The organism is Clostridium saccharobutylicum DSM 13864 (genome assembly GCF_000473995.1).
GTDB classification, from domain to species: domain Bacteria; phylum Bacillota; class Clostridia; order Clostridiales; family Clostridiaceae; genus Clostridium; species Clostridium saccharobutylicum.
The window spans coordinates 3,476,617-3,534,287 of record NC_022571.1 but is presented as its reverse complement, the minus strand read 5'-3'; the positions used below and the strand labels follow the sequence as shown (position 1 = coordinate 3,534,287).

Sequence of the window (57,671 nt, the reverse complement as noted above, 5' to 3'; positions counted from 1 at the left end):
TGATATATTCCATGGAAATTCTAGGTGGAAAATGGAGAGTGCCAATAATATGGAAATTATATCAAAATAAAGCTATGCGTTATAATGAGCTTAAAAGAAATCTAGTAGGGATTACGAATATTATGCTTACAAGGTCACTGAAAAGTTTGGAAGAAAATGGGCTTGTGAGCAGAGTGGAGTTTAACCAGATTCCACCACGAGTAGAGTACTCATTAACGGATAACTGCTTACAACTAGTGCCAGCATTAGAAACTATTTTTAATTGGGGAAAAGAGAGGATGACAAAAGAAAATTAGTTCACGTTCACAAACTGGATAGCCTATTATATTTTAAGACACTATACAAGTATTTAAACCTATGTGGTGTTTTTTTAATCATTAACTTTTTCTAAATAGTAAATTCCAAAAATCATAAGAGCCTTTCTGTTCTTGATGTTGCGCAATAATTTACAATTGGAAATTAGATTTAAACCTTGTAATATACTCTAACTAGAAAATAAGGGGACTCTTTTGCGGAGCATTGCATTTAGAATATGGCTATAGGTATTTCTTCAGTAAAAGTTGTTCTATTTTTGCTTGTCCTTAGCTTTAGCTGAGGAGCATGCATAAATGGAACAACTTTTACTGGTAGAAATCCATAGCAGTATTCTATAGCAATCGAGCAAAAGAGTCCCCTTACTTTCGGTTAGTTACCACATAAATTTAAATATTAAGCTGTTTATATATTATGAATTTTGTAAATTGTACAGAGATTTTGTGAAGATATAATTTCTTTTATGTGGTATAATCCTTAATAAGAAAATATTGAATATAATACTAAGTATACTCAGAGAAGGAAAGATAGGAATAATAAACAAGTATGAATTATTTGATAATTGGTGGGTCAAAAAGTGGTAAATCAAAGATTGGTGAAGAAATATCATTAAAATTGAATAGAGATAAAGTTATTTACATTGCAACTATGAATCCATATGATAAGGAAGATGAAAAAAGAATAGAATTACATATTAAGAGTAGAGAAAATTTAAATTTTGTAACAATAGAAAAGAATAAGAATTTACATGAAATTGTTAGATTACTTAATAAATATGATACTGTATTATTAGACAGTATAACATCTCTGTTAGCAAATGAAATGTTTGTAGAAAATGAAATAATAAAAAATTCATCAACTAAAATATTAAAAGGAATTAGTGAGATTATTAATAAGGTGAGAAATACTGTTATTGTATCTGATTATATATTTAATGATTCTATAATATATGATGAAGTGACAGAAAAATATAAAAAGGAATTAGCTACTATCAATAGGAAGGCAGCAAGTTTGTGCGATCATGTTATAGAGTGCAGCTTTGGAAATATTAAATATTATAAATAGAAAGTTAATATTTGTTTTCAGGCACATGAAAGAAAACAACAGGTACAAAATGTGCCGTAGTTACATAAGTGATTCACAATAATACAATTATATTTTGTGAATTTTTAAGAAATAGTTTTATTTCGTGAAAATGCTAAAAAGTACATAATACGAAAGGAAATAATACAATTATGAAAAAACTATATAAAGGATTTATTATGGCATTAAGTATGTTCACTATACTTCCAACACCATATATAGAATGGGATGACGATGGCGTTAAGAATATGATGAAATTTTATCCTATTATTGGACTTATAGTTGGAGGTATATGGAGTTTAGTTTATTACTTAATGAATCTTTTAAATTGCTCTATTATTTTAAATACAGTAATAACAATGATAATTCCATTTATAATAACGGGAATGATACATTTAGATGGGTTTATGGATGTATGTGACGCAATTCTTTCTAGACGTGATAAAGAGGAAAAGCTTAGAATATTAAAGGATTCTACAACAGGGGCATTTGCAGTGGTTTCTTTAGTTATGTTATTCTTTTTACAATTTGGAAGTGTATATTCTGTTATCGAGAAGAGAATTCCTTCGTATGTGCTGATTCTAATTCCAATAGCAAGTAGAAGTATTGTTTCATATTTTCTTTTGAGTATATCAACAATAAAGGAAAGTTCATTAGGAACATATTTTAAAAAAGGTACTGGCAGTTTAGATAAGCTGCTTATGATATTAGCATTAATAATAACAATGTTAATTTCAATTATATTGCTTAAGTATAAAGGAATTTTAATGATTGTATTCATATTTATAGCGGTTAGTTTATCAGTATTAAAATGTATTAAGGAGTTTGGTGGTATATCTGGTGATGTAGCAGGATTTGCGTTAGTTATGGGGGAAGTTGTGGGTATTTTGGCACTAGGTATTTTTTAAATAAATTTGTTATATATTTAAATGTACCTTGTATCAGTAGAATAATAATTACAGGCCTGAAAGTAATTAACTAGATATTTTATGAAAGTATATACATAAAATTAGTGGACTAATTTCTAAAAGAGATTGAAATTGGAAGAGATTAATTTGCTTTGTGTGATATATCTAACATGGAGGGAAAAATAGTGATTTTAATATTTGGTGGAGCATATAATGGAAAGCTAGAGTTTGTAAAAAAAAAGTATGAATTATTACAAGATGAAATATTTTTTTGTAATGATGAAAACTTAAGATATGATAAAAAAGTTATATGTGGTTTACATTTGTTTACAAGGAACTGCATTTTAAAAGACATAAATCCATTAGAAATATTACAAAATAACATTGAACGTTTGAAAGATAAAATAATTATTTGTGATGAAATAGGATCTGGAATAGTTCCAATGGAAAAATTAGATAGACAATGGAGAGAAGATACTGGTAAGGTATTGCAATTTCTAAGTAAACATTCATATAGTGTTTCTAGAATATTTTTTGGTCTTGAGGAGAGTTTGAAAAATTAATTTAATCACGTAAAAATGAATAACAAGTCCAATTTGCCATGGATATTTTTCTGCACGCAAGGAGGTGAATTGCTCTCATAGCGGACCTATTAGAGCAATTTAACGACGTAGTGTGATGGGGAATAGGCTGATAAATAGAATTGTTACTCATTTGAATGTGCCTTAAGCATATAGTATTTTATGTGATTAAAAGATTTAGGAGAGAGAAGTATGAAGGAAATTAAGCTATATTTAATTAGGCATGGAAAAACATACTGTAATGAACAAAGATTATATTACGGTAAAAGTGATGTTAATTTATGTGAATCAGGAGTAAAGGAATTAATTGAGAAAAAAAATAATATTATATATCCAGAATGTGAATTTTATTTTACAAGTGGAGCGAAGAGAGCAAATGAAACATTAGAAATTATATATCCTGGAGTGAAATATAAGATTTTGGAGAAGTTGTTTGAATATGATTTTGGAGAGTTTGAATTGAAATCATATGAAGATCTTAAGGATAAAAAAGAGTATATTGACTGGATAAATGATGATGAAGGCCACATTAAGTGTCCTAATGGGGAAAGTAAATTTGAGTTTAAAAAAAGAGTTATAGAAGGTTTTAATGAACTTATAAAATACTTGAAAAAAGAACATATAGCAACTGCATTGGGGGTAACACATGGTGGAAGTATTGGCATAATATTAGAAACAATGTATGATAATAGTCTTAAGTTTTATGAATGGCAACCTAAAAATGGAGAAGGATATGAACTTATTATACAAATAAAAGATGATGGTGAATTTAATATAGAAAGGATACAGCAATTCGGAGTGGAGATAAATAAAAACTAGAAGTTTTATATAAGGTGAAAATGAAAAACTTAAGTGGTTTATGTACACATAAGAAAGTCTAACAAAGCTATTTTAGTATAATTAGATTGAGTTATTTTAATTACGAATTGATAAGTGAATAACATGGAATTAACAATAGGATTTATTTTAGATTTAATAATAGGAGATCCCAATAATCCATATCACCCTATAAGGGGAATAGGATTGATTGCAAATAGATTAGAAAAGTTTTTTAGAATAGTTTTAAAGAATTCGCTAAGGTTTGCTGGATTAATAGTATGGATACTTACAGTTGGAATAACGTTTTCAATAACGCTTGGAATTGTATATACAGCTAAAAAGTTAAACGCGCAACTTGGAATGATAGTAGAAGGTATTTTAATATATTTTTGTATATCATCCAAAGGACTAGTTGTAGAAGGATATAAAGTAATACGATTTTTAGTGAAAAATGATATTGAAAATGCAAGAAAGCAATTATCATATATTGTAGGACGCGATACTACAAGTTTAGATAAAGAAGGAATAATAAGAGCAGTTATTGAAACAATAGCAGAAAATATGGCAGATGGAGTTATAGCACCATTATTTTATGCAGGAATATTTGGAGCACCATTATCATTTGCTTATAAGGCGGTTAATACTCAAGATTCTATGTTTGGTTATAAAAATGATAAATATATGGAATTTGGATATTTTCCAGCAAAGTTAGATGATGTATTTAATTATATTCCAGCAAGAATAACAGGAATATTGATAATTATTTCATCTTTTATTTTAAGATATGATTATGGTAATAGCTTTAAAATTTATAAACGAGATAGATATAATCACACAAGTCCAAATAGTGCTCATCCAGAAGCAGCAATGGCAGGAGCATTAGATTTGCAGCTTGGAGGCGATAACTATTATTTTGGGAAGCTTGTAAAAAAGCCAACAATTGGAGAAAAGATTAAAGAAATTGAAATTGAAGACGTAGATAGGACAGCTAAAGTACTTTATTTATCTTCATTTTTGGGATATTTATTAGCATTAGCTATGAGATTTATAATAATTAGATATATTTAAGGCATAATTAAAAAATAATAGAAGTAGCCTGATTTTTAAAAATAGTAAAAGGGGGGAGTGCTATGGCAAGTTTCGGACATGGTGGAAATATTAAAGAGATAAGCAGGCAAAATGGAATTGATTATAATAATATAATTGATTTTTCTGCTAATATAAATCCATTAGGTATGCCAGTTAGTGTAAAATCAGCAATTATAGAAGGTTTGCAGCAAATAGAAAAGTATCCAGATATAACTTATTTTGAACTTAAAAATGCAATAGCAGATTTCGAGAATATAAATAAAGATAATATAATATTAGGAAATGGAGCAGCAGAAGTTCTATTTAATATAGTTAGAGGAATTAATCCAAAGAATTCATTGATTTTGGCACCTACTTTTTCAGAATATGAAGAAGCAATAACGTCTGTATCTGGAAGTATAACTTCATATGTTCTTAAAGAAGAGAAAAACTTTGAGATACAAGAAGATATTTTAAATTACATAAATGAAGACTTAAATTTAATATGCATATGCAATCCTAATAATCCAACAGGGGTGGTTACATCTAAAGAAATATTAGAAAAGATTTTAATTAAATCAAAATCAAATGATGTAATGTTACTTATAGATGAATCATTTTTAGATTTCATAGAAGAAGATTTATCAATGATGGAGTATGTAAAAGATTATAAAAATTTAATTATAATAAAATCATTGACTAAGTTTTTTGCATTGCCAGGTATAAGAATTGGATATGGAATATGTAGTGATGAAACATTTCTGGAAAAGATTAATAAAATAATACCAGCTTGGAATATAAATATTTTTGCAGAAATAGCTACAAAAGAATCTCTTAAAGACGAAAATTATATAAAAACAACGCTAGAATTTATTAGAAATGAAAAGCAATATGTATATAATGAATTAAAGAAAATAAAGCAAATCAAAGTTTATAAACCAAGTGCAAATTTTATTCTATTAAGAACAAAAGATAAAGTGGATTTGAAACAAAATCTTTTGCAAAATAATATATTAATTAGAAGTTGCAGTAATTATGAAGGCTTAAATGAAAATTATTATCGAATAGCAATAAGAAGTCGTGATGAAAATGCCAAATTAATAAAATATATTAAGAAGAATTTACAAAAATAATAAAAAATAAAGGGTTACTTTTAATAAAAATTTGTATTATAGTAGAGGTAAGAGATATGAAAAAGCAAAAAATTGTAGTTTCTTTTAGCGGAGGAAAAGATAGCACTTTATCACTTTATAGAATGTTAAAACAAAATTATGAAATTATTGGATTAGTAAGTACATTTGATAATGATGGAGATTCTTGTTTTCATAAAATACCCAAAAGAGTTATAGGAGCAATTTCTAAATCATTAAATATTTCATTGATTGAGGTGAATTGTACAAAGGGAAATATATATGAAGAAGAATTTGAAAAAGCATTAACATTTGCAAAGGATAAAGGGGCTGAAATTTGCGTATTTGGTGACATTGATATTGAACATCATAAGAAGTGGGGATTAGATAGATGCGCTAAAGCAGGTCTTGAAGGAGTATTTCCTCTGTGGCAACAAGATAGAGAAAGTTTAACTAATGAATTTTTAGATTATGGTTTTAAAGCCATAATTAAAAAAGTTAATTTAAAAGAACTAAATGAAGAATTTATTGGAAGAGAATTAACTAAAGATGTTGTTAACAAAATAAAAGAAAATGGTGCAGATCCAAGTGGTGAAAATGGAGAATATCATACACTTGTATTTGATGGCCCAATATTCAAAGAAAAAGTAGAATTTGAAGTATTAGGCAAAGAAATAATAGGACAATACGGATATTTAACAATCAGCAATGAATCATGTTAGGCACATTGGACTTGTTATTTATTTTAATGTGCCTTAAAAAATAGTAAGTCAATGTTATAGTCTATATTGAACAGTGTTAATTCAGGCTCACGTAATAGATAAGTTATATGATAAACATAACTCCTTGCCTAACACAAGATATGCATGAAATTTTTGACTTATTATTTTATTTCATATGGTTAAACAATAAATTTGTAATTCAACATTGAGAGGGATAAATTATGAATAAGAAAAGTATCATGTTTTTAGGTACAGCATCTTCTGTTGGAAAAAGTACTTTGGCAACAGCGCTATGCAGATTCTTAAGAAATAAGGGCTTAAATGTAGCTCCTTTTAAAGCTTTGAATATTTCATTAAATTCATATGTTACAAAAGAAGGTTTGGAAATGGGAAGAGCGCAGGTAGTTCAGGCAGAAGCTTGTAATCTTGAACCAAATGCACTTATGAATCCTATTTTATTAAAGCCAAGTGGTGGCCATACACAAGTAATTGTTAATGGAAAGGTTTATTGTAATATTGAACCTTATAAGTATAAAGAATTAAATGAAAAGTTAAAGTATTATGTTAAAGAATCTTATAATAAATTAAGTGAGAATCATGATATTATTGTTCTAGAGGGTTCTGGAAGTTGTGCAGAAATCAATTTAAGGAATAGTGACATAGCTAATATGGCTATGGCTGAGATGGCAGATGCTCCTGTGATTTTAGTTTCAGATATTGATAGAGGAGGCGTGTTCGCATCCATTGTTGGAACACTGCAATTATTAACAGAAGATGAAAGAGCTAGAGTAAAAGGTGTAATAATAAATAAATTTAGAGGAAATAAGGATTTATTTAAATCTGGAGTGAAACAATTAGAAGAAATTATAAAACTTCCTGTTCTTGGAGTTATGCCATATGAAAAATTTGATATTGAAGATGAGGATAGTGTAACTGAGAGAATTAAAAATGAAGAACAAGAAGGAACTTTAGATATTGTAGTTATCAGACTTTCACATATGTCAAATTTTACTGATTTTTCTATGCTAGAAAGAATAAGTGGAGTTACAGTTAGATATGTAAAAGATCCTAAAGAATTAAAAAATCCTAATTTAATAATAATTCCTGGTACTAAAAATACAATAGAGGATTTAAGGGTTTTAAAGGAGAATAAATTATTTTATAAGATAAAAGAAGCAAAAGAAAATGGAATACCTATATTTGGAATATGTGGAGGATATCAAATGCTCGGAACTTTTGTCCTTGATAAGTTAGGGGTAGAAGGGGAAATTTCACAAGAAGAAGGTTTTGGATTCTTAGATATAAAAACAAGATTTAATGAAAATAAAATTACTAAGCAAACAAAAGCAGAAGTATTATGTAATTTGACGCATGTAAATAGGATAGAAGGAAGCATACTCTGCGGTTATGAGATTCATAATGGTATAAGTAAAATAGGTAAAAAAGCAATTCCTTTTATTAAAGATTCAGAAGGCTCAATCATAGGTGTATGTGATAGCAATAAAATTGTGGCAGGGACATACTTACATGGTATCTTTGATTCAGAAGAATTTATAAATTCATTTGTAAAATCTCTTAAGGAAAAAAATAATATTATGGTGTCAGAAGAAGATATCATAGTAAAAGTAAATGAGTATAAAGATAATGAGTATGACAGGTTAGCAAAAGTTTTTGAAGAAAATATACAAATTGATGTATTAAGAAATATGATTGATATTTAATTGGGAGTATATAAATGATAGCAGAAACAGAAGAAAGATTATTAAATTATATAAAAGAACGTGCCAAAAAGAATATTGAAGGAAAAAGTTTTTTTACAATAACAGATTTGTTAGAGGAAGCATTTTATATGCCTAAAGATAGAGCATATGAAGTTTTAAAAAACATATTGGCTAAAAAAGATATAGGCAATTCTCAAAATGCAATAATAAATGAGTATATAACTATGCTGAGAAATGGATTTTCTTCAATACAAGAACAAGTAGAGGTCTTTGGCGGAGATAAGTTATCTCGTGTAATATCTACAGCAGAAAATAGAATTAAAAAATATAATGGTGGTACATTTTTTGAAGTTCTTAAATATGTTTATAATGTTTCAGAAGAGGATATTTTGATGTTAGTAGAGAAATATTTAAATTTCTTAAAATCACCATCATTTGTTTTTAGATTAGATAAAGATTCTTTTCATAAATTTTTAGAGTCAGATTTAGAAGAATTGGATAAACAATTTCAAAGATTTCTTGATTTGTAATGAAAAATATATATTTAAAAAGTTAACGAGGGGGATACTTAAAGATGGCATATGACAATCAGGAATTATTTAAGTATATAGAAAAACGTGCTAAGTATAATGTTAAGGACAAAAAGTTTTTTAGAAATACAGATGTATTAAAGGAAGCGTTCTTAATATCTGAAGATAAAGCTTATGAGATTTTAAAAGATATAATGGCTAGAAAAAATATTGGTAATTCTAAAGAAGCTATCATAGATGAGTATATGAAAATGTTAGAAAATGGTTATTCGTCATTAAAAGAGCAGGTAGAGTTATTTGGAGGAAATAAGTTACTAGCTATAAAGAAAGAAGCAGATAGTAGATTTAAGGAGTTTAAAGATGGAACAATTATAGATATATTTAAGAATATTTATAATGTTGCAGATGAGGAAATAGGCTATATATTAGTTAAGTATATGGAATTTTTAACTTCTTACGAGTTTTCATTTAAGGTAAATCAAGAAACTTTTTATAAATTTTTAGAGGAAGATTTAGATGAATTAGATAAACAAGCCAAAAGATTTGATTTTTAAATTATATTAGTAAGTAAATTTTTGAATCAATATATTATGTACTATACTATAAAATTAATGGGCACTCTTTTCATAAGTGTTACTAAATGTAGTTATGATTATTTTTTCAGTAAAAGTTATCTGATTTCTGTTTGTCTTTAAATTATTTAAAGAAAGGCAGGAATTAGTATGACTTTTAATGTTAATAAATCACAGTTATATTATACAGTAACTGAGTAAAAGAGTACCCTTTTTTGTTATTCATTATATAAGTTTAAATTTATTTATCCACAATAAAATAATAGATTTTATTTCATAAATCGTATTATAGCTAATATTATAAGTAATACACCAGACAACCATGATAATTCAAAATGTAATTTTTCAGCAAATTTATGACCTAGAAATACTCCAAAAGTTACTGCGATAAGTCCGACTATAAAGCACAATACTAGAACTTGGGTATAGTTAATACTACATAAGCTAGAACCAAAACCAACAGCAAGACTATCTAAAGATAGTGCAGTAGCTAAATAAAATGATTCTTTAGGGCTTAAGGATTTAGATTTGTCGAAGTCAGCCTTTGTTTCATCTGCATAAACTTGTAATACGAATTCAAAATCAAATATTTTAAAAGTCAAAGGTATATCAGCCTTGCATTTTTTTGAAATATATGATTTAAATATGAATTCAAACAAACGATATATACCAAGTGCCATTAAAAGTAGAAAACCTAAAGTCATAGGAATATTTCCAGGAAGAAAACTTTTAACGATTGATCCAAGTAATAAAGAACAAGCTAAAGTAGACGTACATACTAAATTTATTATTATAGCACAAGGTGGAGGAATATGAATTTTAGATGCTCCATATGCAACGCTTGCAACAAATGAATCTATACATAAAGATGATACTAATAATAACGATTCAAGCATAACATTACCTCATAAATTTATAGAATAGGATATACAAGAAAATAGAAAATCAATAATAGCTACGTTTTATTTTAAACAAGATTTGATGGAATTTTGATTTGCTATTTTGGGGACATCCTTACAGTCCATAATATGAAAAAAAACTACTATTAGTTACAATTTTAGAGTCTACAATTGAAAATGTTAACAATTCAGTGTAAACTAATATAAGGTACATTCAAAAAAATAACAAGTCCATTTGCTAGCCTATTTTTCATAAGAGGAAGCTCGATTCACACACGCTCACTATGAGGAAAATTAGTTTCCTTGTCTGATGAAAAATATACATGACAACTTTGTGGGCTTATTATTTATTTTCATGTGCGTAAAAAGTGATTATTACTTTTTATAAAGAGGTGGAGAAGATTGAGGAATGAAAAAATTAGATTTGGAATTATTGGAACAAGTAAAATTACTGATGAATTCTTAAAGGCTTCTAAAAAGGTAAAGGATTTTAATTTAAATGCTATATATTCTAGAAAAGAAGAAACTGCAAAAGAATTCGCATTGAAATATGAAGTGAAAAATATTTTCACCAATATAGAAGAAATGGCTAAGAGCGATTTGATAGATGCTGTTTATATTGCATCACCAAATGCATTTCATTATGAACAAGCTAAAATATTTTTAAGTAATAAAAAACACGTATTTTGCGAAAAATCAATGGCATCTAATTCTAAAGAGATTGCTGAAATGATAGATATTGCAAAAAAAAATAATGTACTTTTAATGGAAGGTATGAAAACAACACTCATGCCTAATTTTCTACGAATAAAGGAAAATCTTTATAAGATAGGTAAGATAAGAAGATATTTTGCAAGCTATTGTCAATATTCTTCAAGATATGATAAGTATAAAGAAGGTATTGTATTAAATGCATTTAAAAGAGAATTATCTAATGGAGCAACAATGGATATAGGTGTTTACTGTATTTATCCTATGATATGCTTATTTGGATTGCCTAAAGAGATAAAAGCAAATAACTTTATGTTAGAGTCAGGGGTGGATGGGCAAGGTTCTGCTATATTAAAATATGATGATATGGATGGGATAATAATTTATTCTAAAATAGCAAATTCTTATTTACCATCAGAAATTCAAGGTGAAGATGGGTCTATAATTATAGACAACATTCATAATATGTCTAACATAACAATTAAATATAGAGACGGCAAGAGTGAAGTGATTTCAACAGAGCAGGTAGAAGAAAACATGATGTATGAAATTGAAGAATTTGTTAATTTGATTAATACAAATTTATTTGAGTCAAAAATAAACAGTTATGAGAATTCATTAAATACAAGCAAAGTTATGGAGGAAATAAGAAAGCAAATGGGTTTGGTTTATCCAGCAGATTTAGAAGAGCTGTTTAAGAACTAAGGTGCTTAGTAATTGTAAAGATATTTAATTTCCGTACCTGATGAAAAATAATAATAACATTTGGGAATTGTTATTTTTTTATGTATTTAAAGAAACAGAAATTTTGTCGAATACAAAGGCACATTATCTGCAAAATTTATTTGCTTATGGTATACTATATTAAATATAATATAGATAGATTTTTACTATACAATGAAATGTGATAAGATATGGAGGATAAGTATGTATAAACTAATTGCGTTAGATATGGATGGAACATTACTTACAACTGATAAGAAGGTATCAGAAAAAACTAAGGCTGCTTTAAAAGCTGCTGAGGAAAAAGGCGTTAAAGTAGTATTGGCATCAGGAAGACCTTTAGATGGATTAACAAGATACCTAGAGGAACTCGATTTATTTAAAGGTGAAGATTATGTACTTAGTTTTAATGGTGGATTAGTTCAAAATACTAAAACTAAAGAAGCTGTATCAAAGTGTTCTTTAAATGGGGCAGATTTAAAATATGCTTATGAAATTGCTAAAATGCTTAATGTTAATATTCATGCATTTTCTGCAAGGGAAGGATTAATAACACCTAAAACTAGCCAATATACAGAATATGAAGCTGATATGAATGGAATTAATCTTACAATAAAAGATTTTAATGAAATTCCTGATGATGAAGATATAATAAAAGTAATGTTTATAGACCCTCAAGATATATTAGATCCAGCTATAGAGAAGTTACCTAAAGAAATATATGATAAATATAGTGTTTTTAAGAGTTCACCATTCTTCTTAGAAATTACTAATAAAAATGTAGATAAAGGACTTGGACTAAAAAGATTGGCCGAGCATCTTGGAATAAAACAAGAAGAAATTATTGCTTGTGGAGATGCGGGTAATGATTTATCTATGGTAAAATATGCTGGATTGGGAGTTGCGATGGAAAATGCGACTGAAGACGTTAAGAAAGTTGCACAGTTTATAACTACATCAAACGATAATTATGGAATAGCAAATGTAATAGAAAAATTTATTTTAGAATAGTGCAAAAATATTTATAGAGATGATATAAGTTACCGAAATAAGCTGTATTCTTTTTCTCGGTTGCTATATAATTAGGCTGTGCATTTCTACCAGCAGAAGTTGCACCCATTCATGCATGCTCCTCAAGCAAGTTAAGGACAAGCAGGAATGGAACAACTTCTACTGAATAAATACCTACAGCCTAATTATAAATGCAACACTCCGAAAAAAATACAGCTTCTTTCTAGTTCAGAATACATTTCAAAGTATAAATCTAGTGCAAAGTTTGTTTAGGAATATTCAAAAAAACATATAATTTATAATAGATTCAATGATAATGCATAGAATTCCTTGCTCGTGAAAAAATTTAAATCAATATAATTCTAAACATGGAATGATATACTGGGTTAATATGAATAGAAAAGTATAATATAATATAAATTAAAGAGTAGAATGTAAAATTGATTATAAAATGCTAAAGATGTGTTAAATGGATTCGATAATATAAATGCTAAGCAGTAGGTTAGATATCCTCCTGCTTTTGTTATTAATATTTAATGCACATGAAAGAAAATAACAAGTCCAAAATGCCATGATTATTTTGCATCGGGCAAGGAATATGCTAACGTAAAATAGGCTCGGCAGATGGGCTTGTTATTTTTTGAATGTACCTAAATACAAGTTATAATAATTATCAAACAATAATGATATTACACTCTATTTCAAATATATTAATTTAAGCGTAAGTAATAAATTAAGTATTTATAAGGGGGGAATGTAAATATGAGGCTTATGCCTATTGAATTTGTAAGACCTAATACAGTATTAGGAAAGACATTATATGATATAGATGGTAGACTTTTATTAAGAGCAGGTTCTGTTTTAAATCAAGCTACTATAAATAAAATAAAAGAGATAAATATTCTATCTATCTATATAGTGGATAAATATAGTAATGAGGAAATTGAAGATGTTATTAAACCGGAAATACGACAAAAGGCAATTATAATGATAAAAGAAGCTTTTTCTAATATAGAGAGAATTAATACAAGTAATAAAATTAGAAATAGTGAAAAAGATTACACATGGCAAGAACAAAGTTATTTTTATAATATAGGAAAAATGGCGGAAAGTATAATAGAGGATATATTAAATCATAAAGATGTGGTACTTGCTTTAGTTGATATAAGAAGCATGAATAACTATGTATATTCTCATTGTGTAAATGTTGCAGTAATATCACTTACTATTGGGGTAGCATTTAAGTTGCCTAAAAAGAAATTAGAAGCACTTTGCATAGGTGCATTAATTCATGATATAGGAAAAGCATTACTTCCTAAAGAAATATTAAACAAGCATGGAAATTTAACTGACGAAGAAAAAGAAATTGTAAAACAACATCCTCGACTTGGATATAGGTATTTATCAAGTACTTATAACATAAATAGTTTAAGTAAATTGGTAGTATTACAACATCATGAAAGACCAGACGGTTTAGGATATCCAGATGGATTAACTAAGGAAAATATAATTGATTTAAGCAATATTGTGAGCATTGCAGATGCATATGATAACCTCTCAACAGATTTGCCAGAGAAAAGAGCTATGTTTCCTAGTGATGTTTTAGAATATTTGATGTCAAATGCGGTAAGCAAGTTTGATTATGAAATTGTTAGTGTTTTTTGTAGAATAGTTATACCTTTCCCAAAGGGAACATTAATAGAACTTAGCACGGGGGAAGTAGCAAGGGTAGAAGAAACAGTACCGAATTTTCCTCTTAGACCAATTGTAAGGATAATTAAAAGTTCTAGGTCAAGTAGGATAGATATGAAAGTTAGCTTGATTTCTGAACTTTCAATAGTTGTTACTGCAATTAAATATGATATGAACTAGTGTATAAATATTTGGAACTTAAAGTTATTTAGTAATTAACCGAAAGAAGCTGTATTCTTTTTCTCGGTTGCCATATAATTAAGCTGTGGATTTCTAACAGCAGAAGTTGTTCTATTGCAGCGTGCTCCTCAAACAAGTTAATGACAAGCTGCAATGGAACAACTCCTACTGAAGAAATTCCTATAGCTTAATTATAAATGCAACACTCCGAAAAAGAATACAGCTTCTTTCTAGTATAGATGCAATCTTAAAATTTAGTGAGTATATATAGTAGATAAGTCAATAGCATAAATTGAATACTATATAAGATTCCATGATTAAAATTCAGTTTATAATATTGGAAAATTTTTGATGTAGCTAATATTTTACTCTACAGAATTTGAATTTATTATTCGAAAATATCAATAAATTTAAAATTGATAACATCAAATAATCCTTTATCAGTAATTTTTAAATCTGGTATTACTGGTAGAGATAAGAATGAAAGTGTTAAAAATGGATTGAAATCAATATTTGGTGCTATAATTTTTACAGCTTTATGAAGATCTTTTAAATCATGTTCAATTTCTGTATATTTTCTATTTGTCATAAGACCACCAATCTCAAGTTGAATAGAGGCAAGAACTTTTTCATCTTTTACAACTATGATTCCACCATGCATTTTTTCTAATTCTTTAGCCACAAATAGCATATCTTTATCATTTGTTCCAGCAATTATTAGATTGTGGGAATCATGAGCAATAGTAGTACCAATTGCACCTTCCTTTATTCCTAATCCTTTTAATATTCCAAGCCCTATGTTTCCAGAGGCTTTATGTCTTTCAATTACAGAAATTTTTATTAAATCATCGTCAGGTGAAGCTATAAAAAGTTTTTTGTTTGTGTTTTTTATTGAATCAATATCACAGATATCAAGCTTCAAGTGAAGACTTTCTAATTTATTTGGAATTATTTCTATTGCATTCAACTTTTTGAAATTTTCATCATCAATGTTGATTTTAAAATTATCTTCAGTTAAAGAAGGAAGATTTATTGAATTATTGCATTTAGATTGTGTTTCATAATCAGATTTTGAAACATCATTATGTTTTATAATTGAATTATTATCAACAATAAGTTTACCTTCTTTGTATACCTTAGATATTTTAAAGTCTTGAAGATCATCTAATAAAATAAAATCTGCTATATAACCAGGAGCAATTGCACCCTTATTTTTTAATTTATAAACATTTGATGTATTAATAGTTGCCATTTGAATAGCTGTTTCAGGATTAAGTCCAGCATTTATAGCAAATTTAATAGAACTATTAATTGAGCCATTATTTTTTATATCATCTATATGTTTATCATCAGTACAAAGACAAAATCTATTGCTATTGCTTTCATTAACAGCAGGAAGTAAGTCTTTTAAATTCTTAGCTACAGTACCTTCTCTAATTAAGACATACATTCCACGTCTAACTTTTTCAATGGCTTCTTTTACATTATTACATTCATGATCAGTTAATATATTAGCGGTTGTATAAATATTTGTCATCATTGGAGTAAGACCAGCACCATGTCCATCAATAACTTTGTTATTGATTATTGCATCATAAATCTTATCAATAATATCTTCTTCGCAGTTTATTACTCCAGGGTAATTCATAACTTCAGCTAAACCTAAAACTTTATCGTTATCATAGTAATTTCTTAAATTATTAGCATGTAATGTTGCACCAGAACTTTCAAAATCAGTTCCAGGCACACATGATGGAAGCATAAAATACATATCAAAAGGAAGATTTTTTGAAGAATTGAGCATAAAATCTATGCCATCTGTTCCCATAACATTAGCAATTTCATGTGGATCAGTTATAACAGAAGTTATACCATTCAAAAGTGCAGCTTTGCTGTATTCTTTTGGGGTAACTAAGCTCGATTCGATATGACAATGAGCATCAATAAGTCCAGGGCACATGTATTTATTTGTACCATCAATTATTTCATGTCCATCATATTCACCAATTCCTATTATATATCCATCTTTTATACCAACGTTGTCTATAAATCTATCTTTATTAAATACATCAATTATAGTTACATTTCTAACAACTAAATCACATTTTATACTTTTGTTAGAAGATTTAATTTGTTGTATTAATGTTTCTTTCTTCAAAATAAGTTCCTCCTCAAGGTAATTGTATAGTATATTTTACTTATGTATATGTTGCAATATGATTTATTCATTCATTTAGTGATACCCTACGTAGTTTTAATGAAGATTTCAATTTTCAACATATATAGTTATAAAATATATATTTTTTCTATTATAGTGAAGTTAATTAATATTGTCAAAGTTGAAAAAGGTTTACAATAGAAAATTTTTATAAAAAAATTAAAATTTTCTTTCAGCATAGTTTAAATTTGAAAATAAAATAGAGAACAAGAATTCAAACATAATTGTTTAAATAGTTGTTCTCTATTATTAAAGATTTATATATTTATTTAATATTGATTACAATCAAATAAATTTTATACATGTAGGAGTTGGTACATTTATAGAAGTAATAAACGTTAATTCACCAGTTAATTGGTCAATAGAAAATATGGAAACATTATTAGAATTTTCATTAGCACAGAATAAAAAGTTTCCAGTTGGATCTATTTGAAAATCTCTAGGTGAAGACCCCTTTGAAGAAAATGTATTTATTAGTCTTAATTTACCATCATCTGGATCTATAACACATAAACTTATTGAATTATTTCCTCTATCTGAAGTATACAAAAATTTATTATTTTCATGAATACATATAGCAGAACCAGACTTATCCCCATTATAATTTTTTGGTAAACTGCTCAAACTTTGAATATTAGTGAAAGGAACTTTATCCTTTGAACTGTATTTGAAAACAAAAATTTCGGAAGTTAGTTCGCTTAGAACGTAATAAAAAGGCTTAGATTTTAAATAAGTTATATGCCTTGGGCCAGTTCCAGCAGGAAAGGAGAAGCTAATGTCATCTCTGTTGACCAAGTTATCATTTTCAAAAGTATAAACATTAAGCTTATCAGTGCCTAAATCAATGCATAAAATATATTTATCATCTTCAGTGAATATAGAGCAATGAATGTGAGGTTTTTCTTGCCTATCGGTATTTATGCTTGAACCATTATGTCTTCCGATTTGAGGATAATTTAAAATTATACCTTCTAAAGTATTATAAACAATCATTTTATTTTCATGATAATTTGAAGAAAGTAACACTTGTTTATTATTAGCTATACTTACATGGCATGGAGGTTTTACTTCAGATAGATTATAATTAATTAAATGAAGTTTGTCTTGTTCTTGCCAATATTTAAATGATGATACCCCAGATTTATCATCAATTTTACAACTAGAGTAAATAATATGCCTTTCTTTATCAATACATAAATAGGTAGGATTACCTATTTCATAGGCCAAGTTAATTCCTTCAACTTTGTTGGATTTAACATTGAAGTTAAGTCTATAGATTCCTTTACTGTCATTTTTAGTATAAGTTCCAATATAGCCAACAACAATATTTTGCTGCAATATCATTATGTAGTGCCCCCTTTTTGTGTTTATATATTTTTTAGTATATCATAAATAAAATTACAATATGCTAATAATATGGAATAGAACTTTGTGTTTGAATTTAATTTTAATTAATTAATTATAATAAAGCAGAATATCATCATATTGGCAATTATTCAAGTGAGTTTATATTAAAGTAAAATTAAACAACTATAAAATTTAATAAATATTAAAATTTATTAAAAAGATAATTTGATTAAATACATAAAAATAAAGAGAAAATATTGTGAATTTTAAAGTCAAAGTCTATAAATATTGATAACATATGAAATTTTGATATAATAAATAGTAAAGCACATATAAAAGCAATATGCAAACAGAAGGGGGAATTTAGGAATGCCAATTAAAATTCCAAGAGAATTACCTGCATTCCAGGTATTATCTAATGAAAATATATTTATAATGAACAATGAAAGGGCTAATACTCAAGATATAAGACCATTAAAAATAGCAATTCTTAATCTAATGCCAAAAAAAATAGTAACTGAAAATCAATTGTTAAGATATTTATCAAATACACCATTACAAGTAGAAATAACTCTTATTCAAACAAAAAGTTATATTTCCCACAATACTCCATCAGAACACTTGGACAAATTCTATAGCTATTTTGATGAAATAAAAAAAGAAAAGTTTGATGGACTTATCATAACTGGGGCGCCAGTAGAACAAATGAAATTTGAAGATGTAACATATTGGAAAGAACTTACTGAAATAATGGAATGGAGTAAGACAAATGTATTTTCAACGGTACATATATGTTGGGCATCTCAAGCGGGATTATATTATCATTATAATGTACCAAAATATGAACTAGATAAAAAAATGTTTGGAGTATTTGCTCATTGGGCAAACGATGAAAAAGCAGAACTTACAAGAGGTTTAGATGATGTATTTTATGCACCACATTCTAGACATACAGAAGTTAAACGTGAGGATGTAGAGAAAGTTTCAGAACTTGAAATTTTGTCTGAATCAAAAGAAGCAGGCGTGTTTATTGTAGCAACAAAGGATAGAAGAAAGATATTTATAACAGGTCACATGGAATATGATAGAAATACTTTAAAAGATGAATATATAAGGGACAAGGAAAAAGGTTCAGAGGTGGACATTCCAAAGAATTATTTCAAAAACGATGATGTAAATGAAATTCCAAGCTATACATGGAGAGCAACTGCTAACATAGTTTTTGGAAATTGGTTAAATTATTGTGTATATCAAAATACACCATATGATCTTGAAACACTTTAAAGTTATATATTTAATTAGGCATATTTAAAAAAATAACAAGTCCATCTGCCAAGCTTATTTTCATCATAGGAAGATAGACTTGCATTCGTTCGCTGAGTGCTATCTGAGTAATATGCTTAAGTACCTAATAAAAGAATAATCATGGCATTTTGGATTTGTTATTTTCTTTCATCTGTCTTATGAAATTTAAATTAGCCAGAAAATGAGCATATTTTCTGGTTTCATTTTATATATTTTATTTTTTTAACAGAAATAAAATAATAGCAAATTGAGCTATGAGTATAGCAGGCACACCTAAAGTGAATTTTTTATGTTGAGTCTTATGTCTAAATGTAGACATACCAATAAGCATACCTATAGAACCACCTATAATTGAGATATTTATAAGAGTACGTTCTGGTATTCTCCATTCTTTATGAATAGCGCGCTGCTTGTCTATAAACATTACAAGAAATCCAATAAGGTTGACAATTGCTAAATATAATAAAAAAACTTTAAGCATAATATTCACTCCAGTAAATTAATAAATTACAGGGTTCCGCAATGAGAATAGAGCTTATGTGAAGCTTAGTCGAAATTAGATACATAGTTGTTTTATAGGACTATGAAAATTTTGCTGAAAGGTTCTAAATGTGAGATTATCGCATTTTTGTATGCTTCCAATATAAAAGCTCACAGAGAAAGTTCGAATAACGAAATATAAAATTTCGATTCTCACTTTTGTGACACGCAGTAAATGGAACAAACTCACATTAACACTCTAAACAGATTATTTTCAAAGACCTATTCTATTACACAAACATATATCAAATTTCTCTGTTTGTGATATATTAAATTCTCAATGAGGAACCATATGGCATATACAAATAAAAATGTTTTTAATTATAATATAATCATATCGTAAAGATAAATAACTGGGAATTTTATTTAGTTTATAGCTAACTGAAGTAGAGAAAAATTTTCTATATAATAATTATTAATTTTAAAATATCTTAGTTCATTAAATTTTATTGAAATATAGATTGAGTTTTTAAGTTGTTATAATTAATTAAAGATATTAATTATATAATTTTTAGCCACCAAGAGTTATATCCTGACTATCATACCATGATAATGCATCATAAAAATCTTGTTCCTTAAAAGATGGCCAATAATTATCTATAATGTAAAAATCAGAATATACAGATTGAACAGGCAAAAGGCCACTTAATCTTCTTCTACCGCCCCAACGTATAATTAGATCTATTCGAGATATATCTTGTGAATGTATATAAGGCTGAATTCTTTTTTTTGAAGCATCAGACTTCTTTAGTAGATTTAAATCCCATTCCCAGCCATAATTAATTAGAAAATTTGCTTTTAGTCCACCAGTACCAAATTTTTTTCGCTTTGTAAAAGGTAATAATTCTTTTGGAAAAGAAGGGGATTCAGTATTTCCTAAAACTAATATTTCACAATTTTCCTTTGTTAAAAGCATAACGGATTCAATGCAAGCTTTAGTAAAAGCTATTTTTTGTTCACTTGGTCTTTTTGTGTTATCTACAGTAAAACCATAAAAGGTTACTTCTTCAACTTTTTCTTTTTGACATAATTTAAAAACTTGTAAACCAGGTTTTATTCCGTAATCATAACCTTTATCTTTGGTTAAATCATTAGATAAAGCCCACCTTCTATTTCCATCAGGAATAATACCTATATGTTTTGGTATTCTCATAAATATTTCTGTTAGCAAAAATTTATGAAAAGATAATAAATTTAGCTAAACAGTACCTCCCATCTTAAATTTTAATATCAGCATATTTTAACTATAAATAATAATTTAATATATTTTTGGATGTATAACAAAATATATATTAAATTATTTACTAAAATCTTTTTTTATATGCATTTATTTAAAATAATTTTCCAATTAAATTAAAAAATCCCTTGAAGTTGACATAAAAAACTAAGTATCAGATTAGGGGTTCTGATACTTAGTTTTTTATTATCCTCTGTATAGGATAATCTTATTATTTAATAAGGGGTAAATAATAATTATTAACTACTTTACAAATATTATTATAATTATAAATTGTGTCATTATAATGTCAAAAAAATAAACTCAATATAAATTATTTCTTAAATATATAGATAATGGGATTTATTTTCTTTTTATTCCTTATTTTGTAGGTTTAATGAAAAAACCATTAACATTTATGTGTAATTATGGGAAAATTACAAAATGTGAAAAATAATAATTCATGACATACAGAGATTACTATAATTATGAGGAAATTGAAATCGTAACTAAAAACTTTATATATTTATAAGAGGGGGAAAAGGTATATGTCAGAACGAGTTGATGAAAAGATTTTAGATTTTATAAATGAATCAGAAAAAAGAGAAGCAAAGAAAGATATTTGTAAAGGTCCTGTGAAGATTGGAGAAAGATATTATGAATTTGAGGAAAAAGATTTTTTTGATAAAAAGTTAAAAATATGGATTCCTAATGATTTTGAGGAGATGTCAGAAGAAGCTAGAAAATTTAAATATCCTTCAGAGAATAGACCAGAAATAATAAAATGTAATGAAGATGGAAGTATTGTTATAACACTAAATATTATTGATAGTCCATTAGATGAAGAATGTGTAGGTGAATTAAAGGATGGTATGAAAATGATAATAAGAAAAACTAATCCATCCAATGTATTCTATGATGATGGAATAATTGAAGTTAACTCTAAAAATATAGGATTTTTTGAATTTAAAAGTTCTGCAATAGATGATTATATATATAATTTAATGTTTTTTCTTGAATTTGAAGGTAAGACGTTAATGGGAACCTTTAGTTGTATTCATAATGAATGCAAAGAATGGAGAGATGTTGTATTTCAAATTATTAGGAACATTAAAGAAAATAACAAGTCCAAAATGTCATGATTATTTTTCATCAGGCAAGGAAGTGGATTTGTCTCATAGCAGGCTATTAGATGAATCTGCTAACACAGCAGGATGAAAAATAGGCTTGGCAGATGGACTTGTTATTTTTTTAATGTGACTTAAAACTATAAAAGTAGTAAAAGAGGATGAAGGAGATGAAATTTAATGAGTGAAGAATATGTTTATGCTCAAGGAGATATTATAGTAGAACCTTATAAATTTCAAAAAATAACAAAACTTAAAGTAGTTAATGAATTAAATGAACATTCAAAGCTTTGCATTAGCGGAATCATAAGTGATGAAAATATAGACAAGTATGTTGAATCAGCAGGAGCACAGGATACTATTAATGTGTCATTAAAAGATGATGAAGGAAATGAAACTGTTTTATTTAATGGGTTTGTAACTAAGATTGGAATTAAAGCAAAAAATGATGTAAGAACACTAGAGATTGAAGGATTAAGTAAAACATTCTTAATGGATATAAGAAAATTTAGTGGTTCATATCAAGATGAAAATCTTACTTTCAATGATATTTTTAAACAGAAAAATAGTGGATATGGCGATGTTGTAATGATAGATAATGCTACAGATGGAGCTAAAATAAATAAATTTATAGTTCAATATAAGGAAACAGATTGGGAATTTTTAAAAAGACAAGCATCGTATTTTAATTCAGTATTAGTACCTGAGTGTAGAATGACTGGAATAAAATATTCAATAGGTGGAGCTGGAGAAAACAAAGTTTATGATATTGATGAATTTAACTATTCTATAGAGAAAAACTTGCAGGAATATAATATGAGAGATTCCAATGAAGCATATGCATTGAGTGATTTTAATTTAGTGAGCTATGAAATAACTACTAATAAGTTAATGAAACTATATAATAAAGTCAATTTTAAAGGAAGGCAGCTTTTAGTATATAGAGTTGAAACAGAGCTTAAAGGAGGAATAATCACAAGTGAATATATATTAAAAGATGAAAATGGTATGAAGGTAAAAAGAGTATATAATGACAAAATGATAGGAATTTCTCTTCAAGGCAGAGTGCTTGATACACAAAAGGACAGGGTTAAGGTTTCATTAGAAATAGATGGTAGTCCAACCGAACGTGATGGTGCAAGATGGTTTGAATTTGCAACTATATTTTCACAACCAGATGGGACCGGACAATGTCGTCAACTTAGTAAAATAGTAATGAAAAAATTACTACAAATTTCGAATAGCGTATGCTATATTTCTTAAAAAATGGTATAATTAATAAACCTACTGGCAAAAGTAGAATTTTGGAAATATTTAGTTTTTACAAACTTATATGCAAGATTTCCTTTGAGAATGATGCTTTTTCCTTGGGTGCTTGTTTTTTCGCTCACAATTACGGTTTGGACGTATTTGTGAGCGTATTTTTTTAGCTTTTTCTAATATATGTTCTAATATTCTTTTTCCTGAAATAGGCTTTACCATCATAACTATTATCTTCTTCAAAACGTCACATAATATAAAATTTCTATTTGCTTGATATTCTGATTTTAAATTTTTATCTTTATTTTTATTTGCTATTGCAGCGTCGGCATCTTTCTTTATAAGTGCTGCAACCATAGATATATAAATAGATGCATAAAAATCTTGTTCAATTGCAATTGGCTTAGTTCCAGAAAATTCTTCTATTTCAATACTACTTTTAAGTTCTTTATATTTGCATTCAACTCCCCATCTAAGAAAATACAATTCTTTAAATTGATTAGGAGTAATAATTTCATCAAATATATTAGTTACTAATATTTCTGTGGTGTCAGCAGAAAGTTTTATTTTTATAACTCTTACTTTTTTCAATTCTCCTTTTGATTTATATTCAAAAATACAATCTTCAGAAGAAATAGATTGTATTATCTTAAATGAAGATGATATTCTCATTAAGAAAAATAAATTTCTATCGTTTAAATAATCAAACATATCATAAGAAGGATAGCCCCTATCAAAAATTACAATGCTATTATTGAGTAATTTTTCATTATTAAGTGTATTTATATGTTGTTTGGCCATTTCTCTTTCGCTAGTTCTAAATTTAGTTACAGACGCATCAATTATTATATCATTTAATACATCATATAAGGCTGACGCCGACGCAATAGCAGTTTGTACTTTATTTTGATTTTTACTTAATCCAAAATATTCACCACATTCAATTGTATCAGGAACTTGCAAAGAGGTTCCATCGACAGCAAGAACATTAAATCCATTCCACTTTTTTAAATTGTTTGTTGAGCTATAAAAAGAATCAACAAATAATCTGCATAATTCTTTAAATGCTTCAGGGGAAATATTTTGTCTTGCTTTAGAAAATGCTTGTTTTGATATACAAGGAAAATCTAAATATGTATGCTCTTCAATGAAATTACTTATTTCTGTAGCCATAGATTTTCGTAATGCGGAGCAAATAAAATGTACTGCATTAGAAAAAGATAATTTTCTTTTTCTTGAAAATGAATTACCTAAGCTATACGCTTCTTTAAACTCATTGGAAATAATTAATTTATTTGTTTTCTTTAAAATTTGGGATAATAATTTAATATTTTTCATAAAATCAAACCTCGCTATAAATTTAATATCTATAACGAGGCTTCATTTTTTCTAATTATTGTCAAGTGTTTTTTTTATTAATTTTATATATTTCTTTAAGTTGACGACATTGTGGGACCGGATGGTATTGTATGCCTGAAATTGAGGATGTAGTTAGACTATATTTTCCAGATAATGAAGAAAAAAATGCATATGTAGTAAGTTCAATGCATTATGAAGGAATTGATGATAGTAAACGTAGCGATCCTTCTGTAAAAAGCTTGAGTACAAAATATGGAAAAGAAATAGTAATGAGTCCAGATTCTGTAGAAATAATAGGAAATGGAAATCTGCTTATGAGACTGTCTGATAATGGAGGCATAGAAGTAAATAGTGATAAGAGCATAGTTATGAATGCAGGCGGAGATGTATCAATAAATGGAGGCGGAAAAGTAACTATCCAAGGTGATGCAGGAATTAATTTAACTCAGGCGGGAGCTAACATGACAATACAGGATGATGTAATAATGAATGGAGGAAAAGTAAATATTCAAAGTTAGATGGAAATTTTGAATATGTTAAAAATATGATAATAAAAGCTGATAAAAATAAAGTATTAAAAGAGTTTCAAGAGAAATATGTAGTTGATAGATATAAAGAAGAATTTACAAAAATTATAGAAAAATATAAAACAAACAGAGAAGAGATTAAAGAAAATTTAACTACAAAATTTAATTCTGTCTGCAAAGAGGCTATTTCACTTCAGGAGAAAGAGCTAAAGGGAGAAATAAGATATATTTATTTTTCAATGCTTAGAACAAGGCTTCTTGAAGACAAAGGGATTTGGAGAATTGATTTATATGATGAAAAATGGTTCTTGGATAAAGAAGAATGTTCAATAAATATTGATTTAGATTTTATTTATGAATCCTTATTTAATCATATGAAAGAACTTGCAGAAAAGAAAAAAGAATATGGAAGAACTATAAAAGAGAAAGATATTCAAGTTATAAAATTAAGAGAAGCTAATAAATATCATAGTTTTACTTTATATTTAATTAAAGATTTGTTAAAAAGTTTTTTAGAAGATAGTTCATATAAAGAAATTAAAAAGAAAGATGATATAAGTATTATGATAGGTGAATATATGGATACAGCTATGATGATATATCCTAAAATGATAAAGTAATTAGAGCAAATTAATAAATATTATAGATAACATATTGGAGTGGAAAATGGATTATTTTTTGTTAAAGCAAGATGAAGAGTATACAAATGTACCAAGGTTAATGGATGTATTTAATACAATTGATGTTAGAAATATAAACTTATTAAAAGCACATAAGATTGATGATGTTGTTATATTTAATGTTAAATGTGATGATGAAACTGAATTTTTGGATATTTTAGATAGAAATTTATTTCTTATATCAAAGGAAATGAAAAAGATAATTGAAAAGTATGATTCAGAAATTTTATTTAAAACTACTCCGCTTATAGATTTACCTCATGAGAGGCAGGAGAATTATTACATGCCAATATTTGAAGAAGTTGAGTGTTTAAGTGAAAATGCAGAATTAAATTTAAATAAGACGGTAGTAAAAAAAATCATATTGGACAAAGAAAAAATTAAAGGAAAGAAAATTTTTAAGATAAAAGAAAGTTCAAAAAGTTTGGTTATAGTAAGGTTAGATGTTGCTGAAAGTTTACTTAGAAGAGAATTTAAAGGTATGTGTTTAGAAAGATTAGAGGTAAATTAGAGAATTAAGTCACAATAAAAAATAATAGATTAGTATATTTGTCTAGTATTCTCTTTAGACACGTGAAAATAAATAACAGATGGATGTGCTAATTATTTCAATGTGCCTTAATATGGCTAATAAAAATAGGAGATGGTAAAAATGGCACAAGCATATGTAGTTAGAGGGGCTAAAATGAAATGTGATAAAGGAACTCACAAAAAGAGAATAAATCTTCCTGTGAGTCATGGAGCATATTCAAATGGAAATCCTATGATGAATGAAAATGATAATGTGATAGGAGAAAATATAAGTTGTTTTGGAGTATGTAGAGGTGGCTGTCCATCAAGTGGAGATGTTACTTTAAAAAAAGAAAAGGGTGGAACAGTAACAGGAAAAAAGTGTCAGATAAAAGTGTTGAAAGAATGGATGAATGCTAAGGAAGATACTTTAGTAGATGGAGCACCAGCTTTAACAACAGATTCGATTTTAATATGTGCATATGGAGGAAAAATAAAGTTTGTTACAGATGGACAAGCTTAAATAAAAACTTACAGAGTATAAAAGGAGGAAAATAGATGGGAGAAATTCATAAACTAAGGGTTAAATCACCTTATGAGTTGACGAAGATAGTAGATATAAAAATTGAAAATAAACCTAATGAGCATGGATATTTATATTTAAAATGTTTAATAGATGAGAGTATAAATTTCAATTCTACTATAAAAGCTTCCACAGAAGATGAAATAATTGTTTACGAAGAATTAGAAAATACAGAGGATGAAAATAAAAGTACAGGAAATGATACAGAAAAGATTAATATAAATGAAGTTAATGAAAGAAACAGCAAAAGATTATTCAATGGGATTGTTCAAAACGTTAAGACAACAAATGTAAATGGAATTTATTATTTAGAAATTCAAGCTTTAACTTCAAGTATTAAATTAGATATTGAAAAAAAGAGCAGATCTTTTCAAAATGTTGATATGACATACAGTGATTTAATAAATAATATGCTGTCATATTATCCAGGCTATGGTTTTAGCCAATATGCCGGCAAAGAGCAAAAAATAGGCAAGCCATTATTTCAATATAAAGAGTCAGATTGGAGTTTTTTAAAGAGAATTGCAAGCGAATTAAGCTCAGAATTGTATTGCGATGTAATAAATTCAAATTTCATGTTTAATTTTGGAATACCAGATGATCACAGATATGAATTAAATGATAATGTTAATTATGATGCTTTCAAGGATTTGAAAAGTTTTCACGAAGCTGGTGGCTATGATTCAGGATACAATAATACAGACTATTTTTATTATAAAGTAAAAATAAGAGATATTTTAGAAATTGGATCAGAGATATATTATAGGCAAAAAGAGTTATATATAAGAGAATATGAAGCTTATAAAGATAAGGAAGAAGTATTTTACAAGTACAAGCTATGTAGAAAAAAGGGAGTATGGCAAAATATAATTTACAATAAACTTTTAAAGGGAGCAACTTTAGAAGGAAAAGTTATTGCTGTGCAGAATGAACAGGTAAAACTTCACTTAAATATAGATGAAAATCAAGATGAAGGAGAAGCTTATTGGTTTGATTATGCACCACCATCAGTAAACATAATGTACTCAATGCCATTAGTTAACGAAAGTGCAAGATTATATTTTCCAAAGGAAAGCAGTGAAGATCCAATTGTTACAGGATGCGTAAGAAAAAATGGAGACACCTGTGAAGGAACAAGTGATACAACAAATAGATATTTTTATACAGAAAACGGAAGTGAAATAGCAATGCTTCCAGGAGCTTTGAACATAAAAAGTGGAAGTGAAGAAAATTTAAGTATAAACTTTGAAGATGAATCAGGAGTAACGCTTACAAGTCCAACTGGATTAAACCTAAATGCAGGTGGAGGAATAGCAATAACAACACCAAATAACATAAACATAAGTGCTCAAAGCCAAATACTAATGACTAAAGGAAATACAGAAAATGGAGTTTCAATAGAAGGTGACTTTCATATTAAAGGAAATAATGTAATAAAAAATGGAAGCTGTAGAGAAACTTTTGCTCCATTTGTGGAAGAGGTGTAATAAGTATTGATTTTAGTATTGGAAATTTGGTAAGTGCTGTTGTAGGAGCAGTTGCAGCAGTAGCAACTGCAGTATCTTCCATGGGAAATGCATTTTCAAGTGTAGCAGAAGCAGTTATTGGAGCAGCAGCAGCGATTTCAAATGCTTGTGAAGATTTTGCTGAAGATGCTGAAGAACTGATTGAAGAGGAATTTAAATTGTTAGTTGGAGCTTTTATAGCAGAATTTGGTTCTTTTAAATTAGGATCGGAAAGTGATGATTATGATAACAGTAATACTGGAATAATTGCAGCTATATTATCTACATCTAATTGGTTTGGATATGATCATTATCTTGTTCAACAATATATTTTAACTAATAGACCTAATGAGTTCAAAGATAGCATTAATTTGCAAGGCGAAATTTTTATACCAAATGGAGGTAGATATGGTGTAGACGGTAGAGCTGATGTAGTTGATACAGGAACAGGGGAAATATGGGAAATAAAATCAATAATAACAAGAAATTATGAAGAATCTATAGGATCTGATGCTTCTCAAGAACAGTTACAAAGATATATTGACAATTATCCTACTGGAAATGCTTATAATGGAAAATTTATAACACAATTTTCATTTCCAAAGGATGATAAAACAGATATTGTAGTTGCATCAGACATTGATAAGCCTGGTATGTTATACTATTGGGAAAGAAATAGAAAGCATGAACAAGACCAAGAACAGGAACAAGGAGAAACAAGTACAGCAAATGAAAAAGAATCTAGTTCATCACAAATATCAGAAGATTCTTATGATTATCCAACAGATCATTCAAAAGACTTTTGGGAAAGAATGAAAGTGGCAACTGGGCTTTCGGGTGCAGCTTTAGTTACATATATAATAATATCTGAGGGATCTCGATTGTTTCCTCCGAGGAATTTAGTACCAGTACCATAAATTTATAAGAGGTGAAATTATGAATAAAATAGTAGAATGTGGCAGGCGTATTTATGGATGTATTTCAACATATGATTCTTTACTGACTAGGGGGTCAGTTGTAATTAGTATTGTAGAGGAATTTGTAGATAGTATAGTAAAACCAATAAACAAAGAATTGAGATATTCAATTAATTTGAACAAGAAGAAATATAAATATGAGACTTCTGATTGGGAAAAAACTAAAATCTTAATTAATAAAGGGAAGGTGGAAAAAATAAGTTTTGTTCATTTTGATGAAAAAATGATTGAGGCAAAAATGAAAGGAATTGATTGTCCAGAGGCATATACACCTCCAGAACTTATTAATATTAATATTCTATCTAATAATGAAAATGCTAAAAGAGCAAGTCTTATAGAGTTTTCAGTAAACAAATGGACTTGTGCAAAAAATAATTCACAACATGTTTGCTTGGAATATCAAAAATTAATAGAGATGGTGTTGTCAAATATAGATTGTGTAGGAGGATTTATCACATTAGATTGCGTAGGGGCTTATAGTTCGTTTAGTGCACACGAAAGATATATTGGGCTTGATTATATGAATGCTTCAGAGAAGTTTGATAAATATTTTAGAGGATATAGTTGGGGAAATTATTTAAGCAAAAAGCATGTAGAGTTATTGGGAGGAATAGAAAAAATTAAGAAAGAAGCACCTGTATATTTAGTTAAAAAATTAAGTGATGATGGAGCGTATTTGCAATTAACAAAGGAAATTGATGAAGTTTCAGATGAAGATTTAAGAAAATTAAAAAAATATTTTCAACCGATATTGCCAAAGGCTTCAAGAATGCTTTTTTCATCTGAAGCTAAATATAGAAGAATGATAATTGATGATGATGATGAATTAATTTATTTAGAAAATAAAAAGTAAGTATTTGCTATATCGCAAGCGTTGATTAACTAAAAAGTAGAAGTAAGAATATATAAAAAATAGAAACATTCTATATTAAGATTAAAGTGCAATCCACAGCAATAAGCAAGAAAAGTAAGTGGAATTTTAGGATATATTTATAAAGATACATTTTGAGATTTGCACACATATTTTAGATTGTGCAATTCATCTACAGTTGTAGATGAAACAAGTTTTGCAAATGAATGAGTAAAGATAGTCGATAGAGAGGCTGATGGGAGTTGTGATCCAACACCAGAATAAGAATAACATTGAGGACAATCGTCCTATTCTAATATAAATAATAATAATTTTAAATTTTGGATTTAAGACAAGGTCAGGTTAACATCGGGAATTAATTTTAGGAGAGAAGATGCAGATAATTATCCTACAAAATACGTTAAGTCTAAAAATGCAGGAAATAATTAAATGTGTATTGGGTTTGATTATTGTGATTTCAATATCAATTTTAATTTTAAGAATGCCTATTAAGCATATATAAATGCAAATAGATGTTACTGATGGAACAAAACAAGATTTAGATAAAGATGAAGTTACACAAATTTATGTTGGTAATTATCCAGAAGATTAAGCTGGATTGTATATGGAAAAGATTGTGTAATGTTTAAAAAACAGCTAATAATAGTCAAGTGAATTTTAAAAAATATTTTTTAAAAAAGGGTATAGCAACCAAACCATTTTAAAATACAAGCGGTTACAAAAATTGGAATGTAGTTAAGAGATTTTGTTTAAAGAGCTATTTTCTAAAAATATTTGTTTATGTATTCTAGGATCTCTTTGCTCAAACGAAGTTTGATTTCGGAGAACAGCAAAAATATAGTTTATAATTTTATGCTTTCTGCCTTTCATGTTTATGTAATAACAGTCTAATAGGATTTTGTTTATAGAAATTCCATTACGATTGTTATGAATAGAGGCTAATGAAACAGCATATAATGCTCTTCGACCGATTCGAGTTCCTCTTTTTGAAATTTTATTATCATCGTCATTAAAATTACCTGATTCATTAACTCAGCTATCGATACCAAAGAAAGCAACAAGGTGTTTTAGTTTTCGAAAAACATTGATATCACCTATTTCAGCGGTTAAAGTAATAGCTGTTAAGCGGTCCTATGCCAGCAATTAAATCAATTAACTCAATGTTATTTCTAATTGATTCAGGAAAAGTTTCAGATTTTATAAAAGTATTAATTTGCTCTAGTTGTTGGATATGATGCAGGATACAATGATACGGACTATTTCTATTATGAAGTAAAAATAAGAGATATTTTAGAAATTGGATCAGACATATATTATAAGCAAAAAGAGTTATATATAAGAGTATAAAGATAAGGAAGAAGTATTTTATAAGTACAATCTATTCAGAAAAAAGGAGTATGGTAAACTATAATTTACAACAAGCTTTTAAAGGGAGCGACGTTAGAAGGAAAAGCTTGCTGGTTTGATTATGCACTACCATCAGTAAACATAATGTACTCAATGCTATTAGTTAACGAAAGTGCAAGATTATATTTTCTAAAGGAAAGCAGTGAAGATCCGATGTTTACAGGATGCGTAAGAAAAAAATGGATACATTTGTGAAGAAACATCAGATCCAGCAAATAGATATTTTCATACTGAAAGTGGAAGTGAAATAGCAATGATTTCAGGAGCCTTAAATATAACAAGTGGAAGTAAAGCACCATTAGGTGTAAGCTTTGAAGATGAAACAGAGTAACTTTTACAAGTCCAGCGGGATTAAATTTAAATGCGGGCGGAGGAATATCCATAACAACACCAAATAACATAAACATAAGTGCTCAAAGCCAAATATTAATGATCAAAGGAAATACAGAAAACGGAGTTTCAATAGAAGGTGATTTTCATATTAAAGGAAATAACGTAATAAAGAATGGAAATTGTAGAAAAACTTTTGCTTCATTTGTGGAAGCGGTGTAATAAGTATGGATTTTAGTATTGGAAATTTGGTAAGTAGTGTTGTAGGTGCAGTTGTGGCAGTAGCAGAAGAAATATGTTTAGTAGCAGAAGTAGTTATTGGAGTTGGAGCAGGCAGAGATTAATGAAGCGATAGAAAGAGCGAATAAAGTGCTGGCAGGGGCTTTTATGGCGATGTTTGGGTCTTGATTATCAGAAGTGGAAAATGAAAGTGATAATAGTGAAAACAATGATAAGTATAGAATTAATAAAGGAGAATCAGGAGATGGATTCTGGGGAAAAGTTGCTGATGCATGGGTATCTTCTTCAGTATATGATTCATTGGCATCAATGGCTGAGTGGGAAGATGAAAATCATGAGGCAATTCAATTTGTATTAGATAATGACCAAAATTATTATGCACTAGTACCTAAAGATGCAGATGTTGAAAAGATGTATGAAGTTGATATTGTGGATGTAAAATAAATTTTAAAAAAGTTAAGCAGAATCAATATATAATACCATAAAATATTTTTAGTATTATATATTGATTTTTTTCTATAGAATATTTGATTGTATTATTATTTTTCATGTGTCTAAATAGACAATAAATAGTTTTTTGTTGAATAATAAGATATACTAGAATATTGGATATACAATTAAATGATTCGATTTATTTGTAATTAACAATGATTATCTGTTAAACTAATATTGTTGGAAAGAGTCTGTGAGGTGAAAATAAGTGATAGGATTAATAGGGATTAAAAGAAATACGCCAATTGAGATAAGAGAAAAAATTACAATTCAGCCCAAGAAGTATAAAATATATACAGAGGAATTACTTAAAATAGTAAAAGAAGTTGTTATTTTAGGAACTTGTAATCGAACAGAAATTTATTTTAATGCTTTTTTATGCGAAGAAGAATTATTAAAAAAAATTTTTAAGATATTTGGCTGGAATTATGAATATAGAGAATATATTTTTATGACAAAAGATCAAGACGTGTGCAGGCATTTATTTGAGGTATGTTGTGGATTTCATTCAAAAATATTAGGAGAAGACCAAATTTTAGGACAGGTTAAAAATGCTTATGAAATAGCTTTGGAAGAAAATTCTGTTTCATTAGAATTACATAGATTATTTCAAGAAGCTATAACATGTGGCAAAAAGTTTAGAAATGAATCAAAACTTTTTGAAATTCCGGTATCATCAGCATCAATAGTGGTTAATGAAAGTATTAATAATGGATGTAAGAAAATTATGGTTCTTGGATATGGTGAAGTTGGACAGTTGGTAATTAAATATTTGCTTTCTCATAAAGTAGATATTGTATACTTAGTTGTTAGAAATGAAAAAGTTAAGGATGAGATAGAAGATAATAGAATAAAGGTGATAAGTTTTCAAGAAAAAAACCAATATATAAATGAAGTAGATTGTATAATTGGTTGTACATCAGCACCACATCCAGTAGTGAAAAAAGAGGACATAAATGAATATGGTCACAAATTGTTAATATATGATTTAGCAGTCCCTAGAGATATAGAAAAAGCTGTTTCTAGTTTAGGTAGAACAGAAGTATATAATATTGATACAATAAGTTCTATAAATGATGATAATAAGAAATTGCGCACAAAAAAAATGGAAGATAATAAGTACATATTAGTTAAATATTTAAATGAATATAGTGAATGGCTTAAACTGAGATCAATATCAAGTAAAATTCAAAACTTGAAAGAATTAGGTGATAGTGTTTATGAGATGAGAGCACAAACTTTTGAAAATAAAGCGAAATGCAAAGAAGATGTTCATATAGCTAATAAGCTTATTAAGAGTACATCTGATTTTTATATAAATAGAGCAATTAAAATCATGAAGGAAGAAACATTAAAAGGGTGTGGTGAAGATTGCATAAAGATAATAGAGAAGATATTCAAAATGTAATAAGTAATTACTCGTATATTGGATTATTATCTAATAAACTTAGAGTTGGCATAATTGGTGCTGGTAAAGGTGGTACAATAAAAATTAAACATTTTGTGAATAATAAATGTTATGTAGAAGTATTATCACAGAATTTTAATGAAGAAATAATTGAGATTTCTAAAAAGTTTCCTGAAAGAGTTAAACTTGTAAAAGAAAAATTTACAAATGACTTTTTGAAAGATAAGCATCTTATTGTAATTGCTGTAGATGATGAAAAATTAAGAATTATGATAAGAAAATATTGTGATGATAATTATAAGATATACATAGATTCTTCTAATTTTATGGATGGCATGGGAGTAGTTCCAGTTGAAAGGAGTACTGAAAATATTAGTTTTGCATTAAATACCAAAGGTGGAAATCCTAAAGGGGCAATTTTAGTATCTAATAAAATTAAAGAAATGTTGTTAGAATATGATGAATTTATTAGTTTTACAACTAAGATAAGAAACAGAGTTAAAAAATTACCCACATACAAAAATGAAGTATTGCAATTTATTGGAACTGAAAATTTCATAACATCATTTAATGAAGGGAATTTTAAAAAAGACTTAGAAAGTAAGTTTCCTAAAGAAGTTGTTGAGTATTTACTCAATGAAAAATAAAAACAAGAAGAATGGAGGTATGTTGATTAATGAATAAATTAGTCATTGCAACAAGAAAGAGTAAGTTAGCTCAAACCCAAACAGAGATAATAATGAAAAGTCTAAAAGATAATTTTAATATAGATAGCGAAAAACTGCTTATAGTTACAGAAGGAGATAGAAAATTAGATGTTTCCTTAGCTAAGATAGGAGGAAAAGGACTTTTTGTTAAGGATATAGAGATTGCACTTTTAGATGAAAGAGCAAGTGCAGCAGTTCATAGTATGAAGGATGTACCTTATGAATTAAGTGAAGAATTTGAAATTACAGCAATAACAGAAAGAGAAGACATTAGAGATGTGCTTATTTCAAAAGATAATATACCATTTAAAGAATTGAAAAATGGAGCTAAAATAGGAACAAGCAGCATAAGAAGAGCTGCTCAACTTAAACTTCTTAGAGAAGATTTAGATATAGTTTCAATTAGAGGAAATGTTCAAACAAGATTAGAAAAAATGAAGAGTGAAAATTTAGATGGAATTATATTAGCAGCCGCTGGGTTAAAGAGATTAAACCAAGAAGATATAATAACAGAATATTTTGATCCAAAAGTATTTTTACCAGCTGTAGCTCAAGGTGCGCTTGGTGTTGAATGCTTAAAAAATAGTGATGTAAGAGAATATATAAAGAAATTAGAAAATAAAGAAGCAAAATTAACAGTAGAAGCTGAAAGAAGTTTTATGAGAGAGCTAAATGGAGATTGTCATAGTCTTATTGGAGCATACTCAGAAATTCAAGGAAATGATCTTTACATGATTGGAATATATGATTTAAATGGGGAAATAGTTAAAAAGGATATTTTAGGAAGTAAGGATAATCATATTGAATTAGGAAAGCAGCTAGCACAAAAGATATTAGGCATACGAAAATAAAAGTTAACTACAAGGAGGAAGAATATGAGTAAAGTATATATAATAGGAACTGGTCCTGGAGATGAAGAATTACTAACAGTAAAGGCAGTTAATGTTTTAAAAAAATGTACTGCAGTGTTATATGATAGATTAGTTTCAAATAATATTTTAAATTATTTAAATCAAGATTGTGAAATTTATTATTGTGGTAAAGAGCCTGGAGCACATTATAAAACTCAGGAAGAGATTAATGAAATGTTAGTTAAACTAGCAAAGAAAGGTCATATCGTTGGAAGAGTTAAAGGGGGAGACCCTTATGTGTTTGGAAGAGGTGGGGAAGAAGTGCTAGCCTTAAAGGAAGAAAATATTTCTTTTGAGGTAATTCCAGGAGTAACTTCGCCTATTGCAGTTTTGAATTATGCAGGAATTCCAATAACTCATAGAGGAATAGCTCAAAGTTTTCATGTTATAACAGGTATGAGTGCAAAAAGTTTAAATACTAATTTTAAATCACTGGCAATGGAAGAAGGAACATTAGTATTTATGATGGGATTAAGTAATTTAGAAGAAATAGTGAGTAAACTAATATCTAATGGAAAAAATCCATCATGTCCTTGTGGAGTTGTAATGAGAGGAACATCAAGTAAGCAAAAGAAGGTCATAGGTACACTAAAAAACATATCAGAAAAAGTTAGAGAAGCTGGTTTGCAATCACCATGCATAATTGTAGTTGGTGATGTTGTAACTTTAAATGATAGCTTAAGCTGGTATGAAAATAAGCCTCTATTTGGCAAAAATATATGTGTTACAAGATCAGAAAAACAATCAACTTCTTTGAAACAAAAATTAAGAGAGCTTGGTGCTGAAGTAACAGCAATACATTCTATAGAAATAAAAAGTACTGCAAGCAACTTAGATAATTATATAAATAAATTAGAAAAATATAATCATATTTTATTTACATCAGTTAATAGTGTAAATATATTTTTTGATTATTTAAAAGAAAAACGATATGATATAAGGGGATTAAAAGCTAAAATTTCGACAATAGGAAAAGCAACGTCTGAAGAATTAGAAAAAAGAGGTATAATAAGCTTTTTAATGGCTAGGGAATTTATCGGAGAAGGATTAGTGGAAAAATTGAAACCTCATATTAAAAAAGGAGAAAAAATACTTTTACCATGTTCATCTAAAAGCAGAGCTTATGTTTATGATGAACTTATAGAAGCTGGAGCAGAGGTTGATAGAGTATTTATATATGATACAGTTTGTGGAAATGTAAGAAATGCTAAAGCTTTTGATGAAGTAGACGCAGTATTTTTTACAAGTCCATCTACAGTAGCTAATATGGTTGAAATGGTTGGAATAGAAGCAATAAAACAAAAGAAAGCTATTGCAATAGGAAGAAAAACCAATGAGCCACTTGAAAAATTGGGAATAAAAGCTCATATATGCAAAGAACATTCTGAAGAAGGATTTTTAAAAGAAATAGAGAGCATACTTAAATAATCTATATCTAATATGGTTGAAAAATTTATATTTGTAAAAGTAAGTTATGTATAGAGTATAATATATGTAGTAATGATTGATATAAGGCACAATCAAAAAATTAATAGACCAGTATGTTTGATAGTTTCGTGTCATACTGCGTTAGCAAATTCTACAAGCAGATAAGTTGTTAGTAGAATTTGCTTACTTGTCTGAAACTAAAGATGAAGCGGTGTATATTGAGTCTATTATTTTCTTTCGTGTGCTTAAAATTTATCATTTATGTAATAATGAAAGGTGTTTATAAGATGATTAAAAGAGGAAGAAGACTTAGAGCTAATTCAGCAATTCGTGATATGATTAGGGAGACAACTTTAAATACTAAAGATTTTATTTACCCTATATTTGTTGTAGAAGGGAAAAATATTAAAAATGAAATTTCTTCATTACCAGGAAATTATCATTATTCAATTGATAGATTAAGTGAAGTTGTAAAAGAAGTTGAACAAGCAAATATTGCAGGGATACTCCTTTTTGGAATACCAGAACATAAAGATGAATGTGGTTCTGAAAGTTACAACGATAATGGAATAGTTCAACAAGCTATAAGAGAGATAAAGAGGTTGAACAAAGATTTATTGATTATTACTGATGTGTGCATGTGTGAATATACTTCGCATGGACATTGTGGAATAATTCATGAACATGATGTTGATAATGATGAAACTTTGGAATATTTAGGTAAAATATCAGTATCTCATGCTAAAGCAGGTGCTGATATAATTGCACCTTCAGATATGATGGATGGAAGAATAGGATTTATTAGAAATGCATTAGATGAAAATGGATTTAAAAATGTAAGTATAATGAGCTACTCTGCAAAATATTGTTCAGCATATTATGGTCCATTTAGAGATGCAGCTGGATCAGCGCCTCAATTTGGAGATAGAAAAACTTATCAAATGGATCCAGGTAATAGGTTAGAAGCAATTCGTGAAACTCAAATGGACTTAGATGAAGGCGCTGATTTTATAATGGTTAAACCTGCTCTTTCTTATTTGGATATAATAAGAGAGTGTAGAGATAAGTTTAATGCTCCTCTTGTAGCGTATAATGTAAGTGGAGAATATGCAATGGTTAAAGCGGCAGGAAAACTTGGTCTTATAGATGAGGAAAGAGTAATGATGGAAACTTTAACTTCAATAAAAAGAGCAGGAGCAGATATTATCATAACTTATCATGCTTTAGAAGCATCAAAGATTTTAAAGAGATAGAATATTAGAATATGCTTATATAATGTTGGCTAAGGAGGAATTGCAATGAAAAATCTTGAAATATTTAAAGAATCAGAAAAATATATGCCAGGTGGAGTTAACAGTCCAGTTAGATGCTTTAAGGGGTTAAATTTTAATCCACCTATAATAAAAAGTGGAAAAGGCGTAATAATTAAAGATGAAGATGATAATGAATATATAGACTTTGTATTAGCGTGGGGACCATTAATTCTTGGGCATTGTGATGAAGATGTTGTGAAAGCTGTTCAAGAAACTAGCAGTAAGGCTTTAGCTTTTGGAGCACCAACAAAGCTTGAATTAGATTTAGGGAAGTTTATGTGTGAAAACCTAGATAATGTTGATATGATCAGAATGGTTAATTCTGGGACTGAAGCAACAATGAGTGCTGTAAAGCTTGCTAGAGGATATACTAAGAGAGATAAAATAGTTAAATTTGCAGGTTGTTATCATGGTCATTTTGATGGATTTTTAATAGAAGCTGGTTCTGGAGTAATGACAAATGGAATACCAGGTTCACTTGGAGTTCCAACAGGAAGTATAGAGAATACATTAATAGGTCAATACAATGATAAAAAACAAATTATTGAGTTATTTGAGAAGTATGGAAATGAAATTGCTGGAGTTATTATAGAGCCAGTAGCTGGAAATATGGGAGTTATTAAAGCAGAAGAAGATTTCATGGAAACATTAAGAGAACTTTGTGATAAATATGGTGCGCTATTAATTTTCGATGAAGTTATGAATGGATTTAGAGTTGCATTTAAAGGTGCACAATCTTTATTTAATGTAAATCCAGATTTAATTACATATGCAAAAATAATGGGAGGGGGACTTCCATGTGGAGCATATGCTGGAAAAAGAGAAGTAATGGAAAACTTAGCTCCAGTAGGAGGAGTATATCAAGCAGGAACTATGTCTGGAAATCCAATAGTAATGGCTGCTGGACTTGCAACACTAACTAAGTTAAAAAACAATCTAGAATATTATGATCATATAGAAAAGATGGGAAGAAAACTTGAAGAAGGTGTATGTGAAATATCTAAGAAATATAATCTTCCTGCAGTAATGAATAGAGTAGGTGGAATGCTTACAGTATTCTTTACAGATTTAAAAGAAGTTAAGACTTATGATGATGTTAAAACATGTAATGTTAAAAGATTTAATAGATATTTTGAACACATGCTAAAGAGTGGAATTAATTTAGCACCATCACAATTTGAAGCTGTATTTTTAAGCGTAAAACATGAAGAAAAACATATTGATGCTTATTTAAAAGCTTTTGAAGAATTTGCAGCCAAAGAAATTCATTGCTAAAATAGATTATGATACATTCAAATGTGATTAATTTATTGTATTTTATATAATATTTATAAGCGAATTAGTAAAGGGTGAGATATATGGCAATAGGTAGAAGTAAAGTAGTAGTTGTTGGTACAGGAGCTGTTGGAGCTGCTGTAGCATTTGATATAGTTATGAATCATGTTTGTGATGATTTAGTGTTGATTGATATTAATAAGGAAAAATCATGGGCAGAAGCAACAGATCTTCAACACTCTCTTGGATATAATGGAAACAAAATGAAAGTAAAAGATGGTGAATATGACGATTGCAAAGATGCGGATTTAGTTGTAATAGCTGCAGCGTTACCTTATATCACAGGACAAACAAGATTAGATATGATGGAAAAAGCAGCTGGAATAATGGAAAGTATTGTGCCTCCTATCATGAAAAGTGGATTCTCAGGAATTATTGTTGTAATAACAAATCCTGTAGATGTGATGTCATACTATGTGCATAAGCTTTCAGGTTTACCAGCTAACAAGGTAATAGGAACAGGTACAGCTCTAGATTCTGCACGTTTAAAGTATCATTTGGCAGATGTTATGAATGTTGATCCTCAAAGTGTGCATGCATTATGTATGGGTGAACATGGGGATTCTCAAGTAATTCCATGGAGTCAAATTACAGTTGGTGGTAAGAAATTTTTAGATATAATCAATGATAACAAGGTACGTTTAGGAGAATTTAATATTGATTCTGTATCAGAAGACATTAAGATGATAGCATATCGTATTGTAAATGCTAAAGGAGCTACTACATTTGGTATTGCTGCAACTACAGTTCAAATCATTAAAGCAGTATTGCGCGACGAAAATAAGGTTATTCCTGTGTCTGCAATGCTTAATGGTGAATATGGTGAAAAAGATATATATGCAGGAGTACCAGCTGTTTTAAATAATCAGGGGATAAAAGAGTTAGTCGAATACCATTTATCAGAGAATGAGATGGCAGAATTAAAAAAATCAATTGCAATAATTAGAGATTATAGCAAAAAGCTTAATTTATAATATAGACTTATGTGATAGCTAACCGAAATAAGGGGAATTCTTTTGCTAGGTTGCTAGATAATTAAGAGACCACTGAAAAAGTCCTTCTGTTATGACTTGGCCATGAAATGTTATTAATAATATTTCATGGCTTTTATAATATAATTATGGTATTAAATTTAAGTAGGTGTTTATATGGATTAAGCAACAGCAATCTATAATTTTAAGTTCATATTCAGGTATATATGACATAGTAGTTCCTAAAGATAATTTATTAAGAAAAATAAACGAATTAAAGTCCATAGTAAATAAAACTATGAAATCAGGTTTTAAAATTGATACCATTATTGGAGAAGCTGCATATTTTGAAAAAGGAAATATTTAATTTGCAAATGAGAATAGTATACAACTTGTTTCAAAACTTAACACTGCTGTAACTCAAGGTCATAGAAAAAAAGAAGATGAGTTTGAATTTAATAAAGCTGTTTCATACTATTTTTATGATATTTTAAAAGTTGTTACTAAAAAACTATAGTTTTTTAGCGACCTCATTATAAATTGGATATCTATAGTTCCTTGATAAAAACTAAATATATGTATGGAGAAAGGATAGTTGTCATCTTATATGGTAGCTACAAATAAATCTCCTATAGATTTCTAATTTACTTTTAAAAAATATTAGAAACACTAGATGCTTTAGAATATTTACTTGATATGATAGCATATTAGTATTTAACGAATTCTATATGGATAAACAAAATACGAACTAGAACTAAACTTTGAAATATATTCTATACTAGAAAGAAAGAGGATTATTTTACGTAGTGTTACGTTGATAATTTGGTTGTAGGTATTTCTTCAGTAGAAGTTGTTCAATTCTTGCTTGTCACAAAAGTGACAAGCGAAATTTTACATTTCGTTCTTCGAACTTTCTCAGTGAGCACTTGTCTTGGGAGCATGCGGGAATGGGTACAACTTCTGCTGTTAGAAATCCACAGCTAAATTGTCTAGCAACCGAGTAAAATAGTCCCCTTTCTTTCGGTTAGTCACCACAAACCTGAGAACAAAGCTGTTTATCTATAAGGGATAATTGATAAAGTTATATGGCAATATAAATAATGGTGTTTAAATGAACATTCCAATAACGAAAGAATAAAATAACATTATAAATTATAGGAGTAATAATTATGAATGAATATTTATTAGATAGTAATATTGTTATAGGACTTTGGAAGCAGTATCCTTTTGTAATTGATAAACTTATTAAAGATAAAAAAATTAAAATATTAAAAGAAATAAGTGAAGAACTTGTCGTAAAGGAAATGCGACAATATAAAGGGCAGCGAATATTATCACAAAGATTTTTAAGCTTAATATCTTTTATTATAGAAATAGATAAAAAGAAGATTAAAGAATTTTATTCAATGATAAATGTAAAATATTCCAATAAAGGTAATGCTTATTACGCTACAAATAAGCTTTCTGAAAATGATCTATTATTGCTATATGCTTGTTATTTAGATAATGATCTTATATTGGTAACAGAAGATAAATATTTATTTAATACTGGAAAATTTGTATTAGGTGAGCATAGATTAATGACTTTAAGGATGTTAGTTGAGAGCATAATATAGATGTGATAATAAAATAAATTATTTAAGACATATTATATAATTGGCTTGGATTAAATTACCGGTCTTATAACAATTATTAACGTTAAAAAGAGCAAATAATTTATTTTAAGTTTAGGCATAATAATATAGGGGCGTTATTATGAAACAAAAAAATAAAATGTTAATAAGTACTAATAAATGTTTTTTTACTTTTCTTTCTATATGCTTTTGCACAATTATTTTTTATATAATAAGTAATTTTTATTTATTTCCTACAATAAGTTGTAGTAATTTTTTAGAAAAAAATGCAGAGGAGGTAAAGATAGAAGTTCCGGAAGAACTTAAAACATATATTCTGGAGTTAAAAGAAAGAGGAAATAACAAAGAACAAATTACAGCAACTGATATTGGTTTAAAATATAGTTCACAGTGGAAAACTACGCATATTAAAGATAAAAAAAGTTCTTTCCAATGGCTTTTTACGCTTTTTGATACAAGAACTTCTAAAATAACACAAGTGGTGGATTTTGATGAGGTCTTATTAAAAAAAGCTTTAGATAACTTATCATGTTTTGATGAGAATAATATAATTGAGCCTCAAAATCCAATATTTAAATACACAGAAAATGGTTATGAAATTATAGATGAAGTTTACGGAAATAAAATAAATAAAGATATTTTATATAACTATGTGAAAAATGCAATTCTTAAAGGAGAAACAATAATAGACTTAGAATCTATTAATTGTTATGAAAAGCCACAATATACTTCAAAATCTCAAGAAGTTATAGCTGCCAAAGATATGCTTAATAAGTATGTAATGTCAGAGATTACTTATAAATTTGGAGAAAGTAAAGAAGTGTTAGACAAATCTATAATAAACGAATGGCTGACAGTTGATGATAATTATCAAATAATATTTGATAAAGAAAAGATAAAAAAATATTTACATGTGCTGTCAAATACTTATGACACAGTTGGTAAGATTAGAAATTTTTCTACTTCATTAGGAAAAATGGTAAAAGTAAGTGGCGGAGACTATGGATGGGCTATTAATATTGATAACGAAATGAACGAATTAATTAATATCATAAAAGAAGGAAAAACTATAACAAGGCAACCTGTATATAAGCAAACAGCAATATATCATGATGATAATGATATTGGGAACACTTATGTAGAAATTAATATGACAAAACAGCATTTATGGTTTTATAAAAATGGGACATTAGTTGCTGCTGGGGATGTTGTTACAGGTAATATAAGTAGAGGTCATTCAACACCGGTAGGCATTTATAGATTAAAGTTTAAGCAAAAGAATGCTGTTTTAAAAGGCGAGAGTTACAGAACACCTGTTAAGTTTTGGATGCCATTTAATGGTGGTATAGGAATTCATGATGCAAGCTGGAGATCACAATTTGGCGGTGATATATATAAGACAAGTGGTTCTCATGGTTGTGTAAATGCACCTAATTATTTAGCGGGTATAATATTTAACAATATTGAGGAAGATACTCCTATTGTTTGCTATTATGAATAATTTAGATTATTAAGATAAGGGATTTGTTATGTGAAAAACTCAGTGATATTTTTTATATTGCTGAGTTTTTAATATGTGTAAATATATATTAATGGAAAATTTAAAAAGATTGAATTGGCAACAGTAAATAATTATATGACAATATTATCTAATAGTAGTTACTTGTATAAGTTATGAATATAATCTTTTTTTATAAAGTCTTATGTAATATAATAGTCTTTAAGTAAAAAAATGCTTGTTGGGAGATGTTTTTTTGAATAAATCAACAGTTTTAATTGTAGATGATGACATGGACATAAGAGAAATAATAAAACTATATCTTATAAATGAAAATATTGAATGTATAATGGCAAAGGACGGAAGTGAGGCGTTAGAGAGAATACAAAACAATGATATAGATTTGATTGTATTAGATATTATGATGCCGCAATTAGATGGTATACAAGCTTGCTTAAGGATTAGAAAAAATAATAAAATTCCTATAATAATGATTTCTGCTAAAAATGAAGATAGTAGTAAGATACTAGCATTAAATATTGGAGCAGATGATTATGTGACAAAGCCTTTTAACCCGTTAGAACTCGTTGCAAGAATAAAAGCACATATTAGAAGAAATACTGAATTTAAAGAAGTTGCAAAAAAAGATAAAAGTAAAATACAAATATATGATTTATCAATAGATTTAAAAAGTAGAGATGTATATAAAGGTGATGAATTTATAAAAGTTACACCTACAGAATTTGATATTTTAAAGATACTTGCTGAAAATAGGGGAAGAACTTTAACTACAGCACAAATTTATGAGATGGTTTGGAATGAGCCTTTTATAAATTCTAAAAATACAGTTGCAGTACATATAAGAAATATACGAGAAAAAATTGAAATAACTCCTAAGGACTCAAAGTACATTAAAGTAGTGTGGGGAGTTGGATATAAAATTGATAAAGAATAGAAAAATAGCAACCAAATTGTTAACATTAAATATAATTTCAGTATTTATTATTATATTATTTACTTTTATTGGTATTGATACTAGTTTAAAAGACAGAGATAATACTGAAAATTTAATATTATGTGCGGATAGGATTTATGTTGAACTTAGTGAGCACTTTAATATTGAAAATACTAATAATAAAAATTACATAGAGTCGTTAAAGAAAGAATATAATAATTTGGAAATTATTATATATGATAAAAATGAAAATATAAGATTAAAAACGGATGGTGTAGATGAGGCAAAAATAGATCTTAATCAAATGCAATATATTATGCGGAATAAAAATGGTGATTTCAATCCATTTATGAAAGAATACAAATTAATAGATAATGGACAAACTTTTGAACTAGTAATTTTTAAGTACAGATCTTCAAATAGCACTGTAGAAAGCTATATAATGAGAATATTGTTTCCTATAATAATAGTATTAATTATTGAATATTTAATAATTAGAAGAAAAGTAAAACAACTTATATACATTACTGATGGAATTATAACCATGTCTAATGAAAATTTAGAGTACAGGTTAGAATTAAATTCTAATGATGAATTTGGAATCTTAAGTCATGAAATAAATAAGATGTCATCTAATCTAAAAATAAAAATAGATAATGAAAGAAATATGTATAAATTAAAAAATGAACTTATAGCAAATATTTCACATGATTTAAGAACTCCATTAACAAGTCTTATAGGTTATATGGAGATTGCTAAAAATTTAGATTTAAAACTAGAAGAAAAGAATGATTATATTAAAAAAAGTTTAGAAAAAGCTGAAAGAATTAAAATATTAATTTGCGAATTATTTGAGTATTCTAAACTTGAAAGTGGCGAAGTAACCATAAATAAAATTCCCATAAACATAATTGAAATGCTTGAACAAACAATAGGTGAATATTCTAATTTAGCCTATAACAATTATCTAGATATAGTAAAATTATATAAGGAATTTGAGATTATAACAAATATTGATGGAAATATTATGATTAGAGTTTTTGAAAATTTATTAGATAATGCAATTAAATATAGTAAGAAAAACTCAAAAATATATATCGATGTTATTAATGATGAAAATTATTCAATAATTACACTTGAAAATACAATGGAAGAAAGTATAGAATGTGATTCCAATATGCTTTTTGAAAGATTTTATAGGGGAGATAAATCTAGAAATCAAAAAATAAGTGGATCTGGATTAGGATTATTTATTTCTAAATCAATAGTTGATCTTCATGGAGGAGAAATACACATAGAAACAGAGGGACATAGATTTAAAGTTTATATTAAATTACCTAAAGGTTAATTTTAGTTATTACATAAATCAAGACTTATACTTATGTAATAACTAACCGAAATAAGGGGAATTCTTTAGCTCGGTTGCTAGATAATTTGGCTGTGGAAAATGAAACTCGACTCACATATGTTCGCTGAGTAAGTTCGAGAAACCAAATGCAAGATTTGGACTCTCACTTAACAGCAGAAGTTGCCCCATTCCTGCATGCTCATTAAACAAGTTAAGGACAAGCGAGAATAGAACAACTTCTGCTGAAGAAATCCTACAACTAAATTATCAACGCAACGCTACGCAAAAGAATTCTCATTATTTCTAGTATGGAAATACATTCTAATTATAAGTCTGAGTCTTAAATTGGATATCTATATGATGAAAGAAACATAATTGAAATGATGTTTATGTAAATAGAGAAAAATTAAAATTTCATAATATAAGTATTATGTGCTTAATATTTTGTTAGTATAGTAAAAACAAATTTACTAAAACTTACATATAATATTTTTAGATTAATAATTAGGAAGTTAAATATGAAAATTTTATGCAGACTTTTTAGAAATAAAGAATGTTATAACAAAACCAATAGAGCAAATGATGTACAATCGAATTCTGATATAACAAAGTATGTTAATTCAAACAATCTTTCAAGTGCAACAAAGTATCTAATATTAGTAACTCTTAGTAATTTTAAAGTTAATATTTTTCAAGGAAGCACAAATAACTGGACTTTAATTCATAGTTATTTGTGTACAATAGGAAAAAAATCTACACCAACTCCAAAAGGATCTTTTACAGTTGGAGCAAAAGGACTTTATTTTGGGGTAGAAAAGGGATATAAATGTTGGTATTATACTCAGTTTAAAGGAAATTACTTATTTCATTCAATAATATATAATTTAGATGGTTCAATAAGAGATGGGAGACTTGGAATGGCATTATCTGATGGTTGCATAAGGTTAACTAAAATAAATGCTAAATGGATATGGGATAATATCCCGCAAGGGACTAAAGTAATAATAAAATAAATTTTATTTTATTAGCCAATATACCTTGTTTGAGGATAATTGAAATCCAAGTTTTCTTTGCAAAGCTATGGAATTAGTATTTATTTCGACAATTTCACCATAGGGGTATCTATGATTAGCTAAAGCATAATTAGTAGCAGCAATCTGTAGAGCGCAGCCAATCCCCCTTTTTCTGTATTTAGGAAAAACTTCCAACATACCTATGGAGCCTTCTTCATGACTACCTATAAAACCGCATAAATTATTATTGAGGAAGGCACCAAACATTTCATTTGCATTTAATCTATTTTCTATGTAAGTATCTTTTACAATTTCTGCTTTACAATAATTTTTAGTTATAATATTCGTATATTTATTTGTAAGGAATCTAATTTCTACAATCGGATTTTTTATTTCTATATGTGTTTTCTTTATATAAACGCTATTATAACAGAGTATTGTTTTTTTAAAATTGAATTTTATTTTCAATAAATTATAAGAAAATTTATCATGTGCAACAATAATATCAATATTTTGAGGTATAGAATGAAGTAACCTTTTGGCTATTTGATAATTAGTTGTAAAAATCATATAAATTTGAGATGGAATATCAATTAAAAGTACACCATCATGTGAAGCAAACAAAATTTCGGCACTGCCTCTTCGTATACATTCAAGCATATCTACATTTAATAAAAAATCTTTAGATAACATATCGCTAGCAATATTATTAATCATAATTTATGAATCCTTTCTTAATAAGCAAAGTAATGCTTTTAATAGTGATACTAATTAAAATGAGTTAATCCAAAATATAATTAGTATTTTAATGTAAAGATTACGAAAAGATGAATTATTACAGTATATTTTACCTTTAAAATTATATTATAACTGTTTAATATAATGCAAATTTATAGTGAAGTATTAGATAAGAAATAAGATAGGTAATGTGGAAAAATTAAATTAGGCAGAAATTAAGTAGATATTGATACTTTTCAATATAACTAAGTATTGATATAATACCAATAAATAGAGGAATATAAGTTTGAATAAAAAAGCTCATTATATATAAATAATTTCACTTATTTTGGTTAGGTATCACATAAGTCTAATAAGTAAGTTATTTATGTATAATTAAAAATTTTATTTGATGCTATGTATATTTATATCAAACAATGGATAATAAGATAAGAAGGAATGAAATTATGAACAAAATTAATTATCAAAAAGAATTAGATGCATTAATAGATACTTTAGTTAAAGAAGACAAACAACCTAAATTATTATTACATAGTTGTTGTGCACCATGCAGCAGCTATATTTTAGAATATCTATCTCAATATTTTCATATAACAGTTTTCTTTTATAATCCAAATATCTATCCTAACGAGGAATATTCAAGAAGGGTAGAAGAACAAAAAAAGTTTATTTCAGAGCTTAAAGTTAAATATCAAATAAAATTTTTAGAAGGAAAATATGATACTGATGCATTTTATGCTCTTTCAAAAGGATTAGAAGCTGAAAGAGAAGGCGGAGAAAGATGCTTTAAATGTTATGAATTAAGACTGAGAGAAGCTGCAATTATAGTTAAAGAGGGAGATTACGATTATTTTACCACTACTTTATCTATAAGCCCACATAAAAATTCGCAAAAATTAAATGAAATTGGTAGGAGATTATCACAAGAGTATAATGTAAAATACTTATATTCAGATTTTAAGAAGAAAGAAGGATATAAACGTTCAATAGAGCTTTCTAATGAATATAATTTATATAGACAGGACTATTGTGGATGTGTATTTTCTAAAAATGAAAGGATTAACTTTTTAAAGAATTCTGCTCAAGAATAGCGATGATAAAAAAATATGAACAAATACATATTTTGTATTATAAACTATTATATAATAGTAAAAAGGAGAGGATTAGTATGTCTGATAGAATTATAGATTTCAATGAGTTGAAAAATAAGGCCAAAGAAAAAGATGTAGATAAGTTTGAAGACTACATATACTCTATGTATTATCAAATGGCTGAAGGAAAAATAAATATGGCTGATTTTTCTAAACAAATAATGTCTTATATGCAGGAAAATAATATTTCTCAAGATAAGTTGATTAATATACAAAAAAAATTTTTAGAGAGATATGGATTTGATTCCGCTATGTTAGAAGAACAATTTAAATTATCTGGACTTGATATGAATAGTTTGGGATTAAATTATAGCAATGTTAAAAAAAGCATAAGCTTTCAAGATAAATATAAAGATAAACTTTCAAATAAGTCTATATCTGAATATTTCATAAAAAATGAAAAAAATAATTTAAAGGCATTATTAGAAAATGAGAAAGTAATATTAATAAGTGAAAAAAATATAGATTTGAATGATAATGAATTAAATGAATTTCTATGTTCATATAAAAAGATATTAGAAGATAAGAAAATACAAATAGTGCTATGCGAAAATACAAGACATTATGAGTACTAATTTTTAATATATAAAGTATGTAAAAATAGGAAAAGCAGATACAGGTATTTATGAAGCAAAGAAATGTTAAAAAATGCTTCTATAACACCATATATCTGCTTTTTATATTGTTTAACGATTTTTTATAAATGTTAAAGTGGTGAATTTAAAACTATAAATGATAATAAACCTTTTGACATAGATATAATATCATCACTTGAAATATCTGATAAATCATGAGCGCTACTATCCAAGCTTATTAATTGAGCTTTAACACCAGATTCGTTACATTTACTATAAAGTTCTTCAGAACTTTTATAAGGAACTATTGAATCCGCTTTACTATGAATTATCAATGTTTTAGGTGTATTAGAGTTAATGTAATTTATAGGATTAAATTTATCGATTATTTCACTCTTGTTAGTAATTGATGAAAATATTCTTGATAAATCTGCATTTAAATTAGATGTATTTAGTAATCCTAAATCGGTAGGACCAGAAAAATCAATTAAGTACTTAACTTTTGATGAATAAGCAGTTAAATCAGGATCATCTGTAAAATCTTTATCATTACTGTATCCAGCCATAAGTGAAAGATGAGCACCAGAGGAAACACCTAGAACACCTATTTCATTTGTATCAAGATTATAAGTAGATTGATTTTTATATATCCATCTAATAGTATCTTTAACATCACAAATCTGTTTGTTAAAGTTTTCTTTGTTTCGCATAAGCTCATAAGATGTACTTATAATTGTATAGCCTTCACTTCTAAATGTATCTAAAACAGGGCTTAAAGCATCAGGAATTGTTTTATCACCGTAAGCCCAACTACCACCATGAACATAAACAATTACAGGAGAGGATTTATAGATGTTTTTTGAAGGACCATAAATATCTAGAGTTAATGGGACACCATTAGTATTTTTATATACAACATTTTTATAGTCCATAGAATTTGAAGCAACTCTAATATCCAAATTTTTTGTTGATGATATATTTTTTTGTAACGAAATATATTTTTCTGCAATTCCATAACATAACAGCAATCTCTTGTGAAAGATTAATATAAATATCATAATAACTAAAAATAAGATTAAAAATAATTTTTTTAAAAATTTTTTCATAAAATATCTGCCTAATTGAGACAAGGCACATGAAATGAAATAACAAATCAAATATAATACTGAATTATCATTTCTGAATATGCCTTAAGACCTAAGTAAAAATAGGTGTACAAGAATTAAGCTTATCTCCTTTCAATTAAAATTAAAATGCATATGAAAGAAATAATAGGCTCATCAACTATACTGGTCTATTATTTTTTTAGTACTAAACATTTATGAAAACAATAAATATTTAGAATAAAGTATATGAAAATAAATAACAAGTCCAAAATTTTTATCAAGCAAGCAGATAAATTTATTTGTTATTTATGTCATTGTGCCTAATAATCAAATCAAAAATATTTTATGTAAAAAATAAATAATATATTCTAAAGATATAATTCATATGCAATATATAAATTATATCACTAGACTATATAAGAATTTATAAAGTAAGAAAATTGTAAGTTTTACTCTTCATTGTTTAAATAAAACAATAGTTAAAACTAATATTGATAGGTTTTATTTATATATTTTTGTATGTGCTTAATCCTGCAAGGAATATGACAAGAAAAATACTAATAATATATAAGTATAAGCTAATTAGTTATTAATCCTTTCGAAAGGAGAAATCATGGACAATCTTTTTGATGTACTTGTTTATTTAGATGAAAATTTAGTTAGAAATCTATCTTCATTAGTATTAACAGGATATATAGAAACCACAACTTTAACTCAATCATTTGATAGAACTTTGTCTGCAGGAATAAGAGATGGAGATAAGAATGAAAATTTTAATCAAGGAATTTATACTAAAACTGAAAGAGAAGGCTATAAGGATAAGAATAGCCAACAGTCTAATAATGCTTTGATTAATTATCATGTAGATAGAGATTTTGATGCAAAACAATGCGTAAAAGAAGAAAGACAGGTAAAAACAACATATACAACATTTGTTTTAAATGGAAATCTAATAAATCATCTTAATAAAAACAACCAATTACATCATAAAGATGAAACAGATATAGAAAATAATAATGTCTATACGGGTGATTTAATAGAAATTGAAGGAACAATTACTAATGAATGCATTTTAACATATATTGATACATTAACAAATTTGCTTAATATTTTTGGATGTGAATACTTAAATAGCTTATTAGGCAAAAAAGAGACTAAGATTAATTTTTCTATGTTTTTAAAGATGCTAACATATTTACAAGATATTTTAAAATGTAATAATACATTGGATTTGATAATGAAGACTGGGAATGGAACAGTAATTTTAACTGTAAATAAAGATAATTTTATGAATGGACAGTGTAATATTTTTGATAAGATAAATTGTCATTGTAAGGTTGTTGGCAAAGTAATTAAAACTTGTAGTGCTGAAAGTGATACAATAAGTCTTCTTAGAAAAACAGGACAAGAGAAGTTTTATGAAAATTTTTTTAAAAAATGCGAACCGCTTTTAGAATGCTTGACAAAGAATGACATTGTTATACCACAATGTCCTAAATTGAGACTTGAACAATGTGCTATACAAATAATGCCGTTTAATATTTATATGTAAAAATTAAAATTTAAAAATTAAAAATAATTATGCAATGTTTTGGGAAAGAATATAATTAATGAAGATATGAAAAAATTATTATGTATTTAACAGAAAAACACTTGTATATCAATTGTATACATGATAATATATAGTACAAGAAGATTATGTATATATTTTTAAATATTTGTCAAGTAAAAAAGAATATGTTCATATAAAATACAAATTTGAGGTGATAAACAATGAAGTTTAGAAGTACTAGGGGTCTAGAAAAAAATGTATCTTCGGCAAATGCAATAATTAATGGAATTTCAAAGGATGGCGGGCTATATGTTCCTGATGAATTTCCTAAAATTTATGATGAATTAAAAAATAATACTAATATTAAGTATGAAGACTTAGCATTCAAAGTTATAAATGAATATTTTACAGATATTGATGATGCAGAGTTAATGGGGGCAATTAATGATGCATATAATGACAGATTTGATGTTAAAGTTAAAAATAATTTCTTAGAATTATATCATGGACCAACATGTGCATTTAAAGATGCAGCATTATTATTTTTACCACAGGTTATGAAGAGAGCTAAAAAAATTTGTGATGTTAAAGAAGATATAACAATACTTACTGCAACATCAGGAGATACAGGAAAAGCTGCACTTGAAGGCTTTGCAAAAGTTGAAGGTTTCAAAGTTGTAGTTTACTATCCTAAAAATGGAGTAAGTGCAATCCAAGAAAGACAAATGTCAAGTCAACAAGGAGACAATGTTAAGGTCATTGGAATAAGGGGCAATTTTGATGATGCACAAACAGGAGTAAAAGAAATCTTTGGGGATAATAAATTCAGAGAAAAATTAGTTGAAAAAGGATTTGTTTTATCATCTGCAAATTCTATTAACATTGGAAGACTTGTACCTCAAATAGTGTATTATTTTTATGGATATTTTAACTTAATAAATCAAGGGGTTATAAAAAAGGATGAACTTATAAATGTAGTAGTTCCAACTGGAAACTTTGGGAACATATTAGCAGGCTATTATGCTAAACAAATGGGATTACCTATTGATAAATTTATTTGTGCATCAAATGAAAATAAAGTATTAACAGACTTCTTCGAAACTGGGGTATATGATAAGAAGAGAGAACTTGTTTTAACAGAATCACCTTCAATGGATATACTTGTTTCATCAAATCTTGAAAGATTATTATATGAAGCAAGTGGAAGAGACACTGAAGTTGTTAGTGAATTAATGAAGGATTTAAATACTAAGGGTGTTTACGAAGTTAATGAAAAAATTAGAAGTTTCGTAAAAGAATTCTATGGAAACTTTGCTAATACTAAAGAAGTATATGATGCAATAAAAGAAGTTTATGAAAGAGACAATTACTTAATGGATACTCATACAGCTGTGGCATATGTAGTTAAAAATAAATATGTAAAAGAAACTAAAGATGATAAACCAGCTTTAATTCTTTCAACAGCAAGTCCATATAAATTCCCAAGAAGTATTTGTAATGCACTTAACATTGATGTAGAAGGAATAAACGATTTTAAAGTGTTAGAAAAATTATCAAATGAAACAAAGACAGAAATACCAAGCAGCTTAAGTAAATTAGAAACTGCTAAGGTATTACATGATGAAGTTTGGGATAAGTCTGAGATGAGAGATGCTCTACTTTCATTCTTAAACGCATAAGGGGCGATGCGCATGATTAAAGTTAGAGTGCCAGCTACATCAGCAAATATGGGACCTGGATTTGATTCATTGGGAATAGCATTAACTTTATATAATGAGTTTGAATTCAGAGAATTAGATAATGGCTTAAAATTTAATGGAATGCCAGAAGAATTTTGTAATGAAAAAAATATAATTTATCAAGCAATGAAACATTGTTTTGATAAAGCGGGCTATAAAATAAAAGGATTAGAAATAAGTGAAATTAAACAAGATGTACCAGTATCAAGAGGTCTTGGAAGTAGCTCTACATGTATAGTTGGGGGACTAGTTGGAGCTAATGAAATTCTAGGTGGAAAATTTTCAGAAGAAGAATTATTAGATATGGCTGTGGAAATTGAAGGTCATCCTGATAATGTTGCACCAGCGCTACTTGGTGGCATGGTTGTTTCAATAACCGAAGAAAACAAGACTTTTTATGATAAGGTAAATATAAAAAATGGATTAAAGTTTGTAAGCATAGTGCCAAACTTTAGACTATCTACAGAAAAAGCGAGAAGTGTACTGCCAAAAGAGATAAGCATGAAAGATGGGGTCTATAATGTTTCAAGAGCAGCTCTTATGGTAGCATGTCTTAGCAGTGGTAGATATGAGTTAATAAAATATGCATGTAAAGATGCCTTTCACCAAAATTACAGGAGTAAATTAATTCCTGGTTTTGAAGAGGTGTATAATAAGAGCTATGAACTTGGAGCTTTAGGCTGCTATTTAAGCGGAGCAGGTCCAACAATTATGGCACTTATCGACGAAAACAATGAGCGCTTTAGCAATAAGCTTGGGGAATTTTTAAGAGAAGAAGGATTGGAATGGGATATATTAGAATTATCTTTAGATGATGCGGGGGCAACCATTATAGAAGGTATGAGCTAATGAGTGGAAATTACTTAGTTATAGATAAGAGAGTATTACCAGATGTATATGAAAAAGTTCTATTTACAAAAAAGCTATTAAAAGATGGAAAAGTGAAAGAAATTACAGAAGCTGTAAAGATAGCTGGAATAAGTAGAAGCGTATATTATAAATATAAGGATTTTGTATTTGATTTTTCAGAAACTTCAGAAGGTAGAAAAGTTACTTATAATATTATATTTAAAAATGAGAAGGGACTTTTATCTGCTATTAGTAATTTTATTGCAGAACAAGGAGGAGATATCTTGACAATAAATCAAGGTATACCTCTGAATGGATATGCTAATTTAAGTATAACAATAGATTTATCAACTGTTGATGGAGATATAAAAACATTGACAGATGGCTTGCTTAACATTAGAAATGTTGAAAAAGTTGAATTTATCGGAATGGAATAAAAAATAAACCTTAGAAATTAAAATTGAATTTCTAAGGTTTATTTTTTATTTAAGTTCTACCTTCAATATTTTTATATATGAATTATTATCATGAAATGGATGTATTATACGAAAATTAGGAGATGTATTTAAACAATAAACAATAAAAAATGTTCTAATAATAATTACATAACATATATTTATTTATAGTTAGATAAATTATTTTAAGTAAGAAATATACATAAATTCAAAAATAAATAATTTTTGTAATATGGAGGAGAAAACATCTATAGTATAGAATATTAAATTTAAAAGATAGAAAATGGGAGTGATATGAAAATGATTGATTACAAATAATGATTTTTTATATAATTATCTAAAATATTACTATTTAAATAAAAGTATAGTAATGTTCTAAGTAAATATGATGACGTAATAATTCTATGGTAAAGGGGAAAGTAAAATGGGGAAAAAATATATAATGTTTGTAAGTGAAAAGGGTTTCTTGGATAAGGATAATAATTTTTCAATAGCTGGAGTGGTTTTTGATCAGGATTATTGCACTAATGTAGAAGATAAGGAATGTGAATTATCAAGTAAAGTAAATTACTGCAAAGAAAGAATACTTGGAAAAAATGGATTTGAAATTTGTATTGATGATATTCTATTACCACAAAATGAATATAAAAATATAAATAATGATAATAAAAAAGAATTTATAAATCAAATGCCAACGTTATTTAAAAAGGTAAAAACTAATTTAATATTAAGTTCAATAAAACAAAGTGATGGATTAAGAGATGATTCTTATAATAAGGTGGTCAATAATTTATTAAAAAATTTCTATTCATTTTTAATTAGGAAAAAAGCAACATGTGGTGGAATAGTTATAGAATCTAAGAGTGATAAAGAAAGTTGTATAATTCAGCAAAAGTTTTTTGATATATATAATGAACGTCGCAATAATTTGATTATGACAGAAAATAGTCAAGAAAAGATAAATAGTTTTATTGTATGGGAAAAGGCAAATAAAAAATATGGAGTTGGAATAGAAGCAGCTAATTTACTAAATAATATATTATATAGAGTTTCCAATGGATTAACTGAAGTCGATAATAGTGTAATTTCTTATATTGAATATGGTAGTGAAAATAAAATATTTAATATAATAGAAAATAAAATATATAGAGATAAAACAATAGATGCATCCAACAAATTTTCAGAAAAAGACTTAAATACTATAGATGTGTTTGTTAATAAAGTAGAAAAATTAAAAGAAGAATTAGAGTTAAAAAATATAAAAATTGGTGATAAAGAAAGAGAAATAAACAAATTAACACAAGAAATGAGATCATTAAAACAAAGATTAGAAGATGCTATGAAAAGTAGAAAAAATGATAATATAATATTAGAAATTCTTTCAGATATAGATATGAAGATGAAGGGGTTTGAAATGACAGCAAGCGCAATGAAAAGTTGATTTTCTAATTAAACAAAATTTTACAGCCAGCAAATAGTTATAAATCAATATATCAAGTAGTCAATTTTCTTATAATTTGTTGTGTAAATTGAAGACGTAGTAAGAATGATTTATAGGGTTCCGCAATGAGAATAGAGCTTATATGAATCTCAGCCGAAATTAGATACATATTTGTTCCATAGGACTATGAAAATTTCGCTGAAAGGTTCTAAATGTGAGGTTGATCCATTTCCGCATGCTCCCAATATAAAAGCTCTCAGAGAAAGTTCGAATAACGAAATATAAAATTTCGATTCTTACTTTTGTGACAAGCAGTAAATGGAACAACCTCACATTAAGACCTTAAACAGCTTATTTTCAAAGGCCTATTACACAAACATGTATCCAA

At 27.5% G+C, this 57,671-nt stretch carries 52 protein-coding genes and 3 pseudogenes (1 of these 55 running past the window's edge); 46 read left to right on the top strand and 9 right to left on the bottom strand.

Features of this window, described 5'->3' with window-relative positions; all coding sequences use genetic code 11:
- From CLSA_RS15365 to CLSA_RS15315, 11 genes are all read left to right on the top strand, one after another.
- A protein-coding gene (locus tag CLSA_RS15365; protein ID WP_052334810.1) for a winged helix-turn-helix transcriptional regulator crosses the window boundary here: on the top strand, nt 1-296 show its 3' portion. Its footprint begins 49 nt before the window's first position; 296 of the gene's 345 nt are visible here — the last part of the coding sequence; its start codon lies beyond the left edge, outside the window; the stop codon is at nt 294-296.
- A gap of 562 nt (nt 297-858) precedes the next feature.
- A complete protein-coding gene (locus tag CLSA_RS15360) occupies nt 859-1,377 on the top strand; it encodes a bifunctional adenosylcobinamide kinase/adenosylcobinamide-phosphate guanylyltransferase (RefSeq protein ID WP_022747311.1) in 519 nt (172 codons plus the stop codon).
- A 170-nt stretch (nt 1,378-1,547) separates the two neighbouring features.
- A complete protein-coding gene (locus tag CLSA_RS15355; RefSeq protein ID WP_041716298.1) occupies nt 1,548-2,303 on the top strand; it encodes an adenosylcobinamide-GDP ribazoletransferase in 756 nt (251 codons plus the stop codon).
- A gap of 185 nt (nt 2,304-2,488) precedes the next feature.
- Nucleotides 2,489-2,866 (top strand): bifunctional adenosylcobinamide kinase/adenosylcobinamide-phosphate guanylyltransferase, encoded by a 378-nt coding sequence (locus CLSA_RS15350; RefSeq protein WP_041716297.1) that lies wholly within the window; start codon nt 2,489-2,491, stop codon nt 2,864-2,866.
- A gap of 210 nt (nt 2,867-3,076) precedes the next feature.
- Nucleotides 3,077-3,703: a histidine phosphatase family protein gene (locus tag CLSA_RS15345; protein WP_022747308.1), complete on the top strand. Its 627-nt coding sequence runs from the start codon at nt 3,077-3,079 to the stop codon at nt 3,701-3,703.
- 123 nt (nt 3,704-3,826) lie between these two features.
- On the top strand, nt 3,827-4,771 hold the full coding sequence (gene cbiB / locus CLSA_RS15340; RefSeq protein WP_022747307.1) for an adenosylcobinamide-phosphate synthase CbiB: 945 nt from the start codon (nt 3,827-3,829) through the stop codon (nt 4,769-4,771).
- A 62-nt stretch (nt 4,772-4,833) separates the two neighbouring features.
- The gene (cobD, locus tag CLSA_RS15335; protein ID WP_022747306.1) at nt 4,834-5,904 is read left to right on the top strand and encodes a threonine-phosphate decarboxylase CobD; all 1,071 of its coding nucleotides are present in this window, start codon (nt 4,834-4,836) and stop codon (nt 5,902-5,904) included.
- Between the two features lie 56 nt (nt 5,905-5,960).
- The gene (locus tag CLSA_RS15330; protein ID WP_022747305.1) at nt 5,961-6,623 is read left to right on the top strand and encodes a Dph6-related ATP pyrophosphatase; all 663 of its coding nucleotides are present in this window, start codon (nt 5,961-5,963) and stop codon (nt 6,621-6,623) included.
- A 221-nt stretch (nt 6,624-6,844) separates the two neighbouring features.
- Nucleotides 6,845-8,344, top strand: coding sequence for a cobyric acid synthase (locus tag CLSA_RS15325; RefSeq protein ID WP_022747304.1), 1,500 nt, complete (start codon nt 6,845-6,847; stop codon nt 8,342-8,344).
- A gap of 14 nt (nt 8,345-8,358) precedes the next feature.
- Complete coding sequence (locus CLSA_RS15320) at nt 8,359-8,874, top strand: hypothetical protein (protein WP_022747303.1); 516 nt, start codon at nt 8,359-8,361, stop codon at nt 8,872-8,874.
- Between the two features lie 44 nt (nt 8,875-8,918).
- Nucleotides 8,919-9,428 (top strand): hypothetical protein, encoded by a 510-nt coding sequence (locus CLSA_RS15315; RefSeq protein WP_022747302.1) that lies wholly within the window; start codon nt 8,919-8,921, stop codon nt 9,426-9,428.
- Between the two features lie 287 nt (nt 9,429-9,715).
- Here the strand turns inward: CLSA_RS15315 and ytaF are convergent, their stop codons facing one another.
- Nucleotides 9,716-10,342, bottom strand: a complete 627-nt coding sequence (ytaF, locus tag CLSA_RS15310) for a sporulation membrane protein YtaF (RefSeq protein ID WP_022747301.1) — start codon at nt 10,340-10,342, stop codon at nt 9,716-9,718.
- A gap of 405 nt (nt 10,343-10,747) precedes the next feature.
- Here ytaF and CLSA_RS15305 point away from each other — a divergent pair, with 405 nt between their 5' ends.
- The 3 genes from CLSA_RS15305 (at nt 10,748) to CLSA_RS15295 (ending at nt 14,662) form a co-directional block, all read left to right on the top strand.
- A complete protein-coding gene (locus CLSA_RS15305; RefSeq protein ID WP_022747300.1) occupies nt 10,748-11,761 on the top strand; it encodes a Gfo/Idh/MocA family protein in 1,014 nt (337 codons plus the stop codon).
- 222 nt (nt 11,762-11,983) lie between these two features.
- Nucleotides 11,984-12,790, top strand: a complete 807-nt coding sequence (gene yidA, locus CLSA_RS15300; protein WP_022747299.1) for a sugar-phosphatase — start codon at nt 11,984-11,986, stop codon at nt 12,788-12,790.
- A gap of 762 nt (nt 12,791-13,552) precedes the next feature.
- Nucleotides 13,553-14,662, top strand: a complete 1,110-nt coding sequence (locus CLSA_RS15295) for an HD-GYP domain-containing protein (protein ID WP_022747298.1) — start codon at nt 13,553-13,555, stop codon at nt 14,660-14,662.
- Between the two features lie 388 nt (nt 14,663-15,050).
- On the opposite strand, the gene ade is transcribed toward CLSA_RS15295, so the two are convergent.
- Both ade and CLSA_RS15285 read right to left on the bottom strand, forming a co-directional pair.
- Nucleotides 15,051-16,820, bottom strand: a complete 1,770-nt coding sequence (gene ade, locus CLSA_RS15290; protein ID WP_022747297.1) for an adenine deaminase — start codon at nt 16,818-16,820, stop codon at nt 15,051-15,053.
- A gap of 345 nt (nt 16,821-17,165) precedes the next feature.
- Complete coding sequence (locus CLSA_RS15285) at nt 17,166-18,224, bottom strand: lactonase family protein (protein WP_022747296.1); 1,059 nt, start codon at nt 18,222-18,224, stop codon at nt 17,166-17,168.
- 372 nt (nt 18,225-18,596) lie between these two features.
- Between CLSA_RS15285 and metA the strand changes: the two genes are divergently transcribed.
- Nucleotides 18,597-19,511: a homoserine O-acetyltransferase MetA gene (metA, locus tag CLSA_RS15280; protein ID WP_022747295.1), complete on the top strand. Its 915-nt coding sequence runs from the start codon at nt 18,597-18,599 to the stop codon at nt 19,509-19,511.
- A 235-nt stretch (nt 19,512-19,746) separates the two neighbouring features.
- Here the strand turns inward: metA and CLSA_RS15275 are convergent, their stop codons facing one another.
- Both CLSA_RS15275 and CLSA_RS15270 read right to left on the bottom strand, forming a co-directional pair.
- A complete protein-coding gene (locus CLSA_RS15275; RefSeq protein WP_022747294.1) occupies nt 19,747-20,013 on the bottom strand; it encodes a DUF1294 domain-containing protein in 267 nt (88 codons plus the stop codon).
- A 570-nt stretch (nt 20,014-20,583) separates the two neighbouring features.
- The gene (locus CLSA_RS15270; protein WP_022747293.1) at nt 20,584-21,225 is read right to left on the bottom strand and encodes an undecaprenyl diphosphate synthase family protein; all 642 of its coding nucleotides are present in this window, start codon (nt 21,223-21,225) and stop codon (nt 20,584-20,586) included.
- Between the two features lie 611 nt (nt 21,226-21,836).
- On the opposite strand from CLSA_RS15270, the gene CLSA_RS15265 reads away from it, so the two are divergent.
- Nucleotides 21,837-22,430 carry a hypothetical protein gene (locus CLSA_RS15265; RefSeq protein ID WP_022747292.1) on the top strand — a complete coding sequence of 198 codons (594 nt, stop codon included), beginning with the start codon at nt 21,837-21,839 and terminating at the stop codon, nt 22,428-22,430.
- A 165-nt stretch (nt 22,431-22,595) separates the two neighbouring features.
- Nucleotides 22,596-23,678: a Mu-like prophage tail protein GpP gene (locus tag CLSA_RS15260; RefSeq protein ID WP_022747291.1), complete on the top strand. Its 1,083-nt coding sequence runs from the start codon at nt 22,596-22,598 to the stop codon at nt 23,676-23,678.
- Nucleotides 23,679-23,744: 66 nt separating this feature from the next.
- Here CLSA_RS15260 and CLSA_RS15255 read toward each other — a convergent pair whose 3' ends face one another.
- Complete coding sequence (locus CLSA_RS15255; RefSeq protein ID WP_022744203.1) at nt 23,745-25,013, bottom strand: IS4 family transposase; 1,269 nt, start codon at nt 25,011-25,013, stop codon at nt 23,745-23,747.
- Nucleotides 25,014-25,126: 113 nt separating this feature from the next.
- Between CLSA_RS15255 and CLSA_RS15250 the strand changes: the two are divergent.
- The 7 genes and pseudogenes from CLSA_RS15250 to CLSA_RS15220 all read left to right on the top strand — a co-directional run.
- Nucleotides 25,127-25,552 (top strand): annotated as a pseudogene (locus CLSA_RS15250) (phage tail protein); the annotation flags it as partial.
- 26 nt (nt 25,553-25,578) lie between these two features.
- Nucleotides 25,579-26,181: a hypothetical protein gene (locus tag CLSA_RS15245; protein WP_022747289.1), complete on the top strand. Its 603-nt coding sequence runs from the start codon at nt 25,579-25,581 to the stop codon at nt 26,179-26,181.
- A 46-nt stretch (nt 26,182-26,227) separates the two neighbouring features.
- Complete coding sequence (locus tag CLSA_RS15240; protein ID WP_022747288.1) at nt 26,228-26,752, top strand: hypothetical protein; 525 nt, start codon at nt 26,228-26,230, stop codon at nt 26,750-26,752.
- Nucleotides 26,753-26,893: 141 nt separating this feature from the next.
- The gene (locus CLSA_RS15235; RefSeq protein ID WP_022747287.1) at nt 26,894-27,274 is read left to right on the top strand and encodes a DUF4280 domain-containing protein; all 381 of its coding nucleotides are present in this window, start codon (nt 26,894-26,896) and stop codon (nt 27,272-27,274) included.
- 35 nt (nt 27,275-27,309) lie between these two features.
- Nucleotides 27,310-28,821, top strand: a complete 1,512-nt coding sequence (locus CLSA_RS15230) for a hypothetical protein (protein ID WP_022747286.1) — start codon at nt 27,310-27,312, stop codon at nt 28,819-28,821.
- Nucleotides 28,822-28,847: 26 nt separating this feature from the next.
- Complete coding sequence (locus tag CLSA_RS15225) at nt 28,848-29,756, top strand: hypothetical protein (protein WP_022747285.1); 909 nt, start codon at nt 28,848-28,850, stop codon at nt 29,754-29,756.
- 19 nt (nt 29,757-29,775) lie between these two features.
- Nucleotides 29,776-30,669 (top strand): hypothetical protein, encoded by an 894-nt coding sequence (locus tag CLSA_RS15220; RefSeq protein ID WP_022747284.1) that lies wholly within the window; start codon nt 29,776-29,778, stop codon nt 30,667-30,669.
- 753 nt (nt 30,670-31,422) lie between these two features.
- On the opposite strand, the pseudogene CLSA_RS24610 reads toward CLSA_RS15220, so the two are convergent.
- Nucleotides 31,423-31,909, bottom strand: a pseudogene (locus CLSA_RS24610) (transposase); the annotation flags it as partial.
- Between the two features lie 614 nt (nt 31,910-32,523).
- Here CLSA_RS24610 and CLSA_RS24470 point away from each other — a divergent pair.
- The 15 genes and pseudogenes from CLSA_RS24470 (at nt 32,524) to CLSA_RS15150 (ending at nt 47,677) form a co-directional block, all read left to right on the top strand.
- A complete protein-coding gene (locus tag CLSA_RS24470) occupies nt 32,524-32,646 on the top strand; it encodes a hypothetical protein (protein ID WP_022747282.1) in 123 nt (40 codons plus the stop codon).
- Between the two features lie 195 nt (nt 32,647-32,841).
- Nucleotides 32,842-33,108, top strand: coding sequence for a hypothetical protein (locus CLSA_RS15215; RefSeq protein ID WP_022747280.1), 267 nt, complete (start codon nt 32,842-32,844; stop codon nt 33,106-33,108).
- 256 nt (nt 33,109-33,364) lie between these two features.
- Nucleotides 33,365-34,564, top strand: a complete 1,200-nt coding sequence (hemA, locus tag CLSA_RS15210; protein WP_022747279.1) for a glutamyl-tRNA reductase — start codon at nt 33,365-33,367, stop codon at nt 34,562-34,564.
- Nucleotides 34,528-35,211 (top strand): NAD(P)-dependent oxidoreductase, encoded by a 684-nt coding sequence (locus CLSA_RS15205; RefSeq protein ID WP_022747278.1) that lies wholly within the window; start codon nt 34,528-34,530, stop codon nt 35,209-35,211. Before hemA ends, CLSA_RS15205 begins: the two co-directional genes overlap by 37 nt.
- A gap of 29 nt (nt 35,212-35,240) precedes the next feature.
- Nucleotides 35,241-36,122 (top strand): hydroxymethylbilane synthase, encoded by an 882-nt coding sequence (gene hemC, locus CLSA_RS15200; protein WP_022747277.1) that lies wholly within the window; start codon nt 35,241-35,243, stop codon nt 36,120-36,122.
- Nucleotides 36,123-36,146: 24 nt separating this feature from the next.
- Complete coding sequence (gene cobA, locus CLSA_RS15195) at nt 36,147-37,610, top strand: uroporphyrinogen-III C-methyltransferase (RefSeq protein ID WP_022747276.1); 1,464 nt, start codon at nt 36,147-36,149, stop codon at nt 37,608-37,610.
- A gap of 287 nt (nt 37,611-37,897) precedes the next feature.
- Nucleotides 37,898-38,863, top strand: coding sequence for a porphobilinogen synthase (gene hemB, locus CLSA_RS15190; protein WP_022747275.1), 966 nt, complete (start codon nt 37,898-37,900; stop codon nt 38,861-38,863).
- A 45-nt stretch (nt 38,864-38,908) separates the two neighbouring features.
- On the top strand, nt 38,909-40,198 hold the full coding sequence (gene hemL, locus CLSA_RS15185; RefSeq protein ID WP_022747274.1) for a glutamate-1-semialdehyde 2,1-aminomutase: 1,290 nt from the start codon (nt 38,909-38,911) through the stop codon (nt 40,196-40,198).
- Between the two features lie 83 nt (nt 40,199-40,281).
- Nucleotides 40,282-41,232 carry an L-lactate dehydrogenase gene (locus CLSA_RS15180; RefSeq protein ID WP_022747273.1) on the top strand — a complete coding sequence of 317 codons (951 nt, stop codon included), beginning with the start codon at nt 40,282-40,284 and terminating at the stop codon, nt 41,230-41,232.
- Between the two features lie 304 nt (nt 41,233-41,536).
- Nucleotides 41,537-41,707: pseudogene (locus CLSA_RS24070) on the top strand (IS5/IS1182 family transposase); the annotation flags it as partial.
- A 691-nt stretch (nt 41,708-42,398) separates the two neighbouring features.
- Nucleotides 42,399-42,845 carry a PIN domain-containing protein gene (locus CLSA_RS15170; protein WP_022747271.1) on the top strand — a complete coding sequence of 149 codons (447 nt, stop codon included), beginning with the start codon at nt 42,399-42,401 and terminating at the stop codon, nt 42,843-42,845.
- Between the two features lie 139 nt (nt 42,846-42,984).
- Nucleotides 42,985-44,364 carry a L,D-transpeptidase family protein gene (locus CLSA_RS15165; protein ID WP_022747270.1) on the top strand — a complete coding sequence of 460 codons (1,380 nt, stop codon included), beginning with the start codon at nt 42,985-42,987 and terminating at the stop codon, nt 44,362-44,364.
- A 253-nt stretch (nt 44,365-44,617) separates the two neighbouring features.
- On the top strand, nt 44,618-45,316 hold the full coding sequence (locus tag CLSA_RS15160) for a response regulator transcription factor (RefSeq protein ID WP_022747269.1): 699 nt from the start codon (nt 44,618-44,620) through the stop codon (nt 45,314-45,316).
- Nucleotides 45,303-46,664 carry a sensor histidine kinase gene (locus tag CLSA_RS22190; protein ID WP_022747268.1) on the top strand — a complete coding sequence of 454 codons (1,362 nt, stop codon included), beginning with the start codon at nt 45,303-45,305 and terminating at the stop codon, nt 46,662-46,664. Before CLSA_RS15160 ends, CLSA_RS22190 begins: the two co-directional genes overlap by 14 nt.
- A gap of 518 nt (nt 46,665-47,182) precedes the next feature.
- The gene (locus CLSA_RS15150) at nt 47,183-47,677 is read left to right on the top strand and encodes a L,D-transpeptidase (RefSeq protein WP_022747267.1); all 495 of its coding nucleotides are present in this window, start codon (nt 47,183-47,185) and stop codon (nt 47,675-47,677) included.
- Nucleotides 47,678-47,680: 3 nt separating this feature from the next.
- Here CLSA_RS15150 and CLSA_RS15145 read toward each other — a convergent pair whose 3' ends face one another.
- A complete protein-coding gene (locus CLSA_RS15145; protein ID WP_022747266.1) occupies nt 47,681-48,394 on the bottom strand; it encodes a GNAT family N-acetyltransferase in 714 nt (237 codons plus the stop codon).
- A 467-nt stretch (nt 48,395-48,861) separates the two neighbouring features.
- On the opposite strand from CLSA_RS15145, the gene CLSA_RS15140 reads away from it, so the two are divergent.
- Both CLSA_RS15140 and CLSA_RS15135 read left to right on the top strand, forming a co-directional pair.
- A complete protein-coding gene (locus tag CLSA_RS15140; protein WP_022747265.1) occupies nt 48,862-49,506 on the top strand; it encodes an epoxyqueuosine reductase QueH in 645 nt (214 codons plus the stop codon).
- A gap of 77 nt (nt 49,507-49,583) precedes the next feature.
- Nucleotides 49,584-50,141 (top strand): DUF3867 domain-containing protein, encoded by a 558-nt coding sequence (locus CLSA_RS15135; protein ID WP_022747264.1) that lies wholly within the window; start codon nt 49,584-49,586, stop codon nt 50,139-50,141.
- 131 nt (nt 50,142-50,272) lie between these two features.
- On the opposite strand, the gene CLSA_RS15130 is transcribed toward CLSA_RS15135, so the two are convergent.
- Nucleotides 50,273-51,247, bottom strand: coding sequence for an alpha/beta hydrolase (locus CLSA_RS15130; RefSeq protein WP_022747263.1), 975 nt, complete (start codon nt 51,245-51,247; stop codon nt 50,273-50,275).
- Between the two features lie 613 nt (nt 51,248-51,860).
- Here CLSA_RS15130 and CLSA_RS15125 point away from each other — a divergent pair.
- The 5 genes from CLSA_RS15125 to CLSA_RS15105 all read left to right on the top strand — a co-directional run bounded on the left by CLSA_RS15125 (nt 51,861) and on the right by CLSA_RS15105 (nt 57,283).
- Nucleotides 51,861-52,799 carry a DUF6414 family protein gene (locus CLSA_RS15125; protein WP_022747262.1) on the top strand — a complete coding sequence of 313 codons (939 nt, stop codon included), beginning with the start codon at nt 51,861-51,863 and terminating at the stop codon, nt 52,797-52,799.
- A 221-nt stretch (nt 52,800-53,020) separates the two neighbouring features.
- Complete coding sequence (gene thrC, locus CLSA_RS15120; RefSeq protein ID WP_022747261.1) at nt 53,021-54,478, top strand: threonine synthase; 1,458 nt, start codon at nt 53,021-53,023, stop codon at nt 54,476-54,478.
- 12 nt (nt 54,479-54,490) lie between these two features.
- Entirely contained in the window at nt 54,491-55,387 is an 897-nt protein-coding gene (gene thrB, locus CLSA_RS15115; RefSeq protein WP_022747260.1) for a homoserine kinase, read from the top strand.
- Complete coding sequence (locus tag CLSA_RS15110; protein ID WP_022747259.1) at nt 55,387-55,824, top strand: ACT domain-containing protein; 438 nt, start codon at nt 55,387-55,389, stop codon at nt 55,822-55,824. Before thrB ends, CLSA_RS15110 begins: the two co-directional genes overlap by 1 nt.
- Before the next feature lie 442 nt (nt 55,825-56,266).
- A complete protein-coding gene (locus tag CLSA_RS15105; protein WP_022747258.1) occupies nt 56,267-57,283 on the top strand; it encodes a hypothetical protein in 1,017 nt (338 codons plus the stop codon).
- Nucleotides 57,284-57,671: the final 388 nt, after the last annotated feature.

Excerpts from the sequence above, each read along its gene's own strand:
- CLSA_RS15360 (WP_022747311.1), top strand. The coding sequence starts at position 859 with ATGAATTATTTGATAATTGGTGGGTCAAAAAGTGGTAAATCAAAGATT.
- CLSA_RS15355 (WP_041716298.1), top strand. The coding sequence starts at position 1,548 with ATGAAAAAACTATATAAAGGATTTATTATGGCATTAAGTATGTTCACT.
- CLSA_RS15345 (WP_022747308.1), top strand. The coding sequence starts at position 3,077 with ATGAAGGAAATTAAGCTATATTTAATTAGGCATGGAAAAACATACTGT.
- cbiB (WP_022747307.1), top strand. The coding sequence starts at position 3,827 with ATGGAATTAACAATAGGATTTATTTTAGATTTAATAATAGGAGATCCC.
- cobD (WP_022747306.1), top strand. The coding sequence starts at position 4,834 with ATGGCAAGTTTCGGACATGGTGGAAATATTAAAGAGATAAGCAGGCAA.
- CLSA_RS15330 (WP_022747305.1), top strand. The coding sequence starts at position 5,961 with ATGAAAAAGCAAAAAATTGTAGTTTCTTTTAGCGGAGGAAAAGATAGC.
- CLSA_RS15325 (WP_022747304.1), top strand. The coding sequence starts at position 6,845 with ATGAATAAGAAAAGTATCATGTTTTTAGGTACAGCATCTTCTGTTGGA.
- CLSA_RS15320 (WP_022747303.1), top strand. The coding sequence starts at position 8,359 with ATGATAGCAGAAACAGAAGAAAGATTATTAAATTATATAAAAGAACGT.
- CLSA_RS15315 (WP_022747302.1), top strand. The coding sequence starts at position 8,919 with ATGGCATATGACAATCAGGAATTATTTAAGTATATAGAAAAACGTGCT.
- ytaF (WP_022747301.1), bottom strand. The coding sequence starts at position 10,342 with ATGCTTGAATCGTTATTATTAGTATCATCTTTATGTATAGATTCATTT.
- yidA (WP_022747299.1), top strand. The coding sequence starts at position 11,984 with ATGTATAAACTAATTGCGTTAGATATGGATGGAACATTACTTACAACT.
- CLSA_RS15295 (WP_022747298.1), top strand. The coding sequence starts at position 13,553 with ATGAGGCTTATGCCTATTGAATTTGTAAGACCTAATACAGTATTAGGA.
- CLSA_RS15285 (WP_022747296.1), bottom strand. The coding sequence starts at position 18,224 with ATGATATTGCAGCAAAATATTGTTGTTGGCTATATTGGAACTTATACT.
- metA (WP_022747295.1), top strand. The coding sequence starts at position 18,597 with ATGCCAATTAAAATTCCAAGAGAATTACCTGCATTCCAGGTATTATCT.
- CLSA_RS15275 (WP_022747294.1), bottom strand. The coding sequence starts at position 20,013 with ATGCTTAAAGTTTTTTTATTATATTTAGCAATTGTCAACCTTATTGGA.
- CLSA_RS15270 (WP_022747293.1), bottom strand. The coding sequence starts at position 21,225 with ATGAGAATACCAAAACATATAGGTATTATTCCTGATGGAAATAGAAGG.
- CLSA_RS15265 (WP_022747292.1), top strand. The coding sequence starts at position 21,837 with ATGTCAGAACGAGTTGATGAAAAGATTTTAGATTTTATAAATGAATCA.
- CLSA_RS15260 (WP_022747291.1), top strand. The coding sequence starts at position 22,596 with ATGAGTGAAGAATATGTTTATGCTCAAGGAGATATTATAGTAGAACCT.
- CLSA_RS15255 (WP_022744203.1), bottom strand. The coding sequence starts at position 25,013 with ATGAAAAATATTAAATTATTATCCCAAATTTTAAAGAAAACAAATAAA.
- CLSA_RS15245 (WP_022747289.1), top strand. The coding sequence starts at position 25,579 with ATGATAATAAAAGCTGATAAAAATAAAGTATTAAAAGAGTTTCAAGAG.
- CLSA_RS15240 (WP_022747288.1), top strand. The coding sequence starts at position 26,228 with ATGGATTATTTTTTGTTAAAGCAAGATGAAGAGTATACAAATGTACCA.
- CLSA_RS15235 (WP_022747287.1), top strand. The coding sequence starts at position 26,894 with ATGGCACAAGCATATGTAGTTAGAGGGGCTAAAATGAAATGTGATAAA.
- CLSA_RS15230 (WP_022747286.1), top strand. The coding sequence starts at position 27,310 with ATGGGAGAAATTCATAAACTAAGGGTTAAATCACCTTATGAGTTGACG.
- CLSA_RS15220 (WP_022747284.1), top strand. The coding sequence starts at position 29,776 with ATGAATAAAATAGTAGAATGTGGCAGGCGTATTTATGGATGTATTTCA.
- CLSA_RS24470 (WP_022747282.1), top strand. The coding sequence starts at position 32,524 with ATGATCAAAGGAAATACAGAAAACGGAGTTTCAATAGAAGGTGATTTT.
- hemC (WP_022747277.1), top strand. The coding sequence starts at position 35,241 with ATGAATAAATTAGTCATTGCAACAAGAAAGAGTAAGTTAGCTCAAACC.
- cobA (WP_022747276.1), top strand. The coding sequence starts at position 36,147 with ATGAGTAAAGTATATATAATAGGAACTGGTCCTGGAGATGAAGAATTA.
- hemB (WP_022747275.1), top strand. The coding sequence starts at position 37,898 with ATGATTAAAAGAGGAAGAAGACTTAGAGCTAATTCAGCAATTCGTGAT.
- hemL (WP_022747274.1), top strand. The coding sequence starts at position 38,909 with ATGAAAAATCTTGAAATATTTAAAGAATCAGAAAAATATATGCCAGGT.
- CLSA_RS15180 (WP_022747273.1), top strand. The coding sequence starts at position 40,282 with ATGGCAATAGGTAGAAGTAAAGTAGTAGTTGTTGGTACAGGAGCTGTT.
- CLSA_RS15170 (WP_022747271.1), top strand. The coding sequence starts at position 42,399 with ATGAATGAATATTTATTAGATAGTAATATTGTTATAGGACTTTGGAAG.
- CLSA_RS15165 (WP_022747270.1), top strand. The coding sequence starts at position 42,985 with ATGAAACAAAAAAATAAAATGTTAATAAGTACTAATAAATGTTTTTTT.
- CLSA_RS15150 (WP_022747267.1), top strand. The coding sequence starts at position 47,183 with ATGAAAATTTTATGCAGACTTTTTAGAAATAAAGAATGTTATAACAAA.
- CLSA_RS15145 (WP_022747266.1), bottom strand. The coding sequence starts at position 48,394 with ATGATTAATAATATTGCTAGCGATATGTTATCTAAAGATTTTTTATTA.
- CLSA_RS15140 (WP_022747265.1), top strand. The coding sequence starts at position 48,862 with ATGAACAAAATTAATTATCAAAAAGAATTAGATGCATTAATAGATACT.
- CLSA_RS15135 (WP_022747264.1), top strand. The coding sequence starts at position 49,584 with ATGTCTGATAGAATTATAGATTTCAATGAGTTGAAAAATAAGGCCAAA.
- CLSA_RS15130 (WP_022747263.1), bottom strand. The coding sequence starts at position 51,247 with ATGAAAAAATTTTTAAAAAAATTATTTTTAATCTTATTTTTAGTTATT.
- CLSA_RS15125 (WP_022747262.1), top strand. The coding sequence starts at position 51,861 with ATGGACAATCTTTTTGATGTACTTGTTTATTTAGATGAAAATTTAGTT.
- thrC (WP_022747261.1), top strand. The coding sequence starts at position 53,021 with ATGAAGTTTAGAAGTACTAGGGGTCTAGAAAAAAATGTATCTTCGGCA.
- thrB (WP_022747260.1), top strand. The coding sequence starts at position 54,491 with ATGATTAAAGTTAGAGTGCCAGCTACATCAGCAAATATGGGACCTGGA.
- CLSA_RS15110 (WP_022747259.1), top strand. The coding sequence starts at position 55,387 with ATGAGTGGAAATTACTTAGTTATAGATAAGAGAGTATTACCAGATGTA.
- CLSA_RS15105 (WP_022747258.1), top strand. The coding sequence starts at position 56,267 with ATGGGGAAAAAATATATAATGTTTGTAAGTGAAAAGGGTTTCTTGGAT.